The 54,172-nt window shown below is 72.3% G+C and carries 57 protein-coding genes and 1 pseudogene (1 of these 58 cut by a window edge); 23 read left to right on the top strand and 35 right to left on the bottom strand.

What is annotated here, in order from left to right; translation table 11 throughout:
• The 3 genes and pseudogenes from ACZ4NB_RS32505 to ACZ4NB_RS32515 all read right to left on the bottom strand — a co-directional run.
• Positions 1-470, bottom strand: a pseudogene (locus ACZ4NB_RS32505) (two-component sensor histidine kinase); the annotation flags it as partial.
• Between the two features lie 472 nt (positions 471-942).
• Entirely contained in the window at positions 943-1,725 is a 783-nt protein-coding gene (gene nagB, locus ACZ4NB_RS32510; RefSeq protein ID WP_467666630.1) for a glucosamine-6-phosphate deaminase, read from the bottom strand.
• 251 nt (positions 1,726-1,976) lie between these two features.
• Positions 1,977-2,750, bottom strand: a complete 774-nt coding sequence (locus ACZ4NB_RS32515) for an SDR family oxidoreductase (protein ID WP_467666631.1) — start codon at positions 2,748-2,750, stop codon at positions 1,977-1,979.
• A gap of 142 nt (positions 2,751-2,892) precedes the next feature.
• On the opposite strand from ACZ4NB_RS32515, the gene ACZ4NB_RS32520 reads away from it, so the two are divergent.
• Complete coding sequence (locus ACZ4NB_RS32520; RefSeq protein WP_467666632.1) at positions 2,893-3,522, top strand: TetR/AcrR family transcriptional regulator; 630 nt, start codon at positions 2,893-2,895, stop codon at positions 3,520-3,522.
• Between the two features lie 329 nt (positions 3,523-3,851).
• The gene (locus ACZ4NB_RS32525; protein ID WP_393493590.1) at positions 3,852-5,324 is read left to right on the top strand and encodes a sensor histidine kinase; all 1,473 of its coding nucleotides are present in this window, start codon (positions 3,852-3,854) and stop codon (positions 5,322-5,324) included.
• 291 nt (positions 5,325-5,615) lie between these two features.
• Here the strand turns inward: ACZ4NB_RS32525 and ACZ4NB_RS32530 are convergent, their stop codons facing one another.
• The gene (locus ACZ4NB_RS32530) at positions 5,616-5,873 is read right to left on the bottom strand and encodes a WhiB family transcriptional regulator (RefSeq protein WP_003983230.1); all 258 of its coding nucleotides are present in this window, start codon (positions 5,871-5,873) and stop codon (positions 5,616-5,618) included.
• A 319-nt stretch (positions 5,874-6,192) separates the two neighbouring features.
• Positions 6,193-7,176, bottom strand: coding sequence for a diacylglycerol/lipid kinase family protein (locus ACZ4NB_RS32535; RefSeq protein ID WP_467666633.1), 984 nt, complete (start codon positions 7,174-7,176; stop codon positions 6,193-6,195).
• 95 nt (positions 7,177-7,271) lie between these two features.
• Between ACZ4NB_RS32535 and ACZ4NB_RS32540 the strand changes: the two genes are divergently transcribed.
• On the top strand, positions 7,272-7,742 hold the full coding sequence (locus tag ACZ4NB_RS32540) for a hypothetical protein (protein ID WP_467666634.1): 471 nt from the start codon (positions 7,272-7,274) through the stop codon (positions 7,740-7,742).
• Between the two features lie 753 nt (positions 7,743-8,495).
• Here the strand turns inward: ACZ4NB_RS32540 and ACZ4NB_RS32545 are convergent.
• The 4 genes from ACZ4NB_RS32545 to ACZ4NB_RS32560 form a co-directional block, all read right to left on the bottom strand.
• Entirely contained in the window at positions 8,496-9,455 is a 960-nt protein-coding gene (locus ACZ4NB_RS32545) for an RNA polymerase sigma factor SigF (RefSeq protein WP_467666706.1), read from the bottom strand.
• A 43-nt stretch (positions 9,456-9,498) separates the two neighbouring features.
• Positions 9,499-9,912: an ATP-binding protein gene (locus ACZ4NB_RS32550; protein WP_003985353.1), complete on the bottom strand. Its 414-nt coding sequence runs from the start codon at positions 9,910-9,912 to the stop codon at positions 9,499-9,501.
• A 291-nt stretch (positions 9,913-10,203) separates the two neighbouring features.
• Complete coding sequence (locus ACZ4NB_RS32555) at positions 10,204-10,692, bottom strand: GNAT family N-acetyltransferase (RefSeq protein WP_467666635.1); 489 nt, start codon at positions 10,690-10,692, stop codon at positions 10,204-10,206.
• 92 nt (positions 10,693-10,784) lie between these two features.
• Positions 10,785-11,045, bottom strand: a complete 261-nt coding sequence (locus tag ACZ4NB_RS32560) for a UBP-type zinc finger domain-containing protein (protein WP_467666707.1) — start codon at positions 11,043-11,045, stop codon at positions 10,785-10,787.
• 135 nt (positions 11,046-11,180) lie between these two features.
• Between ACZ4NB_RS32560 and ACZ4NB_RS32565 the strand changes: the two genes are divergently transcribed.
• Positions 11,181-12,782 carry a Na+/H+ antiporter gene (locus ACZ4NB_RS32565; protein WP_467666636.1) on the top strand — a complete coding sequence of 534 codons (1,602 nt, stop codon included), beginning with the start codon at positions 11,181-11,183 and terminating at the stop codon, positions 12,780-12,782.
• Positions 12,783-12,810: 28 nt separating this feature from the next.
• On the opposite strand, the gene ACZ4NB_RS32570 is transcribed toward ACZ4NB_RS32565, so the two are convergent.
• The 3 genes from ACZ4NB_RS32570 to ACZ4NB_RS32580 form a co-directional block, all read right to left on the bottom strand.
• Entirely contained in the window at positions 12,811-13,743 is a 933-nt protein-coding gene (locus tag ACZ4NB_RS32570; protein WP_467666637.1) for a 1-aminocyclopropane-1-carboxylate deaminase/D-cysteine desulfhydrase, read from the bottom strand.
• Between the two features lie 59 nt (positions 13,744-13,802).
• Complete coding sequence (locus tag ACZ4NB_RS32575; RefSeq protein ID WP_467666638.1) at positions 13,803-14,393, bottom strand: N-acetylmuramoyl-L-alanine amidase; 591 nt, start codon at positions 14,391-14,393, stop codon at positions 13,803-13,805.
• Between the two features lie 184 nt (positions 14,394-14,577).
• On the bottom strand, positions 14,578-14,811 hold the full coding sequence (locus ACZ4NB_RS32580; RefSeq protein ID WP_467666639.1) for a hypothetical protein: 234 nt from the start codon (positions 14,809-14,811) through the stop codon (positions 14,578-14,580).
• A 79-nt stretch (positions 14,812-14,890) separates the two neighbouring features.
• Here ACZ4NB_RS32580 and ACZ4NB_RS32585 point away from each other — a divergent pair, with 79 nt between their 5' ends.
• The 3 genes from ACZ4NB_RS32585 to ACZ4NB_RS32595 all read left to right on the top strand — a co-directional run bounded on the left by ACZ4NB_RS32585 (position 14,891) and on the right by ACZ4NB_RS32595 (position 16,879).
• Entirely contained in the window at positions 14,891-15,634 is a 744-nt protein-coding gene (locus ACZ4NB_RS32585; RefSeq protein ID WP_467666640.1) for a helix-turn-helix domain-containing protein, read from the top strand.
• Positions 15,635-15,644: 10 nt separating this feature from the next.
• Complete coding sequence (locus tag ACZ4NB_RS32590) at positions 15,645-16,574, top strand: glutaminase (protein ID WP_384433933.1); 930 nt, start codon at positions 15,645-15,647, stop codon at positions 16,572-16,574.
• 77 nt (positions 16,575-16,651) lie between these two features.
• The gene (locus tag ACZ4NB_RS32595) at positions 16,652-16,879 is read left to right on the top strand and encodes a hypothetical protein (RefSeq protein WP_393493521.1); all 228 of its coding nucleotides are present in this window, start codon (positions 16,652-16,654) and stop codon (positions 16,877-16,879) included.
• 50 nt (positions 16,880-16,929) lie between these two features.
• On the opposite strand, the gene ACZ4NB_RS32600 is transcribed toward ACZ4NB_RS32595, so the two are convergent.
• The 4 genes from ACZ4NB_RS32600 to ACZ4NB_RS32615 all read right to left on the bottom strand — a co-directional run bounded on the left by ACZ4NB_RS32600 (position 16,930) and on the right by ACZ4NB_RS32615 (position 21,884).
• Positions 16,930-17,361, bottom strand: a complete 432-nt coding sequence (locus ACZ4NB_RS32600) for a VOC family protein (RefSeq protein ID WP_467666641.1) — start codon at positions 17,359-17,361, stop codon at positions 16,930-16,932.
• A gap of 104 nt (positions 17,362-17,465) precedes the next feature.
• A complete protein-coding gene (locus ACZ4NB_RS32605) occupies positions 17,466-18,404 on the bottom strand; it encodes a beta-ketoacyl-ACP synthase III (RefSeq protein ID WP_467666642.1) in 939 nt (312 codons plus the stop codon).
• Positions 18,405-18,541: 137 nt separating this feature from the next.
• Entirely contained in the window at positions 18,542-20,821 is a 2,280-nt protein-coding gene (locus ACZ4NB_RS32610) for a heavy metal translocating P-type ATPase (RefSeq protein WP_467666643.1), read from the bottom strand.
• 70 nt (positions 20,822-20,891) lie between these two features.
• Complete coding sequence (locus tag ACZ4NB_RS32615) at positions 20,892-21,884, bottom strand: helix-turn-helix transcriptional regulator (protein WP_467666644.1); 993 nt, start codon at positions 21,882-21,884, stop codon at positions 20,892-20,894.
• 94 nt (positions 21,885-21,978) lie between these two features.
• On the opposite strand from ACZ4NB_RS32615, the gene ACZ4NB_RS32620 reads away from it, so the two are divergent.
• Complete coding sequence (locus tag ACZ4NB_RS32620) at positions 21,979-23,505, top strand: MFS transporter (protein ID WP_467666645.1); 1,527 nt, start codon at positions 21,979-21,981, stop codon at positions 23,503-23,505.
• A 147-nt stretch (positions 23,506-23,652) separates the two neighbouring features.
• Positions 23,653-24,738, top strand: coding sequence for a magnesium and cobalt transport protein CorA (locus tag ACZ4NB_RS32625; protein ID WP_467666708.1), 1,086 nt, complete (start codon positions 23,653-23,655; stop codon positions 24,736-24,738).
• A gap of 198 nt (positions 24,739-24,936) precedes the next feature.
• Here ACZ4NB_RS32625 and ACZ4NB_RS32630 read toward each other — a convergent pair whose 3' ends face one another.
• Positions 24,937-26,190, bottom strand: coding sequence for a CynX/NimT family MFS transporter (locus ACZ4NB_RS32630; RefSeq protein WP_467666646.1), 1,254 nt, complete (start codon positions 26,188-26,190; stop codon positions 24,937-24,939).
• Complete coding sequence (locus ACZ4NB_RS32635) at positions 26,187-26,921, bottom strand: FadR/GntR family transcriptional regulator (protein WP_467666647.1); 735 nt, start codon at positions 26,919-26,921, stop codon at positions 26,187-26,189. The genes ACZ4NB_RS32630 and ACZ4NB_RS32635 overlap by 4 nt, the downstream gene beginning before the upstream one ends.
• 103 nt (positions 26,922-27,024) lie before the next feature.
• On the opposite strand from ACZ4NB_RS32635, the gene ACZ4NB_RS32640 reads away from it, so the two are divergent.
• From ACZ4NB_RS32640 to crcB, 3 genes are read left to right on the top strand one after another with little or no spacing between them, the layout of a single operon-like run.
• Positions 27,025-27,462, top strand: coding sequence for a fluoride efflux transporter FluC (locus ACZ4NB_RS32640; protein ID WP_467666648.1), 438 nt, complete (start codon positions 27,025-27,027; stop codon positions 27,460-27,462).
• Positions 27,459-27,851, top strand: a complete 393-nt coding sequence (locus ACZ4NB_RS32645; protein ID WP_467666649.1) for a DUF190 domain-containing protein — start codon at positions 27,459-27,461, stop codon at positions 27,849-27,851. Before ACZ4NB_RS32640 ends, ACZ4NB_RS32645 begins: the two co-directional genes overlap by 4 nt.
• On the top strand, positions 27,848-28,222 hold the full coding sequence (gene crcB / locus ACZ4NB_RS32650) for a fluoride efflux transporter CrcB (RefSeq protein WP_467666650.1): 375 nt from the start codon (positions 27,848-27,850) through the stop codon (positions 28,220-28,222). The genes ACZ4NB_RS32645 and crcB overlap by 4 nt, the downstream gene beginning before the upstream one ends.
• Positions 28,223-28,498: 276 nt before the next feature.
• On the opposite strand, the gene snpA is transcribed toward crcB, so the two are convergent.
• Positions 28,499-29,164 (bottom strand): snapalysin, encoded by a 666-nt coding sequence (gene snpA, locus ACZ4NB_RS32655; protein WP_467666651.1) that lies wholly within the window; start codon positions 29,162-29,164, stop codon positions 28,499-28,501.
• 232 nt (positions 29,165-29,396) lie between these two features.
• On the opposite strand from snpA, the gene ACZ4NB_RS32660 reads away from it, so the two are divergent.
• Positions 29,397-30,356, top strand: coding sequence for a LysR family transcriptional regulator (locus ACZ4NB_RS32660; protein ID WP_467666652.1), 960 nt, complete (start codon positions 29,397-29,399; stop codon positions 30,354-30,356).
• Positions 30,357-30,517: 161 nt separating this feature from the next.
• Here the strand turns inward: ACZ4NB_RS32660 and ACZ4NB_RS32665 are convergent, their stop codons facing one another.
• Positions 30,518-31,810 carry an RNA polymerase sigma factor gene (locus tag ACZ4NB_RS32665; protein WP_467666653.1) on the bottom strand — a complete coding sequence of 431 codons (1,293 nt, stop codon included), beginning with the start codon at positions 31,808-31,810 and terminating at the stop codon, positions 30,518-30,520.
• Between the two features lie 70 nt (positions 31,811-31,880).
• Complete coding sequence (locus tag ACZ4NB_RS32670) at positions 31,881-32,249, bottom strand: YciI family protein (RefSeq protein WP_467666654.1); 369 nt, start codon at positions 32,247-32,249, stop codon at positions 31,881-31,883.
• Positions 32,250-32,466: 217 nt separating this feature from the next.
• On the opposite strand from ACZ4NB_RS32670, the gene ACZ4NB_RS32675 reads away from it, so the two are divergent.
• Positions 32,467-32,781 carry a sigma factor-like helix-turn-helix DNA-binding protein gene (locus tag ACZ4NB_RS32675; RefSeq protein WP_467666655.1) on the top strand — a complete coding sequence of 105 codons (315 nt, stop codon included), beginning with the start codon at positions 32,467-32,469 and terminating at the stop codon, positions 32,779-32,781.
• A gap of 461 nt (positions 32,782-33,242) precedes the next feature.
• Here ACZ4NB_RS32675 and ACZ4NB_RS32680 read toward each other — a convergent pair whose 3' ends face one another.
• The 5 genes from ACZ4NB_RS32680 to sodN form a co-directional block, all read right to left on the bottom strand.
• A complete protein-coding gene (locus tag ACZ4NB_RS32680) occupies positions 33,243-33,713 on the bottom strand; it encodes a pyridoxamine 5'-phosphate oxidase family protein (RefSeq protein WP_467666656.1) in 471 nt (156 codons plus the stop codon).
• A 358-nt stretch (positions 33,714-34,071) separates the two neighbouring features.
• Positions 34,072-34,272 carry a hypothetical protein gene (locus tag ACZ4NB_RS32685; protein WP_467666657.1) on the bottom strand — a complete coding sequence of 67 codons (201 nt, stop codon included), beginning with the start codon at positions 34,270-34,272 and terminating at the stop codon, positions 34,072-34,074.
• A 187-nt stretch (positions 34,273-34,459) separates the two neighbouring features.
• Entirely contained in the window at positions 34,460-35,011 is a 552-nt protein-coding gene (locus ACZ4NB_RS32690; protein WP_467666658.1) for a hypothetical protein, read from the bottom strand.
• 271 nt (positions 35,012-35,282) lie between these two features.
• Positions 35,283-35,552 carry an NUDIX hydrolase gene (locus tag ACZ4NB_RS32695; protein ID WP_467666659.1) on the bottom strand — a complete coding sequence of 90 codons (270 nt, stop codon included), beginning with the start codon at positions 35,550-35,552 and terminating at the stop codon, positions 35,283-35,285.
• Positions 35,553-35,843: 291 nt separating this feature from the next.
• A complete protein-coding gene (sodN, locus tag ACZ4NB_RS32700) occupies positions 35,844-36,239 on the bottom strand; it encodes a superoxide dismutase, Ni (protein ID WP_030085982.1) in 396 nt (131 codons plus the stop codon).
• A gap of 156 nt (positions 36,240-36,395) precedes the next feature.
• Here sodN and sodX point away from each other — a divergent pair, with 156 nt between their 5' ends.
• Positions 36,396-36,866: a nickel-type superoxide dismutase maturation protease gene (gene sodX / locus ACZ4NB_RS32705; protein WP_467666709.1), complete on the top strand. Its 471-nt coding sequence runs from the start codon at positions 36,396-36,398 to the stop codon at positions 36,864-36,866.
• Here sodX and ACZ4NB_RS32710 read toward each other — a convergent pair.
• Positions 36,770-37,399, bottom strand: coding sequence for a CGNR zinc finger domain-containing protein (locus tag ACZ4NB_RS32710; protein ID WP_467666660.1), 630 nt, complete (start codon positions 37,397-37,399; stop codon positions 36,770-36,772). The genes sodX and ACZ4NB_RS32710 overlap by 97 nt on opposite strands.
• Before the next feature lie 94 nt (positions 37,400-37,493).
• Between ACZ4NB_RS32710 and ACZ4NB_RS32715 the strand changes: the two genes are divergently transcribed.
• The gene (locus ACZ4NB_RS32715) at positions 37,494-38,255 is read left to right on the top strand and encodes a class I SAM-dependent methyltransferase (protein ID WP_467666661.1); all 762 of its coding nucleotides are present in this window, start codon (positions 37,494-37,496) and stop codon (positions 38,253-38,255) included.
• Between the two features lie 148 nt (positions 38,256-38,403).
• Here the strand turns inward: ACZ4NB_RS32715 and ACZ4NB_RS32720 are convergent, their stop codons facing one another.
• Genes ACZ4NB_RS32720 through ACZ4NB_RS32730 form a run of 3 tightly spaced genes read right to left on the bottom strand, consistent with a single transcriptional unit; the run spans position 38,404 to position 41,183 of the window.
• Positions 38,404-39,156 (bottom strand): amino acid ABC transporter ATP-binding protein, encoded by a 753-nt coding sequence (locus ACZ4NB_RS32720; protein WP_393493579.1) that lies wholly within the window; start codon positions 39,154-39,156, stop codon positions 38,404-38,406.
• A gap of 47 nt (positions 39,157-39,203) precedes the next feature.
• Positions 39,204-40,148 (bottom strand): amino acid ABC transporter permease, encoded by a 945-nt coding sequence (locus ACZ4NB_RS32725; RefSeq protein WP_467666662.1) that lies wholly within the window; start codon positions 40,146-40,148, stop codon positions 39,204-39,206.
• 60 nt (positions 40,149-40,208) lie between these two features.
• Entirely contained in the window at positions 40,209-41,183 is a 975-nt protein-coding gene (locus ACZ4NB_RS32730; RefSeq protein WP_467666663.1) for an ABC transporter substrate-binding protein, read from the bottom strand.
• A 541-nt stretch (positions 41,184-41,724) separates the two neighbouring features.
• Here ACZ4NB_RS32730 and ACZ4NB_RS32735 point away from each other — a divergent pair.
• The 3 genes from ACZ4NB_RS32735 (at position 41,725) to ACZ4NB_RS32745 (ending at position 44,798) form a co-directional block, all read left to right on the top strand.
• Positions 41,725-42,954, top strand: coding sequence for an NAD(P)-dependent malic enzyme (locus ACZ4NB_RS32735; RefSeq protein ID WP_467666664.1), 1,230 nt, complete (start codon positions 41,725-41,727; stop codon positions 42,952-42,954).
• 191 nt (positions 42,955-43,145) lie between these two features.
• The gene (locus ACZ4NB_RS32740) at positions 43,146-44,108 is read left to right on the top strand and encodes a zinc-binding dehydrogenase (RefSeq protein ID WP_467666665.1); all 963 of its coding nucleotides are present in this window, start codon (positions 43,146-43,148) and stop codon (positions 44,106-44,108) included.
• A 3-nt stretch (positions 44,109-44,111) separates the two neighbouring features.
• Positions 44,112-44,798, top strand: a complete 687-nt coding sequence (locus ACZ4NB_RS32745; RefSeq protein ID WP_467666666.1) for a HutD/Ves family protein — start codon at positions 44,112-44,114, stop codon at positions 44,796-44,798.
• Positions 44,799-44,861: 63 nt separating this feature from the next.
• Here the strand turns inward: ACZ4NB_RS32745 and ACZ4NB_RS32750 are convergent, their stop codons facing one another.
• The 5 genes from ACZ4NB_RS32750 to ACZ4NB_RS32770 all read right to left on the bottom strand — a co-directional run bounded on the left by ACZ4NB_RS32750 (position 44,862) and on the right by ACZ4NB_RS32770 (position 48,982).
• Complete coding sequence (locus ACZ4NB_RS32750; RefSeq protein WP_467666667.1) at positions 44,862-45,065, bottom strand: hypothetical protein; 204 nt, start codon at positions 45,063-45,065, stop codon at positions 44,862-44,864.
• Between the two features lie 242 nt (positions 45,066-45,307).
• The gene (locus ACZ4NB_RS32755) at positions 45,308-46,189 is read right to left on the bottom strand and encodes an SCO6745 family protein (RefSeq protein ID WP_467666668.1); all 882 of its coding nucleotides are present in this window, start codon (positions 46,187-46,189) and stop codon (positions 45,308-45,310) included.
• A gap of 406 nt (positions 46,190-46,595) precedes the next feature.
• Complete coding sequence (locus ACZ4NB_RS32760) at positions 46,596-47,735, bottom strand: PadR family transcriptional regulator (protein ID WP_467666669.1); 1,140 nt, start codon at positions 47,733-47,735, stop codon at positions 46,596-46,598.
• Between the two features lies 1 nt (position 47,736).
• Positions 47,737-48,612, bottom strand: a complete 876-nt coding sequence (locus tag ACZ4NB_RS32765; RefSeq protein WP_467666670.1) for a DUF4097 family beta strand repeat-containing protein — start codon at positions 48,610-48,612, stop codon at positions 47,737-47,739.
• Between the two features lie 190 nt (positions 48,613-48,802).
• Positions 48,803-48,982 (bottom strand): DUF6104 family protein, encoded by a 180-nt coding sequence (locus ACZ4NB_RS32770; RefSeq protein WP_384434017.1) that lies wholly within the window; start codon positions 48,980-48,982, stop codon positions 48,803-48,805.
• A gap of 153 nt (positions 48,983-49,135) precedes the next feature.
• Here ACZ4NB_RS32770 and ACZ4NB_RS32775 point away from each other — a divergent pair, with 153 nt between their 5' ends.
• The 4 genes from ACZ4NB_RS32775 to ACZ4NB_RS32790 form a co-directional block, all read left to right on the top strand.
• Complete coding sequence (locus ACZ4NB_RS32775; protein ID WP_467666671.1) at positions 49,136-49,558, top strand: CU044_2847 family protein; 423 nt, start codon at positions 49,136-49,138, stop codon at positions 49,556-49,558.
• On the top strand, positions 49,558-51,723 hold the full coding sequence (locus ACZ4NB_RS32780) for a VMAP-C domain-containing protein (protein WP_467666672.1): 2,166 nt from the start codon (positions 49,558-49,560) through the stop codon (positions 51,721-51,723). The genes ACZ4NB_RS32775 and ACZ4NB_RS32780 overlap by 1 nt, the downstream gene beginning before the upstream one ends.
• A gap of 398 nt (positions 51,724-52,121) precedes the next feature.
• Entirely contained in the window at positions 52,122-53,168 is a 1,047-nt protein-coding gene (locus ACZ4NB_RS32785; protein ID WP_467666673.1) for an AAA family ATPase, read from the top strand.
• 5 nt (positions 53,169-53,173) lie between these two features.
• On the top strand, positions 53,174-54,172 hold the beginning of the coding sequence (locus ACZ4NB_RS32790) for an SAV_2336 N-terminal domain-related protein (RefSeq protein WP_467666674.1). It continues 2,358 nt past the right edge of the window; 999 of the gene's 3,357 nt are visible here — the first part of the coding sequence; its start codon is at positions 53,174-53,176; its stop codon lies off the right edge, out of view.

The raw sequence follows: 54,172 nt of genomic DNA on the forward strand, positions 1-54,172 counted from the left end.
TCCGAACCCGCCACCCGCTGCGCCGTCCGCGTGATCCGCCCCAACGGCGCCAGCACCCGCCCCGCCATCGCATAACCGAACGCGAACGCCACCACGGCCAGCCCCACCAGGGCGATCAGCGAGCGGTGCAGGAAGGTGTTCAGCGCCAGTGTGCGCTGGTCGTGGAGGCAGTCGCCGATCGCCGCGTTGATCTCGCCGGCCGTGCCGACCGACGGCAGGTCGGGGCAGCCGATATTGCCCACCCTGACGTTGCTGCCGAAGATCCTGATCTCGGGGGTGCCGTCCTTGAGGGTGTCGGCCGCCAGGAAGTAGATGATCGTCAGCAGCACGATCCCCGCCATCAGGAACATGCCGCCGTACAGCAGCGTCAGCCGTATCCGGATGGTCGGCCGCAGCCACGGTGCCGGCCGCCGGCGCGGCTCGGCGCTCCGGGTGGCCCCAGGGCTACTGGGCGCCTCAGGGTCCTCCAGGGGCTTCGGGCTCCCGGTGGGCTTCGGGCTCCTCGTGGGATCCGGAATCCCCGTGGGTTTCGGACCATGGGCGGGTTTCGGAGGCACGGTCGACGGCGCGGGCTGCCGGGCAGAGGCGGCCACGGCGCTCAGCCCCGACGCCCCGGCGCGGCGGGTACGGCGACGGAATCCTCGACGACGGGTGAGCGCACGGCTGATCCTTCCTCAGGTACCTCAGGGCGCACGACAGTTGCCGCGCCTCACCCATCCTGCTCAAAGAGGTCATAAACCGGCAGTAAGCAGGGAATCGCCGCCCGACCGGACACACCGGCCGAGCCGCTCCATCGCGAGAGGTACCGAGTGGCCCGCCTCCGGCCCCGGCCGCCCTGGCACGCCGTGGCCGGGGGCGCGGAGGCTGGAGGGACCGGAGAGACCGAAGAGACCGGAGAGACCGGAGAGACCGGAGAGACCGGAGAGACCGGAGAGATGCGCCCTACAGTCCCTGCCACTCCGGCTTGGCGGCGTAGGTGGCGCGGAAGTAGTCGGCGAGCTTCAGCTTGGCGGCCGCGGCCTCGTCGACGACGACCGTGGCGTGGGGGTGGAGCTGCAGCGCCGAGGCCGGGACCAGCGCGGCGACCGGGCCCTCGACGGCGTGCGCCACGGCGTCCGCCTTGCCCTCGCCCGTGGCGAGCAGCACCAGGTGGCGGGCCTCCAGGATGGTGCCGATGCCCTGGGTGATGACGTGGTGGGGGACCTCGTCGAGGCTGTCGAAGAACCGGGCGTTGTCCTCCCGGGTCTGCTGGGTCAGCGTCTTGATGCGGGTACGGGAAGCCAGCGACGAGCAGGGCTCGTTGAAGCCGATGTGCCCGTCGGTGCCGATGCCGAGCAGTTGGAGGTCCACCCCGCCGGCCTCGCCCAGCGCGCGGTCGTACGCCTCGCAGGCGGCCGGCACGTCCCGGGCCGTGCCGTCGGGGCCCATGAAGGAGTCCTCGCCGAGGCCGAGCGGCTCGACCACTTCGCGCAGCACCACCGAGCGGTAGGACTCCGGGTGCCCGGCAGGCAGGCCCACATACTCGTCGAGCTGGCAGATACGGGCCCGCGAGGCGTCCACGGCACCGGCCCGGACCTTCGCCGCCAGCGCCTCGTAGATGGGCAGCGGGGTCGAGCCGGTGGCCACACCGAGCAGCGCGTCGGGCTTGCGGCGCACCAGGGTCGCGATGGCCTCCGCGATCAGCTCGCCGCCCGCCCTGGCGTCCGGAACGATGACAACTTCCACGCTTTGGCCTGCCGTTCTGGAGAGTGGACTCATATGGTCATGTGGTATAGACCAATCTATCAGAGGGTGGGCATCCGGTCCCGGCGGCGCCCGCGAACGATGTGACACGATTCCCCGTCCTTCCGGCGACGGGAAGGCCACCGGAAGGCCACCGGAAGACCACCGGAACGGGTGCCGCCGGGAGGATGAGGGCGAGGGGCGGCCCGGAAGGCGTCCAGGCCGCGAGCCCCCCGAGATCGGGCCATCGGCCGTCAGAGCAGGACGCCTCCCGTCGCGTCGATCCACTGGCCCGTCACCCAGCGGCTGTCGTCCGAGGCCAGGAAGGCCACGACGTCTCCGATGTCGTCGGCCTGCGCTATCCGGCCCAGCGGGGACATCTCCGCCAGTCGCCGCTGCGCTTCGGTGTTGGCCTCGCCCCTGAGCCAGCCGGCGTTCATATCGGTGTTCACCGCCCCGGGCGCCACCGCGTTCACCGTGATCCCGCGCGGCCCCAGGTCCTTGGCGAGCGTCGAGGTGAACACGTCGAGCGCGCCCTTGGTCATGGCGTAGGCGATCAGCTCGGGCTTGGCCGCGCCGCGCGTCAGCCCCGTCGAGGTGTTGATGATCCGCCCGCCGTCCCGCAGGCGGGACAGCCCCTGCTGGACGATGAAGAACGGCGCCTTGGTGTTGACCGCGAAGAGGTGGTCGAAGTCCTCCGCCGTCACCTCGCCGATCCGCTTGAGCGTCCCGTCCACGGCCTTGTTGATCCCGGCGTTGTTGACCAGGATGTCCAACCCCTCGGCCTGCTCGTCGAACGCGGTCCACAGCGCTTCGGCGTCTCCCGGCGCGCCCAGCTCCGCCCGGACCGCGAAGGCCCGGCCCCCCGCCGCCTCGATCGCCGAGACCGTCTCCTTGGCCGCGGTCTCGTCGCGGCCGTAATGCACGCCGACCCGCGCGCCGTCCCTCCCCAGCCGCTCCGAGATCGCCCGGCCGATCCCCCTGCTGCCGCCTGTGACCAGTGCCGTCCTGCCGCTGAGCGCGCCCATGGCCGTGCCCCTCCCTGTTCGTGCGTGCGCGCGTCCGTGCAGGCGCGCGCCCCCTGCTCCCGAGCGATCCCGCATTTTTGTATCGCTCGCTACAGAAAAACCGTAGCACGCGTTCCGTACCGACCGCTATAAAATTCCTCCCATGGCGACCAAGGAAACGAAGCAGCGCGGCCGGCCCCGGTCCTTCGACCGCGAGACGGCGTTGGAGCGGGCGGTCCGGTCCTTCTGGGAGCAGGGCTACGAGGCCACGTCCATCGCCGACCTCACCCGCGCCATGGGCATCAGCGCCCCCAGCCTCTACGCCGCCTTCGGCGACAAGCGGGCGCTGTTCGACGAGGTCGTCGCCGAGTACGGGCGGCTCTACGGAGGCTTCATCTCCCGCGCCGTGGCCGAGGAGCCGACCGCCCGCCGCGGCGTCGGACGCGCACTGCGCGAGGCCGCGGTCGAGTACACCCTGCCCGGCCGCCCGCGCGGCTGCCTGGTCATCAGCGCCGCGCTGAACATCTCTCCCGCGTCCGTCGAAGTCGCCGACTTCCTGCGGGAGATGAGGCTGTCGAACATCCGGGAGATCGCGAGCGCCATCCGGGCGGACATCGCCGCGGGGGAGCTCCCGGCCGACACGGACGCCGGCGCGCTGGCCGGCTTCGTGGGCGCCGTCATCCAGGGCATGTCCCAGCAGGCGCGGGACGGTGCGGCGGAGGCGGAGCTGGCGTCGATCGCCGAGCTGGCGATGGCGGCCTGGCCGCGGACGGCGAGCGGCGCGACGGCCTGAGGCCCCTTCGAAAACACCCGCGGGCCGCGGCGCCGGGACAGGACCCTCAACCTGTCCGGCACCGCAGCCCGGAGCTGACATCGGCCGGCCCCGCCTTGCGGGCGGGGGGTGTCCCCATGTGCGGTAGGGGCGCCACCCCGTCCTGGGGCCGGTCGATCGGAGGCCTTGGCGCAGTCAGGGCAGAGAGCGCCATCGGCCTCGTTCCGCTCTCCTGTGCGGGGAGAACGGAGGTCTTTTCTGAATTCTGGACTAGACCATTCTTACTTGTCCATGCCCGTGCAGGCACAACACATACACCGTACGCCGGTAGGCTCCAAGACGTGCCCTCCATGAACGATCTCGTCCGCCAGCACACCGCTCTGAGCGACTCCGACCTCGAGTGGCTCCATCTGCTGGTCTCGGAGTGGCAGCTGCTCTCCGACCTCTCCTTCGCCGATCTCGTGCTGTGGGTCCCCACCCTCGACGGCACCCGCTACGTCTCCGTCGCCCAGATGCGCCCCAACACCGGGCCCACCTCCTACCAGGACGACATGGTGGGCCATCTCGTTCCCCGGGGGCGCCGTCCGATGCTGGACTCCGCCTTGGATGAGGGCCGCATCGTACGCGAGGGCGACCCGGAGTGGCGAGAGGAAGTTCCGGTCCGGGTGGAGTCCATTCCGGTGCGCCGCGAGGGCCGGGTGCTCGGCGTGATCGCCCGCAACACCAATCTGCTGACCGTGCGCACCCCCAGCCGGCTGGAGCTCACCTACCTCCAGAGCGCCTCCGACCTCGCCCAGATGATCGCTGCCGGAACGTTTCCCTTCCCCGGGCAGCAGGTCGACATGGACGCCTCGCCGCGCGCCGGCGACGGACTGATCCGGCTCGACGCGGACGGCGTCGTCCAGTACGCCAGCCCCAACGCGCTCTCCGCCTACCACCGGCTCGGCCTCGCCGCCGACCTGGTGGGCCACCACCTGGGCCAGGCCACCGCCGAACTGGCACCCGCCCGCGGCCCGGTGGACGAGGCCCTGGTCAAGCTCGCCAGCGGCTGGGCCCCCAGGGAGTTCGAGGTCGAGGGCAACGACGGCGTGATCCAGCTGCGCGCCATTCCGCTCAAGCCGAAGGGCACGCACATCGGTTCGCTGGTGCTGCTGCGCGATGTCACCGAGCTGCGGCGCCGCGAGCGGGAACTGATCACCAAGGACGCCACCATCCGGGAGATCCACCACCGGGTGAAGAACAACCTGCAGACGGTCGCCGCACTGCTGCGGCTGCAGTCCCGCCGGATGGACTCCGAACAGGGCCGCGAGGCCCTCAACGAGGCCGTACGCAGGGTCGGTTCGATCGCGATCGTGCACGAGACGCTGTCCCAGAACCTCGACGAGCGGGTCGAGTTCGACGAGATCGCGGACCGGGTGCTGGCCATGGTCGCGGAGATCTCCCCGGGCAAGGTGATCACCCGCCGCACCGGCCGCTTCGGCATCCTGGACGCGGAGGTGGCCACGCCGCTGTCGATGGTGCTCACCGAGGTCCTCCAGAACGCCCTGGAGCACGCCTTCGACCAGGCGGAACAGGGCATCGTCGAGGTCGGCGCGGTACGCGGCGGCAGCCGTACCGAACCGCGGCTGCTGGTCACCGTCCAGGACAACGGCCGCGGGCTGCCCGAGGGATTCGACCCGCACCGCGCCGGCAACCTGGGGCTGCAGATCGTACGGACCCTGGTGGAAGGCGAGTTGGGCGGAAAGTTCGACATGGTGCGGGCGGCCGGCCGCGGCACCCAGGTGGTCCTCGACGTGCCCGTGCGCCCCGAGAAGCAGCACTGAGACCCGGGGCCGTATACCGGGACGGGGGAGCGGCCCGGCGAACCGGGGCGGAAAGCGTTACGGGGAAGCGATACTGCGGACAGCGCGGCGAAGCGTTTTCGAGACCGTACCGAGGCGGAACCGATATCCGCTCCGGCAAGGGAAATGGACCCGGCCCGAACAGCAACAAGCCCCGGACCATACGGTCCGGGGCTCAAAGCTATTGCGATGCGATAACGACCGGGCTATTCAGCGCCGATGGTGCATCGGGTGTACTGCGCGCTGCGGCTCGGGGGCCACGGGGCGGCTGGCTCAGGCGCTGGCGTTGCGCGCCCGGTTGCGAGCTGCACGGCGCTTCATCGCGCGGCGCTCGTCCTCGCTCAGACCACCCCAGACGCCGGAGTCCTGGCCGGACTCGAGCGCCCACTGCAGGCACTGCTCCATGACGGGGCAGCGGCGGCAGACGGCCTTGGCTTCCTCGATCTGCAGCAGCGCAGGACCGGTGTTGCCGATAGGGAAGAAGAGCTCGGGGTCTTCCTCGCGGCAAACGGCGCGGTGACGCCAGTCCATGGCTGCTCCATCTCCTCGTGTGACGGGATCGTTGCTTGTGAATGTGAACGCTTTCACGAATCCCTCCACAAGGGAAGGGCCGATCTCCAGCTGCGAACTGGTGCGGTCCTGTGGAATGAGGAGGGGGTTCGGGCTCTCAAGGGGGCCGTTAAAGCGGCCGTCCCGATCGCCATGAAGAGACTCGCAAACCTCGGCTGCGGATACAACCCCTTCCGGAAACTTTTTTTTGATTCCTTGGTGTCGCCTCGGTCACAGCCGTCATTCCAGGGGGTGGGAACCAGCCTAAACGTTCGAGTGAAAGGACTTTAGGCCCTACTGCTCACACAATCACACGCAGTGCACGGCGAACGCCTGTGAACGTCACACTCGTACGCAGGCCCAGGTGGTCACCGTCCATCTGGAAGGGCAGCGGCACCTGCGAATGCAAGGTGAAGTTCGTGAGGTCGTGAAGTGAGAGCGCGTGCTTGCCATGGGGGCCGCGCTCGGGTGTTGACGTCAGCAGCTGGGTGACATAACGGGCCACCGCGGGGGACGAGAGCTTGCTCAGTGCGAACAGATCCAGCCCGGTGTCGAACGACGCGTCCGGGGACGGGTAGATCGGCCGATTGCCCAGGTAGGACCACGGAGCGGTGTTGCAGATTATGGCCAGCGCCAGGTTCTCGACGAGGTCCGCGGAGCCGTCGTCACCGCCCGGACGTTCGAGGGTGATGACGCCCCGGCGGCGGTTCGCCTCGCCCAGGAACTGCCGTACGACCTGTCGCACGTACAGGGCGTGGGTCGAACGCTTGCCGCGTTCCCGCTGCTGCTCGACCCGGCCGACGACGCCGGCGTCGAAGCCGAAGCCCGCGCAGAAGGTGAACCAGCGCTCCGGTACGCCCTCGTCCTCGGTGCCCGGGGTGCCGGCGGCCAGGCCCAGGCCGATCGTGCGCTCGCTGCCGTCGCGCAGCGCGTCCAGCAGGGCGCCGGTCGCCTCCACGACGTCGTTGGGCAGCCCCAGCGCGCGGGCGAAGACATTGGTGGAGCCGCCGGGGACGACGGCCAGCCGGGGGTGCGAGTCCGGGTCGGGGCCGTTCGCCAGCAGACCGTTGACGACCTCGTTGACCGTGCCGTCGCCGCCGAGCGCCACGACCAGTTCGGTCTCCCCGCCCTCGGTGGCCTGCCGGGCGAGATCGCGGGCGTGCCCCCGGTAGCGGGTCTCGGCGACCTCCAGCTTGAGGTCGCTGGCGAGTGCGTGGGCGAGTACTTCACGGGTGCGGGCACTGGTGGTGGTTGCAGCGGGATTGACCACGAGGAGTGCGCGCATGTGCAGCAGCGTACCTACCTGCTGTTACCGGTCTTGCGCCCCGTCCGGATCCGGGGCGTCCCCGGGCTCCGGGAGGCCGGCGCTACCCTGCTGGGGTGAGCAGTCAGCAGAAACAGTCCGCGCGGCGAGCGGCCGGCGCCCCCGCCGCGGCCGCGCCGAACGAGCCGTCCGGGCCGCGGCCTGCCCGCCTGAGCGCCGCGGCGGCGCTCACCGCGGTCGAGGGGATCGCGCTCGCGGCGCTGGGTGCGTACATGCTGATCATGGGGCTGGTCGGTTCGCCGGACAGTGCGCGGCAGGCGGAGATGGGCGGGCTGACCGTGCTCGCGCTCGCCGCGCTGCCGCTGGTCGCGGCCCGGGGGCTGTGGCTGCGGCGCCGCTGGAGCCGGGGCCCCTCGCTGATCACGCAGATCGTCGCGCTGCCGGTGGCCTGGACGCTGGTCAACGGCGGCGGGGCGCTGATCGCCGCCGGTATCGCGCTGGCCGTCGCCGCGCTCGTCGTGCTCGTCCTGCTGGTCAACCCGACGGCCACCGAGGCACTGGGCATCGGGCCGCGGGAGAACCCGTAGGCAACGCAAGATCGCGAGAGCCCGTGGGCGGTTGGGTGCCTGGGCGGCGCATGACCGCGTAGGCCGCGAGGGACGCCGCGACGCGGAGACCCCGTAGGGGAGGGGCGAACGGATCCCGTAGGGGGTGCGAGGGCCCCCTGCGGGCCACAACAGGGTGCGGGTGGGGCGGTATTCCGCATGGGGTCGGGCGGGGCTGGAGTGAGGCGGGGGTGGCGCTGGAGTGAGGCGGGGCGGCGCTGGAGCGGGTCGGGGAGGGCCGGGTTCCGTACTGCCACCGGGGTCGTGGCTGCGGCTGCGGGCGGTGGGGCCGGGGTCCCGGTGGGGGCGGGTCCCGGTGAGGACGAGGCCCCGGTGAGAACGGGGCCCGGTGAGGGCGGGGCCCAGTGAGGGCGGGGTCCGGTGAGGGCGGGGTCCGTACCGCCTTTGTGACCGTGGCTGGGGGCGGTGGGGTGGCTTTCCCCGTGGGGCGGGGATGGCGCGGGGTGCGCCGGGGCTCGTTCCTCGTGGGAGTGGGAGTGGGCGAGGTCGGGGGCGGGACCCGCGGTGCGGGGCCGGGATCGCATTGCCCATGGGGGCAGGGGTGAACGGTGCCACGCCGGCAGGGCGGCCGTAAGTTCCCCGTAGGGCGCGGCCAGGAAGGGCTCACGGGCAGGACCGGAACGGAACCGTACCCACAGGCGGGGCCAAGGTGGCCTGCACGTGATTGCCGTGATCGTCGTGACTGCCGGCCCCGCCCCCGCGGGCCGTCGTCTGCTACTCCTCCACGAGCAGTTTGTCGCGGAGCTGGGCGAGGGTGCGGGCCAGCAGGCGGGAGACGTGCATCTGGGAGATGCCGACCTCCTGGGCGATCTGCGACTGGGTCATATTGCCGAAGAAGCGCAGCAGCAGGATCTTCTTCTCGCGCGGCGGGAGGTCCTCCAGCAGCGGCTTGAGGGACTCGCGGTACTCCACGCCCTCCAGCGCCTCGTCCTCGGCGCCGAGAGTGTCGGCGACGGCCGGGGACTCGTCGTCCGTGTCCGGCACGTCCAGGGAGAGCGTGCTGTACGCGTTGGCGGACTCCAGGCCCTCCAGGACCTCCTCCTCGGAGATCGCCAGATGCTCGGCCAGCTCATGGACGGTCGGCGCCCGGCCGTGCCGCTGGGAGAGCTCGGCGGTCGCCGTCGTCAGCGACAGCCGCAGCTCCTGGAGGCGACGCGGGACGCGGACCGCCCAGCCCTTGTCGCGGAAGTGCCGCTTGATCTCGCCGACGACGGTGGGGGTGGCGTACGTGGAGAACTCCACGCCGCGCTCCGGGTCGAAGCGGTCCACCGACTTGATCAGGCCGATGGTGGCGACCTGGGTCAGATCGTCCAGCGGCTCGCCCCGGTTGCGGAAGCGCCGGGCCAGATGCTCGACGAGCGGGAGGTGCATGCGGACAAGGGTGTTGCGCAGCTCCGCCCGCTCCGGGGAGCCCTCGGGCAGCTTGCGCAGCTCGTAGAACATCGCCCGGGCGCCGCTGCGGTCCTGCGGCTCCTGGGAATGCTGCTGGTGGTGCAGCTTGTCGTCGGGAGCGGGCGCGTCCTGCCGATGCGCCTGCTGACCCTGCTGCTCGCTGTGGTCCATGTGGTCTGCCCGCTCCGCCTGCTCCGCCGCGTCCAAATGGCCGCCGTGGTCGTCCACTCCCACCGGATGCGGCCGGGCCTGCTGCTCGGGGATGGTCGCACTCGACGCCATCCGCCCGCCGCGTTCGAGATCTTTCACGGGGCCCCCTGTTCGGTCATGACGGTCCGGGACCGGCGCCGCGCTCCTTGTACAGACTGATGGTGACGGTACGGTCCTCGGCGACGGTGGAATCGACCTTGCCGGCGAGTGCGGAGAGCACCGTCCAGGCGAAGGTGTCGCGCTCCGGGGCACGGCCGTCGGTCGTCGGGGCGGACACGGTCACCTGCAGTGCGTCGTCGATCAAGCGGAAGACGCAGCTCAGCACACTGCCGGGGACGGCCTGTTGCAGCAGGATCGCGCATGCCTCGTCGACCGCGATGCGCAGATCCTCGATCTCGTCGAGGGTGAAGTCCAAGCGGGCTGCGAGCCCGGCCGTGGCCGTACGCAGCACGGACAGGTAGGCACCCGCAGCGGGCAGACGGACTTCCACGAAGTCCTGAGTCCCGGGCTCGCCTGCGATCTGGGACACCCTCACCTCCAAGGTGGCACAAGCTGGTTGAGCTGGAATGCGCGATATTCGCGTTGTTCGGGATATTTCGCTCCGGCTCTTTCTCCTGTCGAGTGAAAGGAGAACGATCCGGCGCGGCACATGGTTCGGCTGTGACGCTATCGCGATCTGCGGGCCGGTGTCGCCCGGAAGAGGCACGGCCGCCTCCGGGCGGCAGCCGTCCCGAGGCCGCCGCATGCCTTAGCTGTCACTGATTGTAAAACTGCGGGTACGGACAGTGGCTAGGGGTGTGCACCGTCAAATCGAGGCCGATTACGCTCCGTTGGCGTGCGGGCCGGCTGCCAGGTCGTGCAGTGCCCCTCCAGTGAGCCGGAAGACGGTCCATTCGTCCATGGGCTGCGCACCGATCGACCGGTAAAAACCGATGGACGGTTCATTCCAATCCAGGACTGACCACTCGAAACGCTCGTATCCGCGGTCCACGCAGATCTTCGCGAGGGCCGCGAGCAGCGCCTTGCCGTGGCCGCCGCCGCGCGCCTCGGGGCGGACGTAGAGGTCCTCCAAATAGACACCGTGCGTGCCCGTCCAGGTGGAGAAGTTCCGGAACCACAGGGCAAAGCCCACCGGGGCGCCGTCCGCCTCGGCGATCAGCGCGAAGGCGGCCGGCTGCGCGCCGAAGAGGGCCTCCTTCAGCTGCGGCTCGGTGGCCTGTGCGGCCTCGGGGGCGCGCTCGTACGCGGCCAGTTCGCCGATCATGGCGAGAATGACGGGGACGTCGTCCGGGGTCGCTTCGCGGATCATAGGTGAAGGGTAAACGGACTCCGCCGAATGTCACTCGTCGTTTTGCGCGCACCGCCTCCCGGCCGCTCCGTCCTGCGCGCGCCGGCTCCCGGTCACACCAGCTGCTGGTCGACGAAGCACCAGCGCCAGGAGTCACCCGGCTCGAACGTCCGCATCAGGGGGTGGCCGGTCTCCTCGAAGTGCCCCGTCGCGTGCCGGTACGGCGAGGAGTCGCAGCAGCCGACATGGCCGCAGGCCAGGCACAGGCGCAGCTGGACGGGGTGGCTGCCGACGGCCAGGCACTCCAGGCAGGTGGCGCTCAGCGGGGCCGGTTCGGCGCCCGGCAGGTCGGCGACGTGCGCGCACTCGCTCATGCCGATCCCCCGCTCCGCCCGGCCTCGCGTTCGCGAGGCACGCACCTTCTTGTGATTCGCTCGCTGCACTCACTCATGATGGCCAGGTTAGATCGCCGGGACCGATGGCGACGGGTACGGGGACGGGACGGGCCGATGGCTGTGATGCCGCTGTTTTTGCTGGTCGCGGGGAGCGCCGCGGTGGCCGGGCTGGCGCGCCGGACGCCGGTGCCGGCGCCGCTGCTGCTGGTGGCCGCCGGGCTCGCGGCGTCCGCCATCCCGGGTGTCCCGCACTACCCCCTCGATCCGCACATCGTGCTGCCGCTGGTGCTGCCCCCGCTGCTGCACACCGCCGCCCTGGACAGCTCCTACCTGGACCTGCGGGCCAATCTGCGGCCGGTCGCGCTGCTGTCGGTGGGCTATGTGCTGTTCGCGACGCTGGCGGTCGGCTATGCGGCCTACCTGCTCATCCCGGACCTGCCGCTGACCGCGGCCCTCGTCCTGGGCGCCGTCGTCGCCCCGCCGGACGCCGTCGCGGCCACCGCCATCGCCCGCCGGCTCGGGCTGCCGCACCGGATCACGACGATCCTGCAGGGCGAGTCGCTGGTCAACGACGCCACCGCGATCACCGCGTACAAGGTGGCGGTGGCCGCCGCCGTCGGGATCGGTGCCACTTGGGCCGGCGGGATCGAGGAGTTCGCCCTGGCGTCCGTGGGCGGTATCGGCATCGGTGTCGTGCTGATGGTGCCGCTGCACTGGCTGCGCGTCCGGCTGTGCGAATCGGCGCTGCTGGAGAACACCCTGTCGCTGCTCATCCCGTTCGTCGCCTACGCGGCGGCCGAGCAGGTCGGGGCCTCCGGGGTGCTCGCCGTCGTCGTGGTCGCCCTCTATCTGGGGCACCGCTCCTGGCAGGTCGACTTCGAGACCCGGCTCCAGGAGGAGGCCGTCTGGAAGATGATCTCCTTCCTGCTGGAGTCGGCGGTCTTCGCGCTGATCGGGCTGCAGCTGCCGGTCGTGCTGCGCGGCCTGGGGGAGTTCAGCGGGGCCCAGGCCCTCTGGTACGCGGTCGTGGTGTTCCTCGTCGTGGTCGTGGCCCGCTTCGTCTGGGTCTTTCCCGCGACCTATGTGCCGCGCCTGCTCTCGGCCCGGATCCGCACCCGCGAGCCCGATACGACCTGGACCGCGCCGGTCATCGTCGGCTGGGCCGGGATGCGCGGGGTGGTGTCGCTGGCCATCGCGTTCTCCATCCCGGCCACGGTGCAGGGCGGCGGCCCCTTCCCCGCCCGCAACCTCGTGCTCTTCCTGACCTTCACCACCGTCATCGCCACCCTCGTCGTCCAGGGCCTCACCCTGCCGCCGCTGATCCGCGCCCTGCGGATGCCCGGCCGGGACGCCCAGGCCGAGACGCTCGCCGAGGCCCAGGCCCAGAGCGAGGCCTCGCGGGCCGCCGAGGAGCGTCTGGACGAACTGCTCCGGGACGAGCGCAACGCGCTGCCCGGTCCGCTCGCCGACCGGCTGCGCACCGTCATGGAGCGGCGCCGCAACTCCGTGTGGGAGCGGCTGGGCGCGGTCAACGAGGTCACCGGGGAGTCCGCCGACGAGACCTACCGCCGGCTGGCCCGGGAGATGATCGACACCGAGCGGCGGGTCTTCGTCCGCCTGCGCGACGCCCGGCGCATCGACGACGAGATGATGCGCACGCTGCTGCGCAGGCTGGACCTGGAGGAGGCGGCGGCGTACCGGGAGGGCGCCGAGTAGCCCGGTGGGGCGCCTTGGCGGCGGCACCTCACGGCGTGCCGGTGACGACCGCGGCGACCGTGCTGCCCGGTGGGAAGGCGCCCTCCTCGACCAGCGTGGTCAACCCGTAGAGCAGCTTGGCGACATAGACCCGCTCCAGGGGCAGCCCGTGCCGCGCGGTAAAGGCGTCGGCGAACGCGTCCAGCTGCGGGGTGCTGCGGGCGTATCCGCCGCAGTGGAAGCGGGTCTCCAGCCGCCAGTCGCCGCGCGGTGCCCCGAATGCCGCGCGCTGCAGCTCCTCGACGGTCTCCTGGAGGAAGTGCGGGGTGCCGCCCTTGAGGACGGGGATACCGAGGGCCCGCTGGCCGGGCGCCAGTCCGGCGGCCAGACCGGCCAGGGTGCCGCCGGTACCGCAGGCCACCGCGACCGTGTCCGCGGCGCCGCGCAGCTCCCGGCCCAGTTCCACGCAGCCCTGTGCGGCCGGCGCGTTGCTGCCGCCCTCCGGTATGACGCGGAACGCGCCGAAGCGGTCGTGCAGCGCGTCGAGCACGTCCGCCTCGGTCTTGCGGCGGTAGGCGGCCCGGTCGACGAAGTGCAGCCGCATCCCGTCGGCGGCGCAGCGGGCCAGCGACCAGTTGAGCGGTGCGCCGGCCAGTTCGTCGCCGCGGACCACGCCGATGGTGGCGAAGCCGAGCAGCCGGCCGGCCGCAGCGGTGGCCCGCAGATGGTTGGAGTACGCGCCGCCGAAGGTCAGCAGCGCGCGCTCGCCGGCGGCGGCCGCGGCCCGCAGATTGGGCGCCAGCTTGCGCCACTTGTTGCCCGGCAGGTCCGGATGGATCAGATCGTCCCGCTTGAGCAGCAGCCGTACGCCGCGGCGTGCGAAGGGCTCGTCCTCGATCTCCTGGAGGGGCGAGGGCAGCCGGGGGCGCAGTGCGCGCAGGTCGGGCGGCGGATCGGGGACGGTGCGGGTCACGCGGCCCATTGTCGCGCGGGGGCGGCGGCGCCGGCCCGCCGCCCGCCTTGGGCGAGCGGCGGGCCCGCTCACTTCAGCAGCGCACCGATCCGCTCGCGCAGCGCGTCCATCGTGAAGCCGCGCGGGTCGACCTTGCCCGGCTGCCACTCCAGATGGCCGAGCACCGAGCGCTCGCCCCAGCCGTGCGCCCGGCAGACCGCCGCCGCGGCCTTCTCCAGCGCCGCCAGCTGGGCCTCGGGCCAGGGGTCCTGGCCGTCGCCGAGGTTCTCGCACTCGAAGCCGTAGAAGACGCGATTGCCGTCGGTGTCGGCCTCGTTGTCCGGCGGCAGCCGCTTCTCGGCGATCACCGCGCGCAGCACGTCGCCGTCGCCGAGCCCCGCGTGGTTGGCGCGGCCGCAGCCCACCAGATGCACCGTGCCGTCCTTGGTGATCACGCCGTGGCACAGCGGGCCGGGCAGATCCGGCCGGCCGTCGCGGCAGAGCCGGACGGTGCGCTCGGCGCCGGACGTGCCGGTGTGGTGCACCATCACGCCGTGCACCGGGCCCCAGGCCCCCTTGTCGTCGCGGTTGTGCGTCCTCCAGCCGTCGGTCTCGACGACCCGCAGCCCCTCGGACTTCAGCGCGTCGAGGAACTGTTCGGCGGACAGCGGTCGGGACATGGCCCCACTCCGATGCGTGCGCGGCGGCCGCCGGCCGCGCACCGCCTCCTGCCTCGCTTGTACGGGACGGTCCGGCACCGATGGAGTGGAACGGAATAAAACGGACCGGTCGTTCGGGGCCTGTACGAGCGGTTTCGGCCGCCGCCGCGGGTCCGGCACCCGACCGGCCGGGCGGCTTGGGTGCCTATCCGTGCAGGAACCCGTCGCCGTGTGCGCTGATGTGCGCCTCCAGCGCGGTGAGCGCCGCCTGCGTGGCCTCGGGCGAACCGCTGCCCCGCCGCTCGGCGTAGTACGCGGCGCCCAGCTTCTTCAGCAGGTCGTTGCCGTGCCGGTGCTGCTGCACCTCGTCGACCTTCTGCTTGCCCTGCGCCAGTCCCTTTTGGGCCTGCTCCTTGGCGCGGTCGAGAAACCCTGACATGTGCCACCTCCGTGAGGTCCGTGTCGTAAGGGATCAACGGCGCGGACGGCCGTGGGGTTCCCGTGCCAGGCTGAGGGACATGGGCCGAGAGCGCGACACAGGTGGGCCGCCCGGCGTATCGGGCGGGTACCGGGAGCGGGCGTCCCGGCTGGCCGGCGCGGTGCTGTGGACCACCACCACGACGCCGTCGGCGCGGCCGGTGCTGCCCGACGGCTGCATGGACCTGATCTGGAGCGCGGGCCGGCTGCTGGTGGCCGGCCCGGACACCGGGCCCTACCGCCCCGACGGCGTCCCGCCCGGCACTCGCTACGTCGGGGTGCGCTTCGCGCCCGGCCAGGCCCCGCCCGTCCTCGGCGTACCGGCCCGTGAACTACGCGACCTGCGGGTGCCGTTGACCGACCTGTGGCCCGCCGCCGCAGTACGGGAGCTGACCGAGCGGGCGGCGGCGGCCGGGGAGCCCGGACCGGTCGCCCGGGTGCTGGAGGAGGCCGCCGCGGCCCGTCTGCGGGAGGCGGCCGCACCGGACGGCCGGACCGCCGCCGTCGCCGCGGCGCTGGCCCGCGGCCGCCCCGTCGCCGAGGTCGCCCGCGCCGTGGCGCTGAGCGAACGCCAGCTGCACCGCCTGAGCCTGGACGCCTTCGGCTACGGCCCCAAGACCCTCACCCGAGTGCTCCGGCTCGTCCGCGCGCTCGATCTGGCGCGCCGCGGGACGCCCTACGCCGAGGTCGCCCTGCGCGCCGGATACGCGGACCAGGCGCACCTCGCGCGCGAGGTGAAGTCACTGGCGGGGGCTCCCATGGGGGTGCTGCTCGCCCCGGGTTAGCGTGTCGGTCATGGACTACCAGGCCGTTCTTGAGGAGGTAGCGGCCTACGCCAGGCCGCTGGTGCGACATGGGCGGGTCGCCGACTACATACCGGCGCTGGAGCGGGTGTCGACGGACCGTTTCGGGATCGCGGTCGCCGACATACACGGCGCGGTGTACGGGGTCGGCGACTGGGAGGTGCCGTTCTCGGTCCAGTCGATCTCCAAGACCTTCTCGCTGGCGCTGGTGATGTCGCAGAGCCACGGCGGCCCCGGCGGCGACGACGACATCTGGCGGCGGGTCGGCCGCGAGCCGTCCGGGACGCCGTTCAACTCGCTGGTCCAGCTGGAGGCGGAGAACGGCATCCCGCGCAACCCGTTCATCAACGCGGGCGCGCTGGTGGTCACCGACCGGCTGCAGACCCTCACCGGCGACGCCAGCACCTCGATGCTGCACTTCCTGCGCGAGGAGAGCGGCAACCCCGACCTCGCCTTCGACCAGGCGGTGGCCGACTCGGAGGCCGCGCACGGCGACCGCAACGCCGCCCTCGCGCACTTCATGGCGTCCTTCGGCAATCTGGAGAACCCCGTCCCCAGCGTCATCGAGCACTACTTCTGGCAGTGCTCGATCGAGATGAGCTGCCGCGATCTGGCCGTGGCCGGCGGCTTCCTGGCCCGCCACGGGCTGCGCGCCGACGGCAGCCGGCTGCTGGAGGCCCGCGAGGCCAAGCGGATCAACGCGGTGATGCTGACCTGCGGGACGTACGACGCGGCCGGGGAGTTCGCCTACCGCGTGGGGCTGCCCGCCAAGAGCGGCGTCGGCGGCGGGATCATCGCCGTCATCCCCGGCCGCTGCACGCTGTGCGTGTGGAGCCCCGGACTCGACGCCCGCGGCAACTCGGTCGCGGGCGCGGCGGCGCTCGACCACTTCACGACGCTGACGGGATGGTCGGTGTTCTGACCGGCGCCCACCGGCGGTCGCCTGGCGTTGTGGCCCCCGGTCCGCGGGCGCATCGTATGGGTAGGAGGTGCACCGCCATGGAGCACGAGATTCGCGCCGAGTACGACGAGGGCGTCCTGCCGCACGAGGACACCCCGGTAAAGCTCTGGCACATGACGCGGGTGGGCACCACCACGGCCATGTGCGGACGGGACCTGGCGCCGGCCGCCGCCACCCAGCCGGCCGAGGCATGGGGCACCGGCAGGGCCGAGCCGTTCTGCTTCCTGTGCGGCGCGCACTACCTGCGTGAGCAGTCCGGGAGCTAGGGCCTGTCCGGATGGGTCCTGGCCGGCCCCCACGACCGGCCGGCGGCCCCTCAGGGCGCCTTCTCGGGCAGCGGCGCGAACAGGTCCACGCCCTGGCCGTCCGGGTCCTGTACGACCGCGTAGCGCTGTCCCCAGAACGCGTCCCACGGCGGCTTCTCGCCCGTATAGCCGGCGCCGGTGAGTTCCGCGTAGAGGGTGTCGACCCCGGCGGGGCCGTCGCACTCGAACGCCAGCCCCGTAGGGGTTCCGGCCGGCGGAGGCGTCCAGTCCGGGTCGATGGCGCGGGCGGTGACGTACGAGTCCCACATCAGGCGCAGACCGCCGGGGAGCCGTGCCTCGGCGTGCGGGGCGGCCTCCGACCCGGCGGGGACGTCCAGGCCCAGGCGGCGGTAGAAGGCGAGGGACGCGGCCATGTCGGAGACGACGACGCCGATGGCGGCGAACCGGGGGAACGGGTGCGGGTCCCGTGGGGTGGTGGTCATGGCGCGAGCGTAGGCAGCCCGCCGCACGGCGGTCTTGAACGAATCGGACGTGCCCGGTGCGGGCCGGGGGCGGGCCGGGGGCGGGCCGGGCCGCGCCCCGTGCCTCACGGGCAGCGGATGACCTGGCCCGCGTAGGAGAGGTTGCCGCCGAAGGCGAACAGCAGGACCGGGTCGCCGGAGGAGACCTCCCGGCGCTCGACCAGCTTGGACAGCGCCAGCGGCACCGAGGCGGCGGAGGTGTTCCCGGAGTCGACGACGTCCTTGGCGACCACCGCGTTGACCGCGCCGAGCCGCTCCGCGACCGGCTCGATGATCCGCAGGTTGGCCTGGTGCAGCACCACTCCCGCGAGGTCGGCGGGGGTGATCCCGGAGCGCTCGCAGACCTGGCGGGCGATCGCCGGCAGCTGGGTCGTCGCCCAGCGGTAGACGGTCTGGCCCTCCTGGGCGAACCGGGCCGGCTCGCCCTCGATGCGGACCGCGCCGCCCATCTGGGGGGCCGAGCCCCACAGCACCGGGCCGATCCCCGGCTCCGGCGCGGCGGTGACCACCGCGGCGCCCGCCCCGTCGCCGACCAGCACACAGGTCGTACGGTCCGTCCAGTCGACCACGTCGGTGAACTTCTCCGCGCCGATGACCAGGGCGTTCGTCGCCGATCCGGCCCGGATGGCGTGGTCGGCGACGGCCAGCGCATGGGTGAAGCCGGAGCAGACGACGTTGATGTCCATCGTGGCCGGCGCGTTCAGCCCGAGCTTGGCGGCGACCCGGGCGGCGGCGTTCGGGCTGCGGTCGGTGGCCGTGCAGGTGGCGACCAGGACCAGGTCGATGTCGTGCGGGACGAGGCCGCTGCCGGCCAGGGCCTTGGCCGCGGCGGCGGCCGCCATCGAGTCCACGGTCTCGTCGGCCGCCGCGACATGGCGGGTGCGGATGCCGACCCGGCTGCGGATCCAGGCGTCGTCGGTTTCGACGATCTTGGCGAGATCGTCGTTGGTGAGCACGCCGGAGGGCTGGTAATGGCCGAGAGCCAGGACGCGTGACCCGGTCATGGTTTCCCCTGTACGTGGACGGTCGATGCCTGACCAGTCTCACCCGCCGGCCGCGGCCTGCGGGTGAGCGATCGACCAATGTTCCGGCCCCAGAACTGGAGACAGGCACCAGAACCGCGGCGGCCGCCGGGCGTGGGTCAGCCGTGGGCGGCCGTGCGGACCAGCGGACGGAAGCGGCGCAGCCGCAGGCTGTTGCCGACGACGAAGACCGAGGAGAAGGCCATCGCGGCGCCGGCGATCATCGGGTTGAGCAGCCCGGCCGCGGCCAGCGGCAGCGCGGCGACGTTGTAGCCGAACGCCCAGAACAGGTTCGTCCGGATGGTGCTGAGAGTGGCGCGGGCCAGCCGGATGGCGTCCGCCGCCACCCGCAGATCGCCCCGCACCAGGGTGAGGTCGCCGGCCTCGATGGCGGCGTCGGTGCCGGTGCCCATCGCCAGCCCCAGGTCGGCGCGGGCCAGCGCGGCCGCGTCGTTGACGCCGTCGCCGACCATGGCGACCGAGCGTCCCTCGGACTGCAGCCGGGCCACGACCGCCACCTTGTCCTCGGGGAGTACCTCGGCGATCACCTCGTCGATGCCGACCTCGGCCGCCACGGCCTCGGCCACCGCCTTGTTGTCGCCGGTCAGCAGCACCGGCGTCAGTCCCAGGCCGCGCAGCAGCCGGACCGCCTCGGCGCTGGTGGGCCTGACCGCGTCGGAGACCACCAGGACCGCGCGCGCCGCGCCGTCCCAGCCGACGGTGACGGCGGTGGCGCCCTCGGCCTCGGCGGCCGCCTTGGCGGCGGCCAGCCCGGCCGGCAGGGCCAGGCCCCGGTCGGCGAGCAGCCTCTCGCGGCCCACCAGGACGGTGTGCCCCTCGACGACTCCGTGGACGCCCAGGCCGGGGACGGATCCGAAGTCCTCGGGGGCGGGCAGCGCGCCGATGCGGGACTCGGCGCCGCCGGCGACGGCGCGGGCCACGGGGTGCTCGGAGGCGTGCTCCAGGGCGCCGGCCAGTCGCAGCGCCTGCGTCTCGTCGACGCCCGCGGCGAGGTGGATCCCGGTCAGCGACATCTCGCCGGTGGTGACCGTGCCGGTCTTGTCCAGGACGATGGTGTCGACCTTGCGGGTGGACTCCAGCACCTCCGGGCCCTTGAGCAGGATGCCCAGTTGGGCGCCCCGCCCCGTGCCGACCATCAGGGCGGTGGGGGTGGCCAGCCCCAGGGCGCACGGGCAGGCGATGATCAGGACGGCGACGGCCGCGGTGAAGGCGGCCACCGCCCCGGCGCCGGTGGCGAGCCAGTAGCCGAGGGTGCCCAGGGCGAGCACGATCACGGCCGGGACGAACACCGCGGAGATCCGGTCGGCCAGCCGCTGCGCCGCGGCCTTGCCGTTCTGGGCCTCCTCCACCAGCCGCGCCATCCGGGCCAGCTGGGTGTCCGCGCCGACCCGGGTGGCCTCCACCACCAGCCGGCCGCCCGCGTTGACGGTGGCGCCGGTGACCGTGTCACCGGGGGAGACCTCGACCGGGACCGACTCGCCGGTGAGCATCGACGCGTCCACGGCGGAGGCGCCGTCCAGGACCGTGCCGTCGGTGGCGATCTTCTCCCCGGGGCGTACGACGAAGTGGTCGCCGACCCGCAGCTCGTTCGTGGGGATGCGCACCTCGCGGCCCGCGCGCAGCACGGCGACGTCCTTGGCGCCCAGCTCCAGCAGTGCGCGCAGCGCCGCGCCGGCCTTCCGCTTGGCGCGCGCCTCGAAGTAGCGCCCGGCCAGGATGAAGGTGGTGACCCCGGCCGCGGCCTCCAGGTAGATGGAGCTGCTGCCGTCGGTGCGGGCGATGGTCAGCGCGAAGGGGTGGGTCATCCCGGGCATGCCCGCGTGGCCGAGGAAGAGCGCCCACAGCGACCAGCCCAGCGCCGCGAGGGTGCCCATCGAGATGAGGGTGTCCATCGTGGCGGCGCCGTGCCGCAGATTCGTCCAGGCGGCCTTGTGGAACGGCCAGGCGCCGTACGCCACCACCGGGGCGGCGAGGGTCAGCGACAACCACTGCCAGTACGTGAACTGCAGTGGCGGCACCATCGCCATCAGGACCACGGGGACGGTCAGCACGAGGGAGATCAGCAGGCGCTGCCGCAGCGGGGTGAGGGCGTCGTCCGCCGTGTCGCCGGCGTCGCCGTCGGCCTCGGCGCGGGCCGGTGCGGCGGCCGGCGGCTCGGGGACGGCGGCGGTGTAGCCGGTCCGCTCCACCGTGGCGATCAGGTCCGCGACCGAGACGTCACCCTCGTAGGCCACCTGCGCCTTCGCGGTGGCGTAGTTGACGGTGGCGGTGACGCCCTCCATGCGGTTGAGCTTCTTCTCGACGCGGGCCGCGCACGAGGCACAGGTCATCCCGCCGATCCGCAGCTCGACGTCGCGCTCTCCGGTCACGGTGGTCATGCGTGCTCCTCGGTCTGGTGCGAGTGTGCCCCTCCACTGTCCCAACCTTATACCCCCTAGGGGTATTCCGTCAGGGTGTGGTTTCCGCCACCTCGTCCTCCGCCGGCCCGGCCGCCCGGCTCACCCGTCCCGCCATCTGGCGCAGATACGCGGTCAGCTCCGGCGGCTCGTGCACGGTGAACTCGCGCCCCAGCATGGCCAGCCGCACCGCCAGCCACTCCAGGGATTCGGGGGCGCTGCGCCAGCGGCAGGACCCCTCGTCGAGCGCGGTAACCTCGCCCGCGGCCGGTCCGCCCAGCCGTGCCGACACCTCGGCGGCCGGTGCCCGGACCGTCGCCACGGCCCGGAAGGCCGGGGCCCTCCCCTGCATCCGCTCGCGCACATACGCACCCGCGTCGGCGGCGGGCAGCTCGCGCGGCGGGGTCCGCACGCCGGTGGGGAACGGCTCGCTCAGCCGGTCCACCCGGAAGATCCGCCAGTCCTCGCGGTCGTTGTCGTAGGCGACGAGGTACCAGCGCCGCCCCGCCGCGACCAGCCGGTGCGGCTCCACCAGGCGCTTGCTGCGGGCGCCGGCGCCCGCCCGATAGGCGAAGCGCAGCCGCTCGTGGTTGGCGATGGCCGCGGCCAGCACCGTCAGATGCTCGGGGTCGACGGTCGGCCCGTCCCCGGCGGGCATCGGGACGGTGGCCGTACCGAGCGTGCCCACCCTGCGCCGCAGCCGGGCCGGCAGCACCTGTTCGAGCTTGGCCAGCGCCCGTACGGACGCCTCCTCGATGCCCTCGATGGTGTGGCCGGCCGCCGAGCGCAGGCCGACCGCGATGGCCACCGCCTCCTCGTCGTCCAGCAGCAGCGGCGGCATCGCGGTTCCCGCGGCCAGCCGGTAGCCGCCCTCCGCGCCCATCGTGGCGTGCACGGGGTAGCCCAGCTCGCGCAGCCGCTCGATGTCGCGGCGGATCGTGCGGGTGGTGACCCGCAGCCGTCCGGCCAGCTCGCTGCCGGGCCATTCGCGCGGGGTCTGCAGGAGGGACAGCAGGTTCAGCAGTCGTGCCGACGTCTCACTCATGGGACCGATGATGCCCGTCCAAGTAGGACCGGTGCTGTCCTAGACGACCCTTAGTGTCGACGACGTCGAACGAGCCGATCACTGGAGATACGCCATGACCACGACCGTCCCCCCGACGGCCGACCGCAGACGCTGGACGGCGCTCGCCGTCGTCCTCACGGCCAGCTTCATGGACCTGGTCGACGCGACCATCGTCAATATCGCCATCCCCAGCATCCAGCGGGACACCGGCGCCTCCTTCAGTGCCCTGCAGTGGGTCACCGCCGGCTACGCCCTCGCCTTCGCCCTCGGACTGATCACCGGCGGCCGGCTCGGCGATATCTACGGCCGCAAGAAGCTCTTCCTGCTCGGCATCGGCGGCTTCACCGTGGCCTCCGCGCTGTGCGGCCTGGCCGCGACCCCGGGGATGCTGGTCGGCGCCCGGGTGCTGCAGGGCGCGATGGCCGCGCTGATGGTGCCGCAGGTGCTGGCGATCATCCACGTCACCTTCCCCGCGCACGAGCGCGGCAAGGTCTTCGGGATGTTCGGCGCGGTGATCGGCCTCGGCGCGGTCTGCGGCCCGCTGATAGGCGCGCTGCTCACCGAGGGCGATCTCTTCGGTCTGGAGTGGCGCCCGATCTTCCTGATCAACCTTCCGGTCGGGATCGCCGGCATCCTGCTCGGCCGCCGCTTCATCACCGAGTCCCGGTCCTCCGACGCCCTGCGCCTGGACCTCGTCGGCACCGCGCTGGCCACCCTCGGGCTGCTGATGCTGCTCTACCCGCTCACCCAGGGCCGCGAGGACGGCTGGCCGCTGTGGGGCTTCGTCTCGATGGCCGCGAGCCCGGTGGTGCTGGCGCTCTTCGTCCGCTACGAGCGCGCCAAGGCCCGCAAGGACGGCTCACCGCTGGTCGAGCTCTCCCTCTTCAGGGTCACGACGTTCGCCGCGGGCTCCGGCGTCCAGCTGACGTTCGGCGTGGTCACCGGCCTGTTCTTCCTGATCTGGACCCTCCATATGCAGCTGGGCCTGGGCTGGAGCCCGCTGCACGCCGGGCTCACCGGGGTGCCGTTCTCGGTGGCCTGCTCGGCCGCGGCCGGGATGTCCGTACAGAAGCTGGTGCCGCGCTTCGGGCGCAAGGTCCTGCAGGCCGGCGCGCTGATCATGCTGTCGGGCGCGCTGCTGTACCTCTGGCAGGCCGGGCACTACGGCGCCGCCCTCACGTCCTGGCAGATGGCGCCGGCGATGCTGCTGCTGGGCGGCGGGATGGGGCTGATCGTCGCCCCGATCACGGATGCGGCGATCTCCGAGGTGCCGACCGAGCACTCCGGTTCGGCGTCCGGCATCTTCAACACCACCGGCCAGCTGGGCATGGCGCTCGGCCTGGCGCTGTCGTCGGTGGCGTTCTTCGCGGTCGCCGACGACGCGGGGGCGAAGGGCGGGGCCGCTCCGGGCGCCGGGTTCATCGACGCCACCACGCACGCCCTGTGGTGGGTCTCCGGCGGTCTGGTCGTCGTCCTCGGCCTGCTGTTCTGGCTGCCGCGGCGGGCCGGCGCGCAGCAGGCGGCGGGGGAGCCGGCCGCTTCGGAGGAGGCCGCGGCGGCCGGCGCCGAGGCGGAGCAGCAGCCGGCCCTGGCCTCCTGAGGGGCGCCGCCCCACCGGCCCGGCGACCGGGCCCCCGCCACCCCGGCGCACGGGCCGCCCGTCGCCGGGGCGGCCCGCGCCCGCGTAAAAACAGCCGCTTTGCCATACCCTTCGCGGCTCCGCGCGGTCCATACTTGCCGGGTGTCGATGATCAGCAACCTCCGCAAGGCCGTCCGGCTGCCGCAGCCGCGTACCCGGGGTGTCGACCTCAGTCACCCGGCGCGCTCCCCGCTCGGCACCGCCGTGGTCAACTGCGCGGTGTACGTGGACGGGGTGCGGCAGGACGGCAACCACCCGGCCGACGTGGCGATACGGCGGGTCCGCAGGTCCGGCCGGGGATTTGTCTGGATCGGGCTGCATGAGCCGTCCGAGAAGGAGTTCTCCGGAATCGTCGAGCTGTTCGGGCTGCATCCGCTCGCCGTCGAGGACGCGGTCCTCGCCCACCAGCGGCCCAAGCTGGAGAACTACGACGACTCGCTGTTCACGGTCTTCAAGACCGTCCGCTATGTCGAGCACGACCAGCTCACGGACACCAGCGAAGTGGTGGAGACCGGCGAGATCATGGTGTTCACCGGCACCGACTTCGTGATCACGGTGCGGCACGGCGGGCACGGCTCACTGGGCCCGCTGCGCGAGCATCTGGAGCGGGTCCCCGAGCAGCTGGCGCTCGGGCCGTCCGCCGTCCTGCACGCCATCGCCGACCTCGTGGTGGACGACTATCTGGACGTCACCGCCGCCGTCCAGGACGACATCGACGACGTCGAGAGCGAGGTGTTCTCGGTCCGCGGCGGCGCCGGGGCGGGCCGGATCTACCAGCTCAAGCGCGAACTGCTGGAACTCAAGCGCGCGGTGGCCCCGTTGGACCCGCCGATGCGGGAGCTGGCGACCCGGTCGATGCGGCAGGTCGACCCCCGGATCAAGACCTACTTCCGGGACGTGGCCGACCACCTCGACCGCGTCACCGAGCAGATCAACGCCTTCGACGAACTGCTCAACTCCATACTCCAGGCCCATCTCGCCCAGGTCACCGTCGCCCAGAACGAGGACATGCGCAAGATCAGCGCCTGGGTGGCGATCCTGGCGGTGCCGACCATGGTCTGCGGGGTGTACGGGATGAACTTCGAGCACATGCCGGAGAAGCACTGGACGTTCGGCTATCCGCTGGTGATGGCGCTGATCGTGGTTGCCTGCTGGGTCATCCACCGCGGCTTCAAGCGCAACGGCTGGCTCTAGGGCCTGTCCGATGGGTCCTGGCCGGGCCCGCGGCGTCTGGCACGGCACCTCGCGGCGTTGCCGAATCATCCCGATAGCTCCGCTATCGAGACGCTCCGGCGCCTTGCGATGCACCGCACCAGACGCCGCGGTCTTTCCGACCCCGACCCATCGGACAGGCCCTAGGGGCCCCAGCGGGCCCCGGTCGCCCCCGCGCGGCTACCGGCCCGCCACATGCCGCGGTCGTGCCGCGCCCAGGCCCACCGCGATCTGCGGGAGCAGCAGCGCCAGCAGGAGCGCGAGCGGCACCGTCCAGCTGGCGGAGGCGTCGTGCACGGCGCCCAGGACGGCCGGGCCGGTGGCGGCGAGGACATAGCCGAAACACTGCGCCATGCTGGACAGTTGGGCGGTGTGCCGGGCGTCCGGGGCGCGCTGGACGATGAACAGCAGCGCCAGGCTGATCGCCGCGCCCTGGCCCAGGCCGAGCAGCACCATCCAGACGTAGCCGCCGCCGACCGGCGCGACCAGCACGCCGGTGAAGGCGGCCGCGCACAGCACCGCCGCGACGGCGGCCAGCACACCGGCCGGCAGCCGGCGGCCGACGACGACGGGGGCGAGGAACGAGCCCGCGATGCCCAGCAGCGACGAGAAGGACAGCATCCAGCCGGCGTCGCCCGCGCTCATCCCGGCGTCGGTGAGCATCGTCGGCAGCCATGCCGCGGCCGCGTAGTAGCTCAGCGACTGCAGGCCCATGTAGCCGGTGACCTGCCAGGCAAGCGGGTCGCGCCACAGGCCGCGCACCGGGTGCGCCGCCTCGCCGGCCGCGCCTCGCGGCACCCGGGTACGGCTGCGGACCTGCGGCAGCCAGCAGACCAGCGCCAGCACCGCCAGCGCGCCCCAGCAGGCCAGCGTCGCCTGCCAGTTCAGACCGGCGGCCTGCTGGACGGGGACGGTGACACCGGCCGCGAGTGCCGCGCCGCCGAAGAGCGACATGGAGTACAGGCCGGTCATCAGGCCCGCCCGGGACGGGAAGTCGCGCTTGATCAGGCCGGGCAGCAGGACGTTGGCGACGGCTATCCCGGCGCCGATCACGATCGTCCCGGCGAACAGCGCCGCCACCGAGTCCAGCAGGCGCAGTGCGGTGCCCAGGCAGATCAGCGCCATCGTGCCGAGCAGCGACCGCTCCATGCCCAGCCGCCGCCCCAGCCGCGGTGCGAGCGGCGCCAGCAGGCCGAAGCAGAGCAGCGGCAGCGCGGTGAGCAGGCTCGTCGCGGCGGCCGACATCCCGCTGTCGTCGCGGATGGTGCCGGCCAGCGGGGAGACCGCGACCAGCGCCGGGCGCAGGTTCAGGGCCAGCAGGACGACGCCGATGCCGAGGTGGAGGGCGCGGCGGCCGGTGGCGCCGGGCGGGGCCGCCGGCGGCGCGGCCGGCGCCGGGGCGTGCGCGGGCGCGCTGGTCTTCTCCCGGGTCACTGCTGCCTTCCCTTCGGGCGCTCGGACTCCGTGCGGTCGCCGGCGCTCTCGCGCAGGGCCGCCATGCCCTGCGCGAGGTGTGCCAGCGCCGCACGCTCGGCGCCCTCGGCGTCCCGCGCCTCGATGGCGTCGACGATGGCCTCGTGCGCGTCGTACTGGTTGCGTACGGAATCGGGGACGGGGGCGCCGATGACCGACTGGAGCGTCGCGCGCAGGGCGTCGCTGAGGTGCTCGTACAGCTCGGCGAGGACGCTGTTGTGGGCCGCGGCGGCGATGGTGCGGTGGAACTCCACGTCCGCGTCGATGAAGGCGGTCAGATCGCCGCTCTTCCAGGCGCGGTCGCGGTCGGCGAGGGTGGCGCGCAGCGCGGCGAGGTCCTCGTCGGTACGGCGCTGCGCGGCGTAGCGCGCGGCGTCGCGCTCCAGGCAGGCGCGCACCTCGAACGCCTCCAGGTCGCCGGCCCGCCGCAGTCTGCGCTGCACGGCGGCGCCGAAGCCGCTGCTGGCGCGGACATAGGTGCCGTCGCCCTGGCGCGGCTCCAGCAGCCCGGTGTGCACCAGTGCGCGCACGGCCTCCCGGACGGTGTTGCGGCCCACGTCGAGCTGCTCGACCAGCGCGGGCTCGGCGGGGATCTTCGTCCCGACCTGCCACTCGCCGTCGGCGATCAGGCCCTCCATCTGCTCGATGACCAGGTCCACCAGATTGGTGCGGGTGGTGCTGCGCAGGGGCATGGGCGTCCTCCGTCGTGATTCCACCGGTGATGGGAACATCCCATGTTTGGTGCTGTCAAATAGGCAGGGATAGCCTGAGGACGCCGAAGATCCCGGGAGACATATGGACGAGCGAGCCCGCCGTGCGGCGCCCTGGGAGGGCCAGTGGCCGGTGATCGGCGTGGTGGCCGCGGGCGGCGCGGCCGGTGCCACGGCCCGGTACGGCGCCGCGCTGCTGTGGCCCACCGGTACCGGCGCCTTCCCCTGGACGACGCTGACCGTCAACGCCGTGGGCTGTGCGCTGATGGGCGTGCTGATGGTGCTGGTCACCGAGGTCTGGTCGGCCCACCGGCTGCTGCGCCCCTTCCTGGGCACCGGCGTCCTCGGCGGCTTCACCACCTTCTCCACCTACGCGGTCGACATCCAGCGGCTGACCGACGCCCGGGAGCCGCTGCTCGCCCTGGCCTACCTCGCGGGCACCCTGCTCGCCGCGCTCGCCGCGGTGTGGGGCGCGGTCGTCGGCACCCGCGCACTCTTCGCACTGAGGCGGCGGACGGTATGACCCACGGAACGGCACACCCCGGCGGCGTCCCCGCGCTGCGGCTCACGGTCCTGGTCGGCGAAGGGGACCTCTGGCACCACAAGCCCCTCTACGCGGAGATCGTGCACCGCGCCCGCGCGGCCGGACTGGCCGGCGCCAGCGTCTTCCGCGGTATCGAGGGCTTCGGCGCCACCTCGGTCATCCACACCCAGCGGCTGCTGTCGCTGAGCGAGGAGCTGCCGGTCACGATCGTCGTCGTCGACGCGCAGGAGCGGGTACGGGCCTTCCTCCCGCAGCTCGACGAACTCCTCGCCGGCGGCGGCCTGGTGACGCTCGACGCATGCGAGATGATCGCCTACCCGGCCGCGGACACCGACAGCGCACGCCCGGACGGGAGCGGGCGCGGGTGAACTGGCTGCTGGTGGTGGCCGGTGCGATGGTCGGGGCGCCGCTGCGCTTCCTCACCGACCGCTGGGTCCAGGCACGGCACGACACGGTCTTCCCGTGGGGGACCTTCGTCATCAACACCGTCGGCTCGCTGATCCTGGGCCTGCTCACCGGCGCGGTCGCGGCCGGCGCGGCCTCCTCGCACGTCCAGCTGCTGGTGGGCACCGGCCTGTGCGGCGCGCTGACGACGTACTCGACCTTCTCCTACGAGACGTTCCGGCTGGCGGCGGACGGGGCGCGGGGCTACGCCGCGCTCAACGTCGCGGCGAGCGTGCCGGCCGCTCTGGCGGCGGCGTTCGCCGGTGCGGCCGCCGCCCGGGCCCTGTGGGGCTGAGGCCCGGCGAGCCCGCCGTCCCCCTGGCATCGGGCGGTACACACACGAAAGCGGTGGGGCTCTTGGAGGAGCCCCACCGCCCTGGGCGGCGCAGGAACTGCGAGGACTGGTGGGGGTACGAGGGCCGGCCGCCAGGTTCCGGCACTCGTCAGCCCCAGGCCGGGTCCGGACCGACCACCGTCAGTGCGGTCCGGACCGCGGGCCACCGCCGAACTCGTGACGCGCGAACTGCTTCGTGGTGCGGGAGGTGTGGTGCGGATCAGGCCGTGCGGCCGGTCAGGACGCCTTGCCGAAGTGGACGCCCGCCAGGCCGTTGGCCCACAGCTGCTCCACCTGGGCGCGCTCGTTGTCGTCCGGCTGGGTGTTCTGGCAGGACGTGCCGGGGCCGCCACCGGACATCAGCTCGCTGCACGGGCCCTCGTAGTGGTCCGGCAGACCCAGCACATGGCCGGTCTCGTGCGCGGTGACGCGGGTGGAGTTGTACTCCTGGTTCTGCTGGTAGTCCAGGAAGACGAAGCCCTTGCCGTGGCCGTCGGTGCTGGCGTACGAACCGCGCGGGTCGTTGCCCTCGCGGTACTGGAAGTCGCCGCCGCTGCCTTCCTTCAGCTGCACGTTCTTCACGGCGCTGTTCCAGATCGAGGTGCTCTCGGCTATCTGGCCCTTGAACTTCGGCGCCGCGCTGGCGTCGTAGGTCACGGTGACCGAGGCCGCGTGCGGGTTGGCCTTCATCTTGGCCCTGGCCGACTTCATCACGGCCTCGAAGAACGCCTTGGTGTTCGCCTTCTCCGCCGCCGACCCGTTGTACGCCGCGATCGAGGCGGCGGAGCTGCGGGCGGACTTGGCGGGGGAGGAGGAGGTGGCCGACACCGGCGCGGCGATCGCGAGGGTGGCGGCCAGGCCCAGACCGAGCGCCGCCGACAGCGCCGTCTTAGGAGATCTCATGTGGGGGGCTCCTTAATTTCCGAGGGCCGTACGGTCGCCGTGTGGGGCGGCGACCGGGGCCCTGCGGATTTCTTGGTGCCGTTGAGTCTGGACGGAGTTCACCCGGAAGACGGAGATGCCAGGTGGCGATAGCACGGGCCTATACCCTTGCCAAGGGACTTGGGGAAAAAGGCGAGTTCCGGCGGGTTTGAGAGTCTGGTGTGACCGATGCCGTGGTCGTTATGCTCCCGACGTGGAGCTCGAAGTAAGACATCTTCGCGCGCTGTGCGCCATCGCCGACTCAGGCAGCGTACGCAAGGCAGCGCGGCAGCTGGGCATGACCCAGCCTTCCTTGACGACCCAGCTCCACCGCATCGAGAAGGCCCTGGGGGGCCAGCTCTTCTTCCGGGAGTCGACCGGCAGTCGACCGACGCCGCTGGGGCATTCGGTGCTGTGCCGGGCGAGACCGATAGTGGCCGAAATGCAGGCCCTTGTCGATGAGGTCGCCTCGGCCTCCCACCGCGGACAGGGCGCACGGCTGAACATCGGCAGCACCAACAGCCCCGCGGTCGCCGGCTGGCTGCGCCGGCTGCGGGTGCGACTGCCGGAGACGGACACGACGATACGTGCCGATGTGTCCGCCAATTCCCTGCTGCACATGGTCGCCATGGGCCAGCTCGACGCCGCCTTCGTGCACGAGGTCGAGGGCGCGCCGCTGCGCGTCCCCGACGGCCTGGTCGAACACGAACTCATCGCCAGGGAGCCGCAGTTCATCGCGCTGGCGGACTCCCACCCGGCGGCCGCCAAGGAGATCGTCCGGGTCGTGGACCTCGCCGACGACCAGTGGATGGTGGACCCGACCGTGGACGGCGAATGGGCCGGCCTGCGGCGCATCTGGGCCGCGGCCGGCGTCAACCCCCGGGTCGTCCACGGCGACTACCTCACCGCGGTCGACCTGGTCACGGCCGGCGAGGTGGTCACCCCCTGCCAGCCGACCGCCCGCTCCCGGCACGGTATGGCCATCCGCCCGCTGTACGGCGACCCGCTGGCCGTCCGGCTCTTCATGGCCTGCCGCCAGGACGGCACCCCGGCCGCCTCCCCGGACGACCTGTTCGCCGACCTGACCGCCTCGTACATGGAGATCGCCTGGGCGAGCGAGGCGTACCGGGCCTGGCTCGTACGCCATGACGGGCCGCTGCCGGTGGCGACCTAGGGCCTGTCCGATGGGTCCTGGCCGGGCCCGCGACGCCTGGCACGGCACCTCGCGGCGTTGCCGAATCATCCCGATAGCTCCGCTATCGAGACGCTCCGGCGCCTTGCGATGCACCGCACCAGACGCCGCGGCCTTTCCGACCCCGACCCATCGGACAGGCCCTAGGTCGACGGGGGCCGCAGCCGCGCCGCCCGTTCCTCCAGCAGGGCCCGCTCGCGGGCGTTGCGGGTCAGCGACGCGGCCCGCAGGAATTCCTCGCGGGCCTGGGTCGTCCGCCCCAACCGGGCCAGCAGATCGCCCCGTACGCTCGGCAGCAGGTGATAGCCGGCCAGTGCCGGCTCCGCCGCCAGCTCGTCCACGGCGGCCAGCCCCTCCTCGGCCCCGAACGCCATGCCCACTGCCACCGCCCGGTTCAGCTCCACGACCGGTGACGGCGCGACCCGCGCCAGCGCCTCGTACAGCAGCGCGATCCGCGGCCAGTCGGTCTCCGCGGCGGTGCGCGCCCGGGCGTGGCAGGCGGCGATCGCGGCCTGCAGGGCGTACGGGCCGACCGTCCCGCCCAGTTCCTCGGCGCGGGCGAGCGCGGCCAGACCCCGCCGGATCAGCAGCCGGTCCCAGCGCGCGCGGTTCTGCTCCCTCAGCAGCACCGGCTCACCGTGCGGCCCGGTCCGGGCGGCCGACCGCGACGCCTGGATCTCCATCAGCGCCACCAGCCCGTGCGCCTCCGGCTCCCGCGGCAGCAGCCCGGCCACCATCCGCCCCAGCCGCAGCGCCTCCTCGCACAGCGCCGGCCGCATCCAGTCGTCCCCGGCCGTGGCCGCATAGCCCTCGTTGAAGACCAGGTAGACGACCTCCAGCACGGACGACAGCCGCTCGGTCAGCTCCTCGCGGCCCGGCACCTCGAACGGCACCCGCGCCTGGGCCAGCCGCTTCTTGGCCCGGACGATCCGCTGCTGCACCGTCGGCTCCGACACCAGGAAGGCGCGCGCGATCTCGTCGGTCCGCAGCCCGCCCACCAGCCGCAGGGTCAGCGTGACCCGGGCCTGGGTGGACAGCACCGGATGACAGGCGATGAAGACCAGCCGCAGCAGGTCGTCCTCGATCTCCGCGCTGTCCACCACCCGCGCGAAATCGGCCTCGGCCCAGCTCGGCCCGCTCTGCGCATCGTGCCCCAGGGCAGCCACCTTCCGGGCCAGCCGCTCCCGGCGGCGCAGCAGATCGATCGCGCGGTTCTTCGCGGTGGCCATCAGCCAGGCACCCGGATTCTCCGGGACACCGGTTTCCGGCCACCGCTCCAGCGCCGCCACCATGGCGTCCTGGGCCAGCTCCTCGGCGAGCCCGACCTCGCCCACGATCCGGGTCAGCCCGGCGATCAGCCGCGCGGACTCGATCCTGAACACCGCTTCGATCGCGCGCCGCGCCTCATCCGCCGTCTGCCTGGCCGTCACAGGCACCCATCACAGCACCCGTGCCCCGGCCCGGCAATCCGCGGGCGCCGGGGCACGGGCGGACCGGCGGGGCCGCTCAGGCCCCGGCCTCCGGCGGCTCCTCCACGTGCCGGATCTCGGACGTCAGCGTCCACTCGTCCCCGTGCACCCGCAGGAACCGCGTCGCCCATTCGACCGCCTCCTCCTTCGACGCGGCCTGGATGAGCGCGTACCCGCCGATGACCTCCTTGGCCTCGGTGAACGGCCCGTCCGTCGCGGTGATCCTCCCGCCCGACAGATGCAGCCGCGTGCTCTGCGCGGTCGGCGCCAGCCCGGCGGTGTCCAGCAGCACCCCGGCCTTGGTCATCTCGTCGAGCAGCCGGCCCATCTCCGCCATCAGCTCCGGGCTCGGCCCGCCGTCCGGAACGTTGTTCTCGTCGATCTTGAGCAGCATCATGAAGCGCATGGCGGTCTCCTCCGCTAGGTGTCCGGGTCTTCCGAGGAGCGAAATCCGTGGCCCGGATCCGCCCCTACACTCACGCGACGAACACCCGTCGCCGGACTCGACACCCGGCACGGAGGTTTTTTGATTTTTCTTCGGCACGCCCCGCCCCCCTTTCCGTCACATCGGCCCGGCTTCGCGAGTCATTGCTCTGACACCAGGTGACGGAGGAGTGCGACCGATGGACGAATGCGATTTCCCGGCGGCGCGGTTCGAGCGGCACCGGTCTCGGCGGCGCGGGCATCCGCCCGGGCCGCAGCCGCCCGCCGGCCCCGAGCGGCAGGTCCGGCTGGCCGATTCGGTCGCCCTGGCCCTCCTCACGGCCCTGGAGACCCTCACCCCGGCCGAGCGCCTCGCCTTCGTCCTGCACGACCTGTTCGCCCTGCCGCTCGACGACGTCGCCCCCCTCGTCGGCCGCAGCCCCACCGCCGCCCGCCACCTCGTCGACCACGCCCGCCGCCGGATGCGGGGCACGGCCCTGCCCCTCGACGACTGACGAGCCGGACGACTGACGAGCGGACGGGAAAAAAACGACCGCACCCGATCCGTCAAGGACGTCGTGGTGGACGTCCCGCGGACCGGGTGCGGACAAGTCGGCAAGGTCCCTGTAGGGCAAACCGGCCAAGATCGGGCATTCTTGGTCTCCTGGTAATCGGCCGGGTTGGTGACCTGCGGTGATGGCTGCTGCAGGTCGCTGACCTGGCCTTTTGCTGATTGCTAGCGAGGGGGTGCGACGGTCCTGATCGGGTGTCTTGCGGACTGTGTGCGGACTGCTGTGGGGCCAGGCGATCTGTCGGACACGCCTTAGCAGGCCCGGCATGCAGTGAAGTGCGGCATCAACCGCCTGAAGCTGCACCGTGTCGTAGCGACGAGGTACTACAAGCTTGCGGTCCGCTATGAGACGACGATCCTCGTCGCGGCCATCGACGAACGGCTCTTCGCAGTTCGGGACGGGCTTTAAACCAGCCACTTCCCCTCACGCATAAGGGTCCGTCCGGTCATCTCGGGACGTGTTCCCCACGCCTGCAGAACCTCTGGGATCACCTGGAAGAAGACGTAAGAGGAATGATCCTTCCGAGGATCCCAGCCGTCCTTGGCTGCGAAGGCATCGCCCACCTCAGCCGGAAGCTCCTCGCGGGTCAGCATGCGCGCGGTGCCGTGGACCAAGACCACGTCCTGGGTATGGCCGAAGCACAGGCGGACCAGTCCCGAGGCAGACAGGTTGCGCCCGGTCGGGTTGGTGACGCGGGTGGACAGCCACACAGCCTCGCCGTCCCACCAGAAGGCAAGCGGAACGAGGCACGGCTCGCCGGTGGCGTCGGCCGTAGCCACCCATACATCGTTGTCCCGCGTGAGCCGTTCCAGCGCCTCGCGCTTGCGCTGCTCTGGGCTGCGGGGACCGCTGGGACGAGAGTCAACTGACGTCATGGGGAGCGAGGTTATGGCTTGAGGCACTGCACCACATCCGTCGGCGGAACTAGGTCGCAGGTCCGAGAGCCGACCTCATGCCGGCAGACGGATTCTGCAGCTGATGTGAGGTCAGGCTGTTCGAAACAGGTCCTAGCGTCGGACCGCCGCCACCGCACGACCAGCGAGAGCAGGCACAGCATGAGGCACAGCGGTGAATAGAGCACCGAGTTCCAGCGCTGGAACTCCGCGGCAGCACCGGAGTGCATGAGGTAGCCGCCTGCACCGCGGACGAACATGACCAAGGCGAAGCCGAACATGCCGGTCAGCTGGAGCTACTCGGGTCCGAGTCCGGGGATGGTGTCGTTGACCATGAGGGTCAGTGCCCGGAACCGATCAGGGCTACTCCCACCAGCGCGGATTGGGCGCCCGGTATCTTGCCGTCGGCGATGCCGCCGATCGTCTTGGTGAAGGTCACCTCGTCGCCAAAAGGCCAGGGCGAGAAGGCCCAGATGAAGTGGAAGACGCCGATCACCACGACGATGAAGGTGAGCAGACCAGGGACCACAGTGCGGATCATTCCCCCACCTTTCGCGCCTGGCAGGACTTCGGTCACCCGCCTCATGTGTGCGGCTGCGGAGAGGCGAAGGCTGGCCAAGCTCTTGATCTACTTCTGAAACAGGCCCCTTAGCCCTCTATGGGGTGTCTGATGGGGCGAGCTGGCCCGTCGGCACATTGCCATGGCCTGGGTGTGACCAAGCCGTCGGTCAGCGTGCGGGTCGGCAGCGGCGTACGTAATAGGCGTAGGTCAGTGCCAGCACCAGAGGGCCCCACAACATGCCTGGGGCGATGCAGACCTTCGCCAATATCTCCCACCAGATGTTGGAGAACCCAAGTCCGTCGAAGCCAGGGACGTGGAGCCAGTGCAGCAGCGTCGGCGCCCAGAAGGCAGTGGCGCCCAGGCCACCGAGCACGGCGGGGACGATGGCTGCGAAGGGCGGAATACGCCTTCCCCCGATAACCGGCAGCCAGCGGGGCGCCACCTCGCCCCAGCCTCGTACCAGGCCGAAGGAGAGCAGCGCCAATGCCTCCGAAACGATGCTGAGTCCGAACACGTAAGGGACGGCCCACCACACCCACTCCGGTGCGTTGGGGTCGAACATCCCCATGTTGAAGCCGAAGGCGTAGGGCAGGCGCCACAGGCACTGTGGCAGCAGCAGAAGCGGGATTGCGTGCGCGGTGATGTCCGCCCATCTCGGGACGGGACGCTTCGTTCCTCGCGGAAACGGCATACAGCGCTCGGGGTCGATCGTCGTCATGCCCGTCAGTCTTCACGGTCTCCGGTGAATGAACGTCGGCCTACGGCAGGGCTTCTCTCCCCCGCAGGGGGGAACGCACGTCAGCCTGCGGAACGATTCCTGGAGGCAGTGATTCGACTCCGTGACCGCGAAGCCGCAGCAATTTCCTTCCCGGAACGATTCGCCGGTGCGCCCGTCCCCAACCCGTCGGCCCCCCCGAACTCTTCAGGCCGGGAGGTCGGTGTCCGCTGCCGCTCCTGCCCGGCTGGGGCAGGAGCGGCCGACGGGGTTGTCAGCGGAGGGCGTCGGCGACGCGGCGTCGCAGACGTGCGTCGCTGAGTGTGTCGAGGGCTCGCCAGGAGGCGTCGGTGACCTCCTCGGTCTGCAACTGACCGACGTCGGTGGTGGTGCGGAAGAGGAACCTGAAGTCGATGTGCTGGTGGGCGGCTTCCGCCTTGGCTTCGTTGGCGGGAATGGGGTGGATGTCGATGTGGACGGGCCGGTGGCTGACGGTGGTGACGGCGTCGGCGGGGATGCCGGTCTTCACGGCCCAGGCGATCACCGTCACTCCGTTCCTGACCCCCACCGCCGGCATCTGGGCCTTCGGCCGCCGGATCAGTTCCGTGTGGGTGCTGATGACACTCGGACCGGCCGCGCTGGCCGACCAGCTTCGGACAGTCGCCGCCTGTGGGTCCGGTGCTTCGCGCGGAGCCGAAGCGATCTGACGTGTGGCCGGGTGAAGAAGACCGCACCCGCTCCGTCATGGACGCCGTGCTCGGCGGCATGCGGAACGGGTGCGGAAAGCTAGGCGGGGCGACCCGTGAAAGTGCAGGTCAGACCGCATAGGTAAGGCTCAAGCCTTCTTGGTCTCCCAGAAGATCTTGTCGATCTGGGCGATGTAGTCCAGCGCCTTCTGGCCGGTGGCCGGGTCGTTGGAACCCTTGGCGGCGCTGAGCGCCTTGAGGGTGTCGTTGACCAGCTGGTGCAGCTCCGGGTACTTCTCGAAGTGCGGGGGCTTGAAGTAGTCGCTCCACAGCACCGAGACGTGGTGCTTGGCCAGCTCCGCGCGCTGCTCCTTGATCAGGACGGCGCGGGTGCGGAAGTCGGCGTCCTCGTTGGCCTGGTACTTCTCCTGGACGGCCTTGACCGACTCGGCCTCGATGCGGGCCTGGGCCGGGTCGTACACGCCGCAGGGCAGGTCGCAGTGGGCGCTGACCTTGACCTTGGGGGCGAACAGGCGCGAAAGCATGTTCAGTCCTTCCTCGTGATCGTCTTCTCAGGTGCGAGATTACTCGGTGCGGGAAGGCTTTTCTCGGGTGGCCCGGGGGTCTTAGGGCAAAAGTCCAGTGTCACGCTGGGACTGATGGAGGATGGACCGGTGAGCGGTCGGACCGGGAGGTACGGGATGCCGGAGCGGGTGCACGAGCGCGGCCCGGAGCAGGGCGGGGGCGCGGAGCCGGGGCACGAGCGGGGCGGGGTGCTGCGGGCGTTCGGCCTGGCCGAGGTCTACAACCCGTCAATGGTGCCGTCGCTGCTGCCCGGTGACCAGTTGGTGGTGCAGTACGGGGCGGCGGTGCGGCCCGGCGACGTGGTCGTGCTGCGGCACCCGTTCCGGCAGGATCTGCTGATCGTCAAGCGCGCCGTGCGGCGGTGCGACGGTGGTTGGTGGGTCCAGGGGGACAATCCGTTCGTCGAGAACGACAGCCGGGAATTCGGTGCGGTCCCGGACGAACTGGTCGTCGCCCGCGCCTGGGTGCGCCTCCGGCCGCCGCGGGGGATTCAGCGGTCGGTCGCCGGAGTGCTGTCCTGGGCGGTCTCGGCGGTCCGTCCCGTAAGGGCCGAGCGCTCGCTCTCCAGGCGCTTGCGGGCGCGGTAGGCGGCGACGTTGGCGCGGGTGGCGCAGCGGTCGGAGCAGTAGCGCCGCGAGCGGTTGGTCGAGGTGTCCACGTAGACGTTGCGGCAGGGCCGCGCCTCGCAGACGCCCAGCCGGTCCACGCCCAGTTCGGTGAGGTGGAAGGCCAGGCCCATGCAGGCGGTGGCGGTGAAGCCGGCCGTGGCGTTGGCCGCGTGGTCGGCGATGTGCATGTGCCACTTGGGGCGGCCCCCATCGTCCCGGAACTCGTGGCCGGAGATCTGCGGGCTGACCGGGAACTCCATCATCAGGGCGTTGAGCAGGTCCACGGCCAGGACCTCGTCGCCGGCGTCGGCGGCCTCGAAGACGGCGCGCAGGCGGGCGCGGACCGTGCGCAGCCGGGTGACGTCGCTGTCGGTCGCGCGCCGGGCGGACTGCTGGGCCGGGCCGAAGAGCTCGCGTACGGCCTCCACCGAGGTGAGGCTGTCGCCGCCGCGCTCGGGCTGCTCGCTGTTGACCAGTCGCACGGCGTAGTCCGAGTAATAGGCCAGTTCCACTTGTAGTCCTTACGGGCGGGGATTAGGGTGCGGGTACTCGCTCGCTGTAATGGGCGTTGGTACTACGAGGGTATTACGGCCTGGAGGGGAAGCGATGACCGAGACCGTCGCCGGCGCCGATTGGCAGGCGTGGCAGAACAGTTGGGACCGCCAGCAGGAGTGGTACCTCCCCGATCGCGAGGAGCGGTTCCGGGTGATGCTGGACATGGTCGAGGCGCTGGTGGGTCCCGAGCCCCGGGTCCTGGACCTGGCGTGCGGCACGGGCAGTATCTCCGACCGGCTGCTGAAGCGGTTCCCGAAGGCCGAGAGTGTGGGCGTCGATCTGGATCCCGCGCTGCTGGCCATCGCGGAAGGGTACTTCGAGGGCGAGCCCCGGGTCCGCTTCGTACGAGCCGATCTGAAGGACCCGCACTGGACGGCGAAGCTGCCGCACGGCAGCTATGACGCGGTACTGACCGCCACCGCGCTGCACTGGCTGCACACCGAGGACCTGCGCGGGCTGTACGGGCAGCTCGGCGGGCTCGTACGGGACGGCGGGGTGTTCATGAACGCCGACCACATGCCCGAGGAGTCCACCCCGCGGATCAACGCCGCCGAGCGGGCCTTCCGGCATGCGCGGAGGGAGGCGGCGAGGGCCGCCGGCGCGGTCGACTGGGCCGAGTGGTGGCGGCTGGCCGCCGCCGATCCGCGGCTGGCCGAGCCGACCGCCGAGCGCTTCGCGATCTACGGCGAGCACGCGGACGGGGACACTCCGTCGTTGGCCTGGCACGCCCAGGTGCTGCGCGAGTCGGGCTTCGCGGAGGCCCGTGCGGTGTGGGCCTCGCCCACGGACGCCCTGGTCCTGGGGCTGAAGTAGCCGGGCGGCGGAACCGGCCCGGAAGCCGCGGACCCGGCCCGCAAACCGCGGACCCGGCCCGGAGGCCGTGGCACCGGGCCGGAAGGCAGCGGTGCCCGCCGTCGCGGCGAGGACTTCCGCCGCGACGGCGGGCACCGTGCAGGATCCGCTACAGCACCTTCGACAGGAACGACTTCGTCCGCTCGTGCTGCGGGTTGCCGAGCACATCGCGCGGGTGGCCGGATTCGACCACCACTCCGTTGTCCATGAAGACCAGCGAGTCGCCGACCTCGCGGGCGAAGCCCATCTCATGGGTCACGACGATCATCGTCATACCGTCCGCGGCCAGGTCCTTCATGACGTCCAGGACGTCACCGACCAGCTCCGGGTCGAGGGCCGAGGTCGGCTCGTCGAAGAGCATCAGCTTGGGCTCCATCGCCAGCGCACGGGCGATGGCGACGCGCTGCTGCTGGCCCCCGGAGAGCTGCGAGGGGTAGTTCCCCGCCTTGTCGGCCAGGCCGACGCGGTCCAGCAGCTTGGTCGCGCGCTCGCGGGCGTTCGCCTTGGACTCGCCCTTGACCTGGATCGGCGCCTCCATGATGTTCTCCACCGCGGTCATGTGCGGGAAGAGGTTGAAGCGCTGGAAGACCATGCCGATGTCGCGGCGGCGGGCGGCGACCTCGCGGTCGCGCAGCTCGTAGAGCTTGCCGTTGTGCTCGCGGTAGCCGACCAGTTCGCCGTCGACGGACAGCCGGCCGGCGTTGACCTTCTCCAGGTGGTTGATGCACCGCAGGAAGGTCGACTTGCCGGAGCCGGACGGGCCGATCAGGCAGAAGACCTCCCGGGGCGCGACCTCCAGGTCGATGCCCTTGAGGATGTGGGCCGCGCCGTAGGACTTGTGGACGCCCTCGGCCAGGACCATCGGGCCGCCGCTGGTGCCCGCGGCCTTGTCAGTGGTGATCTTGCTGGTCATCCGACACCTCCGGCGGAGCGGTTGAAGCCGCCGGCCAGCTTCGCCTTGACGCGCTGGAGCGGAGTGGGCGGGAGCTGGCGGCTGGAGCCGCGGGCGTAGTAGCGCTCAAGGTAGTACTGCCCGATGCTCAGCACCGTAGTGGCGATCAGGTACCAGGTGGCGGCGAGGATCAGCATCTCGACCACCACACCGGAGTCCCGGCCGATGTTCTGGGCGGCCTGCAGCAGGTCGTAGTACTGGACGGCGGCGACCAGGGACGAGGTCTTCAGCATGTTGATGACCTCGTTGCCGGTCGGCGGCACGATCACCCGCATCGCCTGCGGGATGATGATCCGGCGCAGCGTCTTGGAGTGGCTCATGCCCAGCGCGTGCGCCGCCTCGGTCTGCCCCTCGTCGACGGCGTTCAGGCCGGCCCGGCAGATCTCCGCCATGTACGCCGCCTCGTTGAGGCCGAGGCCCAGCAGCGCGCACAGGAACGGGGTCATGAAGTCCGACCACTCGTCCTTGTAGATCGGCATGATGTCGATGTACTGGAAGACGAGGCCCAGGTTGAACCACAGGAACAGCTGGACATAGACCGGCGTACCGCGGAAGAACCAGACGTAGAACCACGCGACGGACGAGGTCACCGGGTTCTTGGACTGGCGCATCACGGCCAGGACCACGCCGCCCACGACGCCGATGATCATCGAGAGCACGGTGATCAGCAGGGTGTTGCGCAGGCCCTTGAGGATGTCCGTGTTGAACATGTACTGGGGGACGGCGCCCCAGTTGACGTTCCCGGAGGCGAAGGCCCGCCAGAGCAGGACGAGCAGCCCGATGACGACGATCGCCGCGACCCAGCGGCCGTAGTGGCGGACCGGGATGGCTTTGATGGGCTCGGGCTGGGGCGGCGGAGTGTCTGCCGGCGGCTGGGCCGACTTGTCGACGTCAACTGACACGGATGTTGCCTTTCAGCGTTCGGCGGGGTGGCCGGAGGGGACGGGACGGCTGCCGGCGGCTCAGTTGCCGCTGTTGAGCTTCACTTCCTTGACCGCCGCGTCCTTGACGTCCCACTTGTCCAGGACCTTGGCGTACGAGCCGTTCTTGATCGTGAGTTCCACCGCGGCCCGGAGGGCGTCGCGCAGCTTCTCCTGGCCCTTGGGGACCGCGATGCCGTACGGCGCCGCCTTGAGCGGGGCGCCGCCGACCATCTCGAAGTCCTTGCCGCCGCCGGAGACCTTCACCGCGTACGCCGCGACCGGGTAGTCGCTGGAGACGGCGTCCACGCCGCCGGTGCGCAGCCGGGTCTGGGCCTCGGAGTCGTTGTCGAACGCCTCGATGGCGATCGGCTCCTCGTCGTTCTTCTCGCAGGTCTTCGACTTGTCCTTGGCCAGGTCGTGCGAGACGGTGCCGCGCTGTACCGCGATCTTCTTGCCGCACAGCGTTTCCCAGCCGTCGATGCCGTCGGTCTTGCCCTTCTGGGTGTAGAGCGAGACGCCGACGTTGAGGTAGTCGATGAAGTCGACGCCCTGGCCGATCTTCTTGCCGGTGCTGCTGTCGATGCCCTGCTGGCGCTCCTTGGTGTCCGTCATCGCCGACATCGCGACGTCGTAGCGCTGGGACTTCAGGCCGCCCATGAGGGTGTCGAAGGTGGCGTTGTTGAAGTTGAGCTTGACGCCCAGGGCCTTCTCCATCGCCGCTGCGAGGTCCGGGTCGATGCCGGTGACCTTGCCGTTCGAACGGAACTCCACCGGCTTGTACGTGATGTCCGAGCCGACCTGGAGCAGGCCGATCTCCTGCACGTCCTTGGGCAGCAGCTTGAACAGCGGCGCGTGGACGTTGCGGTTCTTCTGCGCCTCACGCTTGGCGATGGCCGCGTCCGTCTGGTCGCCGCAGGCGCTGAGGAGCATCAGCGAGGCGGCGACCGCGGCCGCGGCGGCCACGGCCGTACGCGACCTGCCGGCGGCCCTGCGACGGGTGGTGCTTGCGGTCATGCTGTTCCTCCTGCGGATGGAGAAGCCGACGTGGCGGAGACGTGACAAAGGGCCGGGGGACACCCCTTCGAGCGCCGCGACCTCGGTTGGTGACGGAATCCTGCCATCCGGACTCCGGTATTCGGACTGCCGTTCAGGTCAAAATCGGATAACGGACGGGGAAGGGGAGGTGGCGCCCTTGTGTCACAAGGGAAAGTCGCCTCCAACCGGGCGCGAGGGGCGTTCGGCGCACTCCGGACGTCTCGGATTCCGGACATCACGGCGAGAGCTCTTCTGCCGTTTTCAACTACTTCGCCGTTATTGTCGGAACCTTGAACCCGAGGGTAATGAATCTGACTCGTCGGGGCCCGCGCCCGTCCGGTAGAAATGTTCGTTACACCCCTCATCCGGGGCTCAGGGCGCGTGTGCGGCGCGCCCGGCGTCCGTACCTCCCCCTGCGGGGCGGCCATCCGTCCACACAGGGCGCGGACGCGGTGCCCGCCCACTCCTCAACCAGGGAGTGGCCACCCTCAGCAGATTTACGAATAAAGGGGTAAGACAAGTGGCAGCGGAGATCGTCAATCCTCGCAGCGACGGAAATACGGGCGCGGACGAAGGCACGGGCACGGCGCCCGACGGGACCTTCGATCCCGCCTTCGCGCTGCATCGCGGCGGCAAGATGGCCATCCAGGCGACCGTGCCGGTCCGCGACAAGGACGACCTGTCCCTCGCGTACACGCCGGGCGTCGCCAAGGTGTGCAGCGCCATCGCCGAGCAGCCCGAGCTCGTGCACGACTACACATGGAAGTCCCAGGTCGTCGCCGTCGTCACGGACGGCACCGCGGTGCTGGGCCTGGGCGACATCGGCCCGGAGGCATCCCTCCCCGTGATGGAGGGCAAGGCCATCCTCTTCAAGCAGTTCGGCGGGGTGGACGCGGTGCCGATCGCGCTCGCCACCACCGACACCGACGAGATCGTGGAGACCGTCGTCCGGCTCGCGCCGTCCTTCGGCGGCGTCAACCTGGAGGACATCTCGGCGCCCCGGTGCTTCGAGATCGAGCGCCGCCTCCAGGAGGCGCTGGACATCCCGGTCTTCCACGACGACCAGCACGGCACGGCCGTGGTCACGCTGGCCGCGCTGCGCAACGCCGCCAAGCTCACCGACCGCTCGCTGGGCCAGCTGCGGGCGGTCATCTCCGGCGCCGGTGCGGCCGGTGTCGCCATCGCCAAGATCCTCATCGAGGCGGGCATCGGCGATGTCGCGGTCTGCGACCGCAAGGGCGTGGTCTCCACCGACCGCGGCGACCTCACGGACGTCAAGCGCGAGGTGGCCGGCTTCACCAACAAGGCGCAGCTGACCGGTTCGCTGGAGCAGGCGCTGGACGGTGCCGACGTCTTCATCGGGGTCTCCGGCGGCACGGTGCCCGAGGCGGCGGTGGCGAAGATGGCGAAGAACTCGCTGATCTTCGCGATGGCCAACCCCACCCCGGAGATCCACCCCGACGTCGCGCACAAGTACGCGGCCGTGGTCGCCACCGGGCGCAGCGACTTCCCCAACCAGATCAACAACGTGCTGGCCTTCCCCGGCATCTTCGCGGGTGCCATGCAGGTGCGGGCCTCGCGGATCACGGAGGGCATGAAGCTCGCCGCCGCCGAGGCGCTGGCCGCCGTCGTCGCCGACGAACTCAGCGCCGACCGGGTCATCCCCTCGCCGTTCGACGAGCGGGTCGCCCCGGCCGTCACCGCCGCCGTCGCGGCCGCGGCCCGCGCCGAGGGCGTGGCGCGCCGCTGAGCGTTCCCGCCGTACGCCGACGGGCCGGGCCCGCACCCGAGAGGGTGCGGGCCCGGCCCGTTGCGGTGGCGGCGCCGGGGTGACGGCTGCACGGCGGGGGAGGCGGCGAACGGCGCGCGGCCGACCCGGCGCGGTGCGTGTCACACCCGTACGTGGTACCGCGGCGCGCGGCCGCGGCCTACGTTGGGATCATGTTTGCCGCCTATGCCGCCCGCATCGACCGTGACCAGCCGCTGAACGGCCTCGAATTGGGGGAGCGCCCGGCCCCCGACGTACGCCCCGGCTGGACGACCGTCAACGTCAAGGCCGCCACCCTCAACCACCACGACCTGTGGTCGCTGCGCGGGGTCGGCATCAGCGAGGAGTCGCTGCCGATGATCCTCGGCTGCGACGCCGCCGGGATCGACGAGGACGGCAACGAAGTCGTCCTGCACTCCGTCATCGGCCAGACCGGTCACGGCGTCGGCCCCAAGGAGAAGCCCTCCATCCTCACCGAGCGCTACCAGGGCACCTTCGCCGAGCAGGTCACCGTCCCCGCCTGGAACGTCCTGCCCAAGCCGAAGGAGCTGTCCTTCGAGGAGGCCGCCTGCCTGCCGACCGCCTGGCTGACCGCGTACCGCATGCTGTTCACCAACGGGGGCGTACGGCCCGGGGACAGCGTCCTGGTGCAGGGCGCCGGCGGCGGTGTCGCGACCGCGGCCATCGTGCTCGGCGCCGCCGCGGGGCTGCGGGTCTTCGCCACCAGCCGGGACGAGGCCAAGCGCAAGCGCGCGCTGGAGCTGGGCGCCGAGGGGGTGTTCGCCAGCGGTGAGCGGCTGCCGCAGCGGGTGGACGCGGTGATCGAGACCGTCGGCGCGGCCACCTGGTCGCACTCGGTCAAGTCGCTCAGGCCCGGGGGCACCCTGGTCATCTCGGGCGCCACCAGCGGCTACACCCCCGAGAACGGGGAGCTCAACCGGATCTTCTTCCTGGAGCTGAAGGTCGTCGGCTCCACGATGGGCACCAAGGAGGAGCTGGCCGGGCTGCTCGCCTTCTGCGCCGCCAAGGGCATCCGCCCGGTCATCGACTCGACGCTGCCGCTGGACCGGGCGCGCGAGGGCTTCGCGAAGATGGCCCAGGGCGAACTGTTCGGCAAGATCGTGCTGACGGTCTGACCGTTGCCGACCGACGTGCGGATCCTGCGGGCGCGGCAGCGCGCCGCCGCGCCGTGGGCCAACGGTGGCGGGGTGACCCGCGAGGTCGCCGCCCACCCGCCCGGCGCCGGCTGGGACGCCTTCGCCTGGCGGGTCAGCCTGGCCGAGGTCACCCGGGACGGCCCGTACTCACCGCTGCCCGGCGTCCGGCGGATCCTGACCGTCGTCGACGGCCGCGGCCTGGAGCTGACGGTGGACGGCACCGCCCACCTCCTCCCGGGCCGCTACCGCCCGTTCGCCTTCCCCGGCGGGGCCGATACCGACTGCCGGCTGCTGTCCGGCCCGGTCGTCAACCTCAATGTGATGCTGCGGGACGGGCGCGCGGCGGCGACGGTGGAGATGGTGCGCGGAAGCCGGACGGTGGCACCGGGCCGGTCGCCGGGCCACGGCGGCGGTGGCGACGGTGACGGCGACGGCGGTGATCGGGCCGTCATGGTGGTCGCGCTGGAGGGGTGCACCGAGGTGCGCACCGAAGTGGGTACCGAAGGGCGCGACGACCCCGTGCTGCGCCTGGAGCGCTTCGACGCCGCTCTGCTGACCCCCGGTTCGCTGTCGGGTGCTCAGATGCCGGTCGAGGCGCGGACGGTCGAGCTGCGGACGGACGGGGTGGCGGCGGTGATCTCGCTGTCCGGTGGCGGGGCGGCGCTCTGAGGCGGTGCCCTGAAAGCGGGCGCCGCCCCGGTGCCCCGAGCGGGGCCGGGGCGGCGGCATGTCTCACTGCTGGGCGCAGCGAAGGGGCCCGGGGTCGACGATGAAGGAGAGGTCGGCCAGGCAGGTTGTCTCGGCCGGCGGGGACTGGTGCCCTCGGATCGCGCTGAGGGGGTCGCGGGCTTCGCCGTCGGCGGCGGCGAGGGGGGCGCCGCCCAGAACGGCCACGCCGGCCAGGGCCGCTGCCGCGGCGAGGGTACGGACACGCATGATGATCTCCCATCGGGTGGGGCTCGCGGGTACCCCTCGATCGGACCCCGCATCCGCGCGCCCCGCACGTCCGGATACTGCATACGGCGTCAGGAACCGCTGGGCGGCGGCCTGTCGAGGCGCCTCTGGGGTGTACCCGGAGAGCCGTCCGCAGTCGGGCGCGGCCCAGTGGCCCTGCGGGGGGAACGAGTTGGGCGAACGGCGGGCCTTCGCTCCCTGGGGCGGGGCATCGCGGAAACGCCTTACAGGTAGGCCATCTTCAGCGCGCCGATGCCCAGGGTGTTGTGGCGCGGCAGATAGCCGGCGTCGACGATCGCGCCGAGTACGGGGTGGAGCAGCTGCGCCAGCCGCTCGGCGCGCGGACGGCCCAGCGCCCGCCAGGGGCCTGCCGCCAGACGGTCCGTCATCCGCTCGATCGCCTCGCGCTCCTCGCGGGCGCGCTCGGTGGCGCCGCCGTCCGGGCCGATCCAGCCGCGGGCGGCGAGGCGGCCGCGGGCCTCGCTCCACTCCTGGCCGCTCCAGCCGCGCCCCGCGAAGTCCGCGGTCGGCGCGGCACCGATCGCGGCGAACGACACCAGGGCCTCGCACGGGTCGAGCCCGAAGGTCAGCAGCGCCGCCAGATGGCCGTCGCCGCGGTGCTCGCGCAGCACCGTCGCGGCCTGCCAGAGCGTGAGATGGGGGGCGTCCGGCCAGGGCAGATCGCGGTTGGCGGCGGCCAGCGGCCGGGCGGCCGGGCCGGCGTTCTCGGCGGCCTGGCGCGCGAGCCGGGCCGCCTCGGCGAGCTGGGCGCCGCTCAGTCGGCGGCCGATGAGGGCGGTCAGCGCACGGTCCACGGCCAGCAGCCGTGCGTCGAGCACCTTGGCCGGCTCCGCGACGGTCCAGATCTGCGGGACATACCGCGCGATCATGCGCGGGCTGAAGGTGTAGAACGTCGCGGCCACCAGCTCGGGCCCGGCCGCGCCCAGCGGGGCGGTACGCCAGGCGAAGTAGCTGGGCCAGCGGGAGCCGACGTCGTAGCCGAGGTCGGCGGCGACCTGGCGGGCCTCGGGGGCGAAGTACAGCGCGGCGTGCAGTGGCTCCAGCAGATGCCACATCCGGCGGGCGACCGCGTGGTATTCCGACATCGCTTCACCTCATGGCCTTCACGATGCGTGCGCAGACAGGAAGAGGGGGCCGTAGTCCGGAAACACAGCCGTCGGTCCGCGGAATCGGGCAGCTGGGGCTCCCTGGAACCCGGTGCCGGACGAAAAGCCGTGCGAAATACTGCCTTCCCTGATTACGCCGCGTGAATCCAGCGGGAAGATGGCAACTCTGTGTAGTTGCGGGTTCGTTGGGGTCTCGTGGCAGGCGGAGTGGATTTCGGCCGCCCGTCCGGGCCGGTGGGACAGGGGCGCGCCGTACGGCGCGGGCGCCCCCTGCGCACAGCGTCACCGGCGGGCGCCCGGCCTCCGCGGGGCGGGACCGGGGTCCGGGCGCGCGGACCGGGCGGCCCGTACCGGATGCCGCGGCCCCGGCCGGGCGCCACCGGACCTACGCGTCCGGGTCCGTACGGGACGAGGCGTTCTGCCCGGGGTGGCGCAGCAGCGCGCCGATGTGCGCGGCGGCCGTGCCCAGCCGCCGGCGGGACTCCCCGAGCTGCTCGGCCGTGATGCCGTGATCGCGGGCGGCATCCCGCAGATCGTCGCGGAAGCGGTCCAGCAGCCGGTCGAAGTCGCGGGCCGGGTCGCCGCTCGTCGGCTCCTGCGCCCATTCCGGGGCCGGGGGCGCCTCGGCGGGCGGGGCCTGCGCGCCGTCCTCCTTGGCCAGGTCGACGCGCTCGACCGTCACCCGGGTCGTCCCGTCCGCGCCGCCACCGGGGCCGGCGCCGCCATGCTCACCGGACCGGTCGCCGGTGAACCGGCCGACCTCGCGGGACACCTCGGCCAGCGCCTCGCGCACCGCGCCCGACCAGTCGCCGGACCGCACCGCCTCCTGGGCCTGGTCCTGGACGCGCCGGATGACCCGCTGGACCTCCTCGTGCGCGAACACCTGCGCCTCCCTGGCCTGCTTACGGGCCCGCTGGGCGTCCTGCTTGGCGCGCTTGCTCTCCTCCTTGGCCCGCCGGGCCTGCTCCTTCCACTCCTCCTTGGCGCGCCGGAACTCCTCCTTCGCCTGCCGCCAGGCGTCCTTGTCGCCGAACGCGCCGTCGAAGTAGTCGGCGGCCTCCGGGAACGGCCGGCCGCCGCCCGCGGAGCCCTTCCCGCCGCCGTCGCGCCCGGACTTCCCGGCCGCGCCGGCCTCCGCACGGGCCTGCTGGGCGGCCGCCCGGACCTCGCGGCGCAGATCCCGCGCCGAACCGCTCACGTCCTCGCGGATGTCCGAGGCGAGCGAGGCGACCGACTCCCTGATCTCCAGCTCCAGATCGGCCAGCTCGCCACCGCGGTCGGCGAGTTCGGCCCGGCCGGCGTCGGTGATCGAGTAGACCTTGCGACCGCCTTCGGTCGCATGCGTCACCAGGCCCTCGGTCTCCAGCTTGGCCAGCCGGGGGTAGACCGTGCCGGCGGAGGGGGCGTACAGGCCCTGGAAGCGCTCCTCCAGCAGGCGGATGATCTCGTAGCCGTGCCGGGGGGCCTCGTCGAGCAGCTTGAGGAGGTAGAGCCGCAGGCGGCCGTGGGCGAAGACGGGGGGCATCTCAGCGCGCCTCCTTCGTTGCGGGCGGGTCGGTGGGGGAGTCCTCGAAGGCGGGGCGGCGCAGCAGGGCCAGTCCGCCGGAGACGGTGGTGACCTTCAGCCTGCCGGTGCCCTCGCCCAGCGAGCCGGTGATCTTCTTCGCGCCCCACTGGCCGCTGACCCGCAGATCGTCGAAGGCGTTGGAGACCGTGCCCGAGGTGGTGTTCGCCTCCACCCTGGCGTCGGCAGGGTCGGGCAGCCGGATGGCGACCTCGCCGGAGACGGTCGTCAGACGGATGTCGGCGCCTTTGACGGGGTCCAGGTCGAGGACCATGTCGCCGCTGACGGAGTCGGCGTGCACCCCGCCGCCCGCACCGTCGATGACCGTCAGATCGCCCGAGACGGAGTTGAACCGCAGATCGCCGGTGAGCGACTGCGCCTCGACCTTGCCGGAGACGGTGTCGGCCCGCACCTCGCCGGAGAGTCCGACGAGCGTGCTGCGGCCGGAGACGCCGCGCACGTCCGTACGCGCCGAGATGCCGGAGACCACCGCGTCGGCGCCGACCACGCCGACCTCGACGCGGGTGCCGGACGGCACCGTCACCGACACCACCGCACGGCGGTTCCACCCCTTGCGCTCCAGGAACTTCAAGAAGCCCTTCCAGGGGAGGTCCTCGTACGCGATGGACAGGGTGCCGTTGTCGTAGGAGACGGTCAGCGGCGGGCCGTGCAGCTCGCTGACCTCCAGGCGGGCGGGGCTGCCGTCGGAGGTGCCGACCACGTTGACCGCGCCGCCGACCACGCGCACGCTGAGCGCGTCGACGGGCTCGGCGATCTCCAGCTTGCGTGGTTCGGCCACCTGCATCGGATTCTGCGACCACTCGGTCCGGGCTGACATTCCTGGCCTCCCCTGGATAGCCGTGCAACGCAACATATCGCGTCCTCACCAGACACGATATATCGCGGCATGGGGAAGTCAAGCAGTGCCGACCCTGACGTCACCCCGATATGACGCGTCGCGTCCCCTGGGTATCGCCCCTGGGTGCGGCCCCGCGCGGCCCTCCCGTCGGCTACGCGCCCTGCCGGCCCTACTCGTCCTCTTCGTCGTCCAGTCGTGCCAGCCAGGTGGCCAGCCGCTCCACCGGCACCTCGAAGTCCGGGTTCAGATCGACGAACGTGCGCAGCTGCTCGGCCACCCAGCCGAGGGTGACCTCCTCCTCGCCGCGCCGGTTCTCCAGCTCCTCGATGCCACGGTCAGTGAAATACACGCGCTCTCCACCAGGGGTCATGGGACATTCCCGGCCAGGATAGGCAGGCCCACGGACCTCTCGCGCCACAGGCGGCCGAGGGCTAGCCTGATCACCTGTCAACGGTCCTGCGGCAATTGGGGAATTGCCGTCCAGGGGGAGCAGGAGGCCGTGATGCAAGATCGCGCACAGCGCATCGAACTGCCCGACGGCACGGAGGTCTGGGCCCGGGTCTCCCGGCTGGACGAACCGGGGCTCGACGGTCTGGACGACGCCGTGGACGAGGACTTCGAGGACGTCGGCGCCTGGGACGCGCTCGGCGCCCGGGTCGAGGGGCTGCGCGAGGTGATCGGCGGGGTCGCGAGCAGCGTCCGCCAGGCCGCCGAGCGGGTCGCGCCGGACGAGACCAGCGTGACCTTCGGCGTGGAGCTGTCGGCCAAGCCCGGCAAGGCCGTCGCCCTGCTCGCGGACGGCGAGGCCAAGACCAACCTCTCCGTCACCCTCACCTGGCGGCACGACGGCGGAGCGCCGTCATCGCGGCAGCGGCACCGAACGCAGGCGGCCGACCGCCGGGAGCCGGACGATTCGGGCCGCTGATGGCGCCCCCCGAGCCGCCGGCCCCCGGCCGCGGTGACCGCGCCCGTTACACAGCACTCCTCGACCACGCCGGACGCACCACCGTCGGGCTGCGCGCCGCGCCCGGCGCGAGCGCGGCCCGGCTGTGGGGCAGCGGGGTGCTGATCGCGCCGGGATGGGTGCTGACCTGCGCGCATGTGCTCACTTCCGACGACGGCCGGCGCCGCGAGACGGGGCCGGACGGCGTCTTCGGCGTCGCGTTCGGCGGCCGGGTGGCGCCCGCGCGCCTGGTGTACGACATGAACCGGCCCGACCCGGCGGCCGGACCCGCCGCGGCCCGCGCCGACCTCGCCCTGGTCCGGCTCCTGGAGGGCGAGGCCGAGCACCCCTGCGCCTGGTTGAGCGATCAGCCGGCGACGCTCCTGGAGGACGCGTACATCTTCCGCGGGCACGAGCCGTCGGGCCCGGTCCCGTCCGGCGAACGCGTAGTACGCGAGTCGGGCGGCGGGCCCGGCGCCGACGCGGCGGCCGGCCCCCGGGGCGCCCCCGCCGCGGCCGGCTCCGTGGACCCCTTCATCGCCGTCCGCTTCGGCGCCCGCGACGCCCGGGGCCTGCAGTTCGGCAGCGACGTCCGGGTCACCCCCGGGGCCTCCGGCGGGCCGCTGCTCGACTGCGACCGCGGCGAGGTCGTCGGCATCGTCAAGGGCCGCCATCAGCACGACCACGTCGGGCTCGCGGTGCCGGTCACCGCCCTGCGCGGACTGGGCCCCGAGCATCTGGCCCCGGGCGCCGAGGGCCTGGGCCCCGACCCGTACCACGCGCTGATGGGCCTGCATGACCGCTGGCACTGGGCCGGCCAGGACCTCGGCCGGGCCGGCGCGGGGCCCACCTGGTTCGACGCCCAGCACGCGATCATGGCGGGCCGCGGCCGGCTGTGGGGCGTGCAGGAGCGGCTCCAGGCGCTGGACCTGCTCGCCCGGCTGCCCGCACCGCGCGACCCGCTGGTCGTGGAGGCCGCGGTCGGCGAGGTGCTGGAGCGCGGCGAGCGGCCCGGTGCCTGGTCGCTGCGCACCTGGCGGGACGGCCACGGCGCGCTCTACCAGGGCAGCGACCCGTACACGGAGCTGCGCGCCTTCGTGCACTATCTGCGGATCGTGGCCCAGCTGACCGCCGACGAGGTGCGCGAGGTGCCGGGCGAGCAGGCCGCCGCGGTAGGCGAAGAGGCCGCCAGGCTCGCGGAGTTCGTCCAGGCCAAGGCGGTGGTGCTGCGGCCGCAGGACCGCCGGCGGATCGGGCCGGTGCGCCGTCGCCCGCGCTCCGTACTCGTCGAGTTCGAGCCGCTCTTCTACGACGAGGGCGGCCGCGAGCTGTACAACTGGTCGGTCAGCGAGGGCTACGGCCAGGGGCAGTGGCTGCGCGTGGACGTACAGGAGTCGGCCGGCGGCGTGCCCTTCGAGCAGGCCCGGGAGCAGGTGCTGCGCCGGCTCGGCGGGCGGCTGCTGCGCGCCGACGGCGACGCCGGACCGGGCGCCCGCGTACGCCTGGAGGTCGCCGTCCCCGAGGGGCGCTGGCACACCGCCGCCGGCCAGTGGGAGGTCGCCGCCTCCACCCGGCGCACCGCCCGGCTGCGGCCGGTCGGCCCCGGGCGCGCCGTCGTCCTGCGCGACCAGGGGCGGCGCGAGCAGGTCGACCCGGCCTGGCTGCGCCGCTGGCAGGGCCTCACCGCCGCCCCCGAACTGCGGGCGCTGCGCATCCCACCGCCCACGGGCGCCGGCGCGCGCCCCGGTGCCGGCTCCGCCGAGGCGGTCTGGCGGCTGCTGGAGACCGCGGACGACGGCACGCTGCCCGCGCTGTGCCACACGGTCGCCGACGGGTTCGGACGGGACGCGGTCGGCGTCGCCCTGGACACCGGCTTCCCGGCCGGTCTGTGGCCGGCCCGCGGCCACGGGCAGGAGCGGGACTGCGATGCCTCCTGCGAGGAATTCCACCGCGGGGTACGGGAGTTGCTCCAGGGGTCGGGCGGTGTGGCGCGTCTTCCCGAGCTGGTGCGGCAGCTGCGCGCGAAGGCCGCGGAGGCCGCCGAGGAGGGCGCGCACTGGGCCCGCGACCTGGTGCTCCTCTACGACGATCCGGAGGACCCGATACCGCAGCTGTTCACCGACCGGCCCCAGACGTCGCCGCGATGAGCCGGTGCCGCGCCGCGCCGAGCCGCCCGGAGCCGCCCCGAGCCGCGCCGCGGCGCTCCGTGCGGCGTGTGCGCCGCGCATGCGCCCGGCGTCCGCCCCCGGCGCCCCCGCTCGCGTCGTCGCGCGTCGGCCCGGCCGGCGGCGGTGGCCGCAAGTCCCGCCCTGTGCGTGGCACTTGGCGCCCCCCGACGCGCCAGCGTGAGACCGGAAACCGCCCCGTGCGCTTCCGTACGGATGGGTACTGTCATAGCGTCGTGGAAGACTTGTTCGTGAAGACGTGATGGCGTGAGTGTGCGTGGCGGACGCGGGGTAAGGCCGGGGCGGATGCCGACGTCTCCGGCGGTCCTCCCTGACTCCCGCTCCTGACCGATGCCGGGCCGGCGACGAGGAGTTCCGACGTGAGCGACTGGCTCATCTACCGTGGCGCGGGGGCACCGCACGACGGAATTGAGCACCTTCCGCCGCCACCCCCCTGGCGTGATTTCGACGGCGGCCCTCCGGTGGCGCCGCCCGCGCCCCTCGATCCCGCCTCCGAGCGCAGGCTGGGCGTACAGCATCGGGAGGCCAGCCACCACCGCCCCGGCGAGACCGAGCGCGAGCTGGTCAACGCCGCGCTCTATCTGCGCAGACCGCTGCTGGTGACCGGCGCCCCGGGCAGCGGCAAGAGCACCCTGGCCCATTCGGTCGCCTACGAACTCGGCCTCGGCCGGGTGCTCGGCTGGCCGGTGGTCAGCCGCAGCACGCTCCGCGACGGCCTGTACGACTACGACGCCATCGGCCGCCTGCAGGACCTCCAGATAGCCCGACAGACCTTGGCCGAGCCGGAGGCGTTGTCGGCTGCCGTCGATGACGAGCCGGGCGGCGGCATCGGCCGCTATATCCGCCTCGGCCCGCTGGGCACGGCCCTGCTGCCCGCCGACCGGCCCCGCGTCCTGCTCGTCGACGAGCTCGACAAGAGCGATATCGATCTGCCCAACGACCTCCTGAACGTCCTGGAGGAAGGGGAGTTCAGGATCCCGGAGCTGGAGCGGCTGGCCGGATCCGCCCCCGAGGTGCAGGTGCTCAGCGACGACGGCGCGCGGGTGACGGTGCGCGGCGGCCGGGTGCGCTGCCGCGCCTTCCCGTTCATCGTCCTCACCAGCAACGGCGAACGGGACTTCCCCGCACCCCTGTTGCGCCGCTGCATCCACCTCCACATCCCGGTCCCCGACAAGGAGCGGCTCGCCGCCATGGTGCGGGCCCACTTCGGCGAGGGCGCCGCCGAGCGCTACGAAGCGGTGATCGACCGCTTCCTGGACCGCGAGCCCGGCGACGTCCGCGCCGTCGACCAGCTCTTCAACGCCATCCACCTCACACAGCAGGCCGGCTGGACGGACCAGGACGAGGAGGAGACCCGACGGCGCCTGACGGCGGAGCTGATGCGGCCTCTCGATCGGACGAGGTGAGTGCGGTGCCCCTCGGGGAGCCCGGCCCAGGTCCCCTCGACGAGCTCGTCGCCCGGCTGACCGCGGCGGGGCTGCCGGCCGATGCCCGCCAGATGGCCGACGCGCTCTGGCTCGCCCAGTGGATCACCCCGGACGAGGCGTCGGCCCAGGCCCGGAGCGACGCCGGCGCCGGTCGCAGCGACCGCATAGATCCGGCCACTTTCCGGGTGGGACAGGCCGGATCGGCACACCATCCGCCGGACGGCGGCGCGCCCTCGCCGGCGGACGGTCTCCCGACCGGGGACGCGCGCCGAGCCCGCGCCCGGCAGCGCGTCGCGGAGCTGCGGCCCCCTCAGGACACGGGGGAGCCCGCCGCGCCCCTGGGGCAGTGGGGGAGCCCGCCGGACCCGGACCGCCGGCGCCTCGGCGAGGTCGCCGTCCCGATCGCCTCCGCCTTCCCCGGGCTGCTGCCGCTCCAGCGCGCACTGCGGCCCGTCCAGCGCTACCGCCCGCCGGCCGCCCCCCTGCGCAGCAGGCTCGACGAGCCCGCCACCGCCGAGCTCTCCGCCCACGCCGAAATGATCATCCCGGTGCTGCGCGGGGTGCACCGCCGCACGGCCGCCCTGCGGCTGCTGATGGACGGCTCCTCCTCGATGGCCGTCTGGGAGCAGATGCTGCACGACCTGCGCCAGGTCTGCGAGCGGGTCGGCGCCTTCCGGGACGTCACGGTGCACTACCTCCACCCGCACGGCCCGGACGTGGGCGTCGCCACGGCCCCCGGCCCCGGCCGGCGGCTGCGCCCCGCCGACCAGCTGCACGACCCCACGGGCCACCACCTCACCCTCGTCCTCAGCGACTGCGCCGGCCCCCTGTGGCGCGACGGCCGGATGCAGCGGCTGCTCTACCGCTGGGCGGCCGACGCCCCGCTCGCCGTCGTCCAGCCGCTGCCCCAGCGGATGTGGGCGCGGACGCTGCTGCCCGCCGTCGCCGGGACCCTCGTCCGCCGCCAAGGCCCCTACCAGGCC

The organism is Streptomyces sp. NPDC026575, from assembly GCF_055567415.1.

Coding starts and splice junctions, on each gene's coding strand:
- ACZ4NB_RS32515 (WP_467666631.1), bottom strand. CDS start 2,750: ATGGGCGCGCTCAGCGGCAGGACGGCACTGGTCACAGGCGGCAGCAGG.
- ACZ4NB_RS32520 (WP_467666632.1), top strand. CDS start 2,893: ATGGCGACCAAGGAAACGAAGCAGCGCGGCCGGCCCCGGTCCTTCGAC.
- ACZ4NB_RS32525 (WP_393493590.1), top strand. CDS start 3,852: ATGAACGATCTCGTCCGCCAGCACACCGCTCTGAGCGACTCCGACCTC.
- ACZ4NB_RS32530 (WP_003983230.1), bottom strand. CDS start 5,873: ATGGACTGGCGTCACCGCGCCGTTTGCCGCGAGGAAGACCCCGAGCTC.
- ACZ4NB_RS32535 (WP_467666633.1), bottom strand. CDS start 7,176: ATGCGCGCACTCCTCGTGGTCAATCCCGCTGCAACCACCACCAGTGCC.
- ACZ4NB_RS32545 (WP_467666706.1), bottom strand. CDS start 9,455: ATGGCGTCGAGTGCGACCATCCCCGAGCAGCAGGCCCGGCCGCATCCG.
- ACZ4NB_RS32555 (WP_467666635.1), bottom strand. CDS start 10,692: ATGATCCGCGAAGCGACCCCGGACGACGTCCCCGTCATTCTCGCCATG.
- ACZ4NB_RS32560 (WP_467666707.1), bottom strand. CDS start 11,045: ATGAGCGAGTGCGCGCACGTCGCCGACCTGCCGGGCGCCGAACCGGCC.
- ACZ4NB_RS32565 (WP_467666636.1), top strand. CDS start 11,181: ATGGCTGTGATGCCGCTGTTTTTGCTGGTCGCGGGGAGCGCCGCGGTG.
- ACZ4NB_RS32570 (WP_467666637.1), bottom strand. CDS start 13,743: ATGGGCCGCGTGACCCGCACCGTCCCCGATCCGCCGCCCGACCTGCGC.
- ACZ4NB_RS32575 (WP_467666638.1), bottom strand. CDS start 14,393: ATGTCCCGACCGCTGTCCGCCGAACAGTTCCTCGACGCGCTGAAGTCC.
- ACZ4NB_RS32580 (WP_467666639.1), bottom strand. CDS start 14,811: ATGTCAGGGTTTCTCGACCGCGCCAAGGAGCAGGCCCAAAAGGGACTG.
- ACZ4NB_RS32585 (WP_467666640.1), top strand. CDS start 14,891: ATGGGCCGAGAGCGCGACACAGGTGGGCCGCCCGGCGTATCGGGCGGG.
- ACZ4NB_RS32590 (WP_384433933.1), top strand. CDS start 15,645: ATGGACTACCAGGCCGTTCTTGAGGAGGTAGCGGCCTACGCCAGGCCG.
- ACZ4NB_RS32595 (WP_393493521.1), top strand. CDS start 16,652: ATGGAGCACGAGATTCGCGCCGAGTACGACGAGGGCGTCCTGCCGCAC.
- ACZ4NB_RS32600 (WP_467666641.1), bottom strand. CDS start 17,361: ATGACCACCACCCCACGGGACCCGCACCCGTTCCCCCGGTTCGCCGCC.
- ACZ4NB_RS32605 (WP_467666642.1), bottom strand. CDS start 18,404: ATGACCGGGTCACGCGTCCTGGCTCTCGGCCATTACCAGCCCTCCGGC.
- ACZ4NB_RS32610 (WP_467666643.1), bottom strand. CDS start 20,821: ATGACCACCGTGACCGGAGAGCGCGACGTCGAGCTGCGGATCGGCGGG.
- ACZ4NB_RS32615 (WP_467666644.1), bottom strand. CDS start 21,884: ATGAGTGAGACGTCGGCACGACTGCTGAACCTGCTGTCCCTCCTGCAG.
- ACZ4NB_RS32620 (WP_467666645.1), top strand. CDS start 21,979: ATGACCACGACCGTCCCCCCGACGGCCGACCGCAGACGCTGGACGGCG.
- ACZ4NB_RS32625 (WP_467666708.1), top strand. CDS start 23,653: ATGATCAGCAACCTCCGCAAGGCCGTCCGGCTGCCGCAGCCGCGTACC.
- ACZ4NB_RS32635 (WP_467666647.1), bottom strand. CDS start 26,921: ATGCCCCTGCGCAGCACCACCCGCACCAATCTGGTGGACCTGGTCATC.
- ACZ4NB_RS32640 (WP_467666648.1), top strand. CDS start 27,025: ATGGACGAGCGAGCCCGCCGTGCGGCGCCCTGGGAGGGCCAGTGGCCG.
- ACZ4NB_RS32645 (WP_467666649.1), top strand. CDS start 27,459: ATGACCCACGGAACGGCACACCCCGGCGGCGTCCCCGCGCTGCGGCTC.
- snpA (WP_467666651.1), bottom strand. CDS start 29,164: ATGAGATCTCCTAAGACGGCGCTGTCGGCGGCGCTCGGTCTGGGCCTG.
- ACZ4NB_RS32670 (WP_467666654.1), bottom strand. CDS start 32,249: ATGCGCTTCATGATGCTGCTCAAGATCGACGAGAACAACGTTCCGGAC.
- ACZ4NB_RS32675 (WP_467666655.1), top strand. CDS start 32,467: ATGGACGAATGCGATTTCCCGGCGGCGCGGTTCGAGCGGCACCGGTCT.
- ACZ4NB_RS32680 (WP_467666656.1), bottom strand. CDS start 33,713: ATGACGTCAGTTGACTCTCGTCCCAGCGGTCCCCGCAGCCCAGAGCAG.
- ACZ4NB_RS32685 (WP_467666657.1), bottom strand. CDS start 34,272: ATGATCCGCACTGTGGTCCCTGGTCTGCTCACCTTCATCGTCGTGGTG.
- ACZ4NB_RS32690 (WP_467666658.1), bottom strand. CDS start 35,011: ATGACGACGATCGACCCCGAGCGCTGTATGCCGTTTCCGCGAGGAACG.
- sodN (WP_030085982.1), bottom strand. CDS start 36,239: ATGCTTTCGCGCCTGTTCGCCCCCAAGGTCAAGGTCAGCGCCCACTGC.
- sodX (WP_467666709.1), top strand. CDS start 36,396: ATGCCGGAGCGGGTGCACGAGCGCGGCCCGGAGCAGGGCGGGGGCGCG.
- ACZ4NB_RS32715 (WP_467666661.1), top strand. CDS start 37,494: ATGACCGAGACCGTCGCCGGCGCCGATTGGCAGGCGTGGCAGAACAGT.
- ACZ4NB_RS32720 (WP_393493579.1), bottom strand. CDS start 39,156: ATGGTCCTGGCCGAGGGCGTCCACAAGTCCTACGGCGCGGCCCACATC.
- ACZ4NB_RS32730 (WP_467666663.1), bottom strand. CDS start 41,183: ATGACCGCAAGCACCACCCGTCGCAGGGCCGCCGGCAGGTCGCGTACG.
- ACZ4NB_RS32740 (WP_467666665.1), top strand. CDS start 43,146: ATGTTTGCCGCCTATGCCGCCCGCATCGACCGTGACCAGCCGCTGAAC.
- ACZ4NB_RS32750 (WP_467666667.1), bottom strand. CDS start 45,065: ATGCGTGTCCGTACCCTCGCCGCGGCAGCGGCCCTGGCCGGCGTGGCC.
- ACZ4NB_RS32755 (WP_467666668.1), bottom strand. CDS start 46,189: ATGTCGGAATACCACGCGGTCGCCCGCCGGATGTGGCATCTGCTGGAG.
- ACZ4NB_RS32760 (WP_467666669.1), bottom strand. CDS start 47,735: ATGCCCCCCGTCTTCGCCCACGGCCGCCTGCGGCTCTACCTCCTCAAG.
- ACZ4NB_RS32765 (WP_467666670.1), bottom strand. CDS start 48,612: ATGTCAGCCCGGACCGAGTGGTCGCAGAATCCGATGCAGGTGGCCGAA.
- ACZ4NB_RS32775 (WP_467666671.1), top strand. CDS start 49,136: ATGCAAGATCGCGCACAGCGCATCGAACTGCCCGACGGCACGGAGGTC.
- ACZ4NB_RS32780 (WP_467666672.1), top strand. CDS start 49,558: ATGGCGCCCCCCGAGCCGCCGGCCCCCGGCCGCGGTGACCGCGCCCGT.